The 42,897-nt window shown below is 62.4% G+C and carries 38 protein-coding genes (1 of these 38 cut by a window edge); 20 read left to right on the plus strand and 18 right to left on the minus strand.

Annotated features, from left to right (window positions below):
- Positions 1 to 289 carry the 3' portion of a [protein-PII] uridylyltransferase family protein gene (locus tag ACZ7GB_RS09495; RefSeq protein WP_472158419.1) on the plus strand. Its footprint begins 2,486 nt before the window's first position, so 289 of the gene's 2,775 nt are visible here — the last part of the coding sequence; its start codon lies beyond the left edge, outside the window; its stop codon occupies positions 287 to 289.
- A gap of 15 nt (positions 290 to 304) precedes the next feature.
- Positions 305 to 571 (plus strand): hypothetical protein, encoded by a 267-nt coding sequence (locus ACZ7GB_RS09500; RefSeq protein WP_472158476.1) that lies wholly within the window; start codon positions 305 to 307, stop codon positions 569 to 571.
- A gap of 8 nt (positions 572 to 579) precedes the next feature.
- Here ACZ7GB_RS09500 and eda read toward each other — a convergent pair whose 3' ends face one another.
- Positions 580 to 1,221, minus strand: a complete 642-nt coding sequence (gene eda, locus ACZ7GB_RS09505; RefSeq protein WP_472158420.1) for a bifunctional 4-hydroxy-2-oxoglutarate aldolase/2-dehydro-3-deoxy-phosphogluconate aldolase — start codon at positions 1,219 to 1,221, stop codon at positions 580 to 582.
- A 133-nt stretch (positions 1,222 to 1,354) separates the two neighbouring features.
- Positions 1,355 to 3,160, minus strand: a complete 1,806-nt coding sequence (gene edd, locus ACZ7GB_RS09510; protein WP_472158421.1) for a phosphogluconate dehydratase — start codon at positions 3,158 to 3,160, stop codon at positions 1,355 to 1,357.
- A 240-nt stretch (positions 3,161 to 3,400) separates the two neighbouring features.
- On the opposite strand from edd, the gene ACZ7GB_RS09515 reads away from it, so the two are divergent.
- The 7 genes from ACZ7GB_RS09515 to ACZ7GB_RS09545 all read left to right on the plus strand — a co-directional run bounded on the left by ACZ7GB_RS09515 (position 3,401) and on the right by ACZ7GB_RS09545 (position 10,019).
- A complete protein-coding gene (locus tag ACZ7GB_RS09515) occupies positions 3,401 to 4,609 on the plus strand; it encodes an RSP_2647 family RNA methyltransferase (protein ID WP_472158422.1) in 1,209 nt (402 codons plus the stop codon).
- On the plus strand, positions 4,609 to 5,151 hold the full coding sequence (locus ACZ7GB_RS09520) for an RSP_2648 family PIN domain-containing protein (protein WP_078542865.1): 543 nt from the start codon (positions 4,609 to 4,611) through the stop codon (positions 5,149 to 5,151). The genes ACZ7GB_RS09515 and ACZ7GB_RS09520 overlap by 1 nt, the downstream gene beginning before the upstream one ends.
- A 64-nt stretch (positions 5,152 to 5,215) precedes the next feature.
- Complete coding sequence (locus ACZ7GB_RS09525; protein ID WP_472158423.1) at positions 5,216 to 5,716, plus strand: DUF2478 domain-containing protein; 501 nt, start codon at positions 5,216 to 5,218, stop codon at positions 5,714 to 5,716.
- A gap of 106 nt (positions 5,717 to 5,822) precedes the next feature.
- Positions 5,823 to 7,277: a glucose-6-phosphate dehydrogenase gene (gene zwf / locus ACZ7GB_RS09530; protein WP_078601751.1), complete on the plus strand. Its 1,455-nt coding sequence runs from the start codon at positions 5,823 to 5,825 to the stop codon at positions 7,275 to 7,277.
- Positions 7,274 to 7,945: a 6-phosphogluconolactonase gene (pgl, locus tag ACZ7GB_RS09535; protein ID WP_472158425.1), complete on the plus strand. Its 672-nt coding sequence runs from the start codon at positions 7,274 to 7,276 to the stop codon at positions 7,943 to 7,945. The genes zwf and pgl overlap by 4 nt, the downstream gene beginning before the upstream one ends.
- A gap of 16 nt (positions 7,946 to 7,961) precedes the next feature.
- A complete protein-coding gene (gene pgi / locus ACZ7GB_RS09540) occupies positions 7,962 to 9,569 on the plus strand; it encodes a glucose-6-phosphate isomerase (protein WP_472158426.1) in 1,608 nt (535 codons plus the stop codon).
- A 129-nt stretch (positions 9,570 to 9,698) separates the two neighbouring features.
- Positions 9,699 to 10,019 carry a hypothetical protein gene (locus tag ACZ7GB_RS09545; RefSeq protein ID WP_472158427.1) on the plus strand — a complete coding sequence of 107 codons (321 nt, stop codon included), beginning with the start codon at positions 9,699 to 9,701 and terminating at the stop codon, positions 10,017 to 10,019.
- On the opposite strand, the gene ACZ7GB_RS09550 is transcribed toward ACZ7GB_RS09545, so the two are convergent.
- Positions 10,016 to 10,441, minus strand: a complete 426-nt coding sequence (locus ACZ7GB_RS09550; protein WP_078547697.1) for a DUF1489 family protein — start codon at positions 10,439 to 10,441, stop codon at positions 10,016 to 10,018. The two genes, ACZ7GB_RS09545 and ACZ7GB_RS09550, sit on opposite strands and share 4 nt — an antisense overlap.
- 159 nt (positions 10,442 to 10,600) lie before the next feature.
- On the opposite strand from ACZ7GB_RS09550, the gene ACZ7GB_RS09555 reads away from it, so the two are divergent.
- The 3 genes from ACZ7GB_RS09555 to ACZ7GB_RS09565 all read left to right on the plus strand — a co-directional run bounded on the left by ACZ7GB_RS09555 (position 10,601) and on the right by ACZ7GB_RS09565 (position 14,806).
- Positions 10,601 to 12,865 carry an adenosylcobalamin-dependent ribonucleoside-diphosphate reductase gene (locus tag ACZ7GB_RS09555; RefSeq protein ID WP_078542871.1) on the plus strand — a complete coding sequence of 755 codons (2,265 nt, stop codon included), beginning with the start codon at positions 10,601 to 10,603 and terminating at the stop codon, positions 12,863 to 12,865.
- Positions 12,866 to 13,180: 315 nt separating this feature from the next.
- Entirely contained in the window at positions 13,181 to 14,272 is a 1,092-nt protein-coding gene (locus ACZ7GB_RS09560) for an AAA family ATPase (RefSeq protein WP_472158428.1), read from the plus strand.
- Between the two features lie 147 nt (positions 14,273 to 14,419).
- Positions 14,420 to 14,806, plus strand: a complete 387-nt coding sequence (locus tag ACZ7GB_RS09565; protein ID WP_472158430.1) for a DUF2384 domain-containing protein — start codon at positions 14,420 to 14,422, stop codon at positions 14,804 to 14,806.
- A 408-nt stretch (positions 14,807 to 15,214) separates the two neighbouring features.
- Here the strand turns inward: ACZ7GB_RS09565 and ACZ7GB_RS09570 are convergent, their stop codons facing one another.
- A complete protein-coding gene (locus tag ACZ7GB_RS09570) occupies positions 15,215 to 15,469 on the minus strand; it encodes a hypothetical protein (RefSeq protein ID WP_472158431.1) in 255 nt (84 codons plus the stop codon).
- A gap of 111 nt (positions 15,470 to 15,580) precedes the next feature.
- Here ACZ7GB_RS09570 and ACZ7GB_RS09575 point away from each other — a divergent pair, with 111 nt between their 5' ends.
- Positions 15,581 to 17,257 (plus strand): winged helix-turn-helix domain-containing tetratricopeptide repeat protein, encoded by a 1,677-nt coding sequence (locus ACZ7GB_RS09575; RefSeq protein ID WP_472158432.1) that lies wholly within the window; start codon positions 15,581 to 15,583, stop codon positions 17,255 to 17,257.
- A gap of 315 nt (positions 17,258 to 17,572) precedes the next feature.
- Here ACZ7GB_RS09575 and ACZ7GB_RS09580 read toward each other — a convergent pair whose 3' ends face one another.
- Positions 17,573 to 19,786, minus strand: a complete 2,214-nt coding sequence (locus ACZ7GB_RS09580) for a heavy metal translocating P-type ATPase (RefSeq protein ID WP_472158433.1) — start codon at positions 19,784 to 19,786, stop codon at positions 17,573 to 17,575.
- 111 nt (positions 19,787 to 19,897) lie between these two features.
- Here ACZ7GB_RS09580 and ACZ7GB_RS09585 point away from each other — a divergent pair, with 111 nt between their 5' ends.
- Positions 19,898 to 20,326, plus strand: a complete 429-nt coding sequence (locus ACZ7GB_RS09585; RefSeq protein ID WP_472158435.1) for a MerR family transcriptional regulator — start codon at positions 19,898 to 19,900, stop codon at positions 20,324 to 20,326.
- Positions 20,327 to 20,346: 20 nt separating this feature from the next.
- Here the strand turns inward: ACZ7GB_RS09585 and ACZ7GB_RS09590 are convergent, their stop codons facing one another.
- The 3 genes from ACZ7GB_RS09590 to ACZ7GB_RS09600 form a co-directional block, all read right to left on the minus strand.
- A complete protein-coding gene (locus tag ACZ7GB_RS09590; protein WP_472158436.1) occupies positions 20,347 to 20,691 on the minus strand; it encodes a class I SAM-dependent methyltransferase in 345 nt (114 codons plus the stop codon).
- A 417-nt stretch (positions 20,692 to 21,108) separates the two neighbouring features.
- Positions 21,109 to 22,083 carry a calcium/sodium antiporter gene (locus ACZ7GB_RS09595; RefSeq protein ID WP_472158437.1) on the minus strand — a complete coding sequence of 325 codons (975 nt, stop codon included), beginning with the start codon at positions 22,081 to 22,083 and terminating at the stop codon, positions 21,109 to 21,111.
- A gap of 305 nt (positions 22,084 to 22,388) precedes the next feature.
- Entirely contained in the window at positions 22,389 to 23,033 is a 645-nt protein-coding gene (locus tag ACZ7GB_RS09600; RefSeq protein WP_472158438.1) for an ArsR/SmtB family transcription factor, read from the minus strand.
- A 103-nt stretch (positions 23,034 to 23,136) separates the two neighbouring features.
- On the opposite strand from ACZ7GB_RS09600, the gene ACZ7GB_RS09605 reads away from it, so the two are divergent.
- The 3 genes from ACZ7GB_RS09605 (at position 23,137) to ACZ7GB_RS09615 (ending at position 25,295) form a co-directional block, all read left to right on the plus strand.
- Positions 23,137 to 23,988, plus strand: coding sequence for a sterol desaturase family protein (locus ACZ7GB_RS09605; protein ID WP_472158439.1), 852 nt, complete (start codon positions 23,137 to 23,139; stop codon positions 23,986 to 23,988).
- 140 nt (positions 23,989 to 24,128) lie between these two features.
- Positions 24,129 to 24,845, plus strand: a complete 717-nt coding sequence (locus ACZ7GB_RS09610; RefSeq protein WP_472158440.1) for a DUF1499 domain-containing protein — start codon at positions 24,129 to 24,131, stop codon at positions 24,843 to 24,845.
- A 24-nt stretch (positions 24,846 to 24,869) separates the two neighbouring features.
- Positions 24,870 to 25,295 carry a rhodanese-like domain-containing protein gene (locus ACZ7GB_RS09615; RefSeq protein WP_078549168.1) on the plus strand — a complete coding sequence of 142 codons (426 nt, stop codon included), beginning with the start codon at positions 24,870 to 24,872 and terminating at the stop codon, positions 25,293 to 25,295.
- A 563-nt stretch (positions 25,296 to 25,858) separates the two neighbouring features.
- Here ACZ7GB_RS09615 and ACZ7GB_RS09620 read toward each other — a convergent pair.
- Both ACZ7GB_RS09620 and ACZ7GB_RS09625 read right to left on the minus strand, forming a co-directional pair.
- Positions 25,859 to 27,295 carry an HWE histidine kinase domain-containing protein gene (locus tag ACZ7GB_RS09620; protein ID WP_472158441.1) on the minus strand — a complete coding sequence of 479 codons (1,437 nt, stop codon included), beginning with the start codon at positions 27,293 to 27,295 and terminating at the stop codon, positions 25,859 to 25,861.
- Between the two features lie 525 nt (positions 27,296 to 27,820).
- Positions 27,821 to 28,999 carry an MFS transporter gene (locus ACZ7GB_RS09625; RefSeq protein ID WP_472158442.1) on the minus strand — a complete coding sequence of 393 codons (1,179 nt, stop codon included), beginning with the start codon at positions 28,997 to 28,999 and terminating at the stop codon, positions 27,821 to 27,823.
- Positions 29,000 to 29,096: 97 nt separating this feature from the next.
- Here ACZ7GB_RS09625 and ACZ7GB_RS09630 point away from each other — a divergent pair, with 97 nt between their 5' ends.
- Positions 29,097 to 29,987 (plus strand): LysR family transcriptional regulator, encoded by an 891-nt coding sequence (locus tag ACZ7GB_RS09630; protein ID WP_472158477.1) that lies wholly within the window; start codon positions 29,097 to 29,099, stop codon positions 29,985 to 29,987.
- A gap of 224 nt (positions 29,988 to 30,211) precedes the next feature.
- Positions 30,212 to 30,817, plus strand: a complete 606-nt coding sequence (locus ACZ7GB_RS09635) for a hypothetical protein (RefSeq protein ID WP_472158444.1) — start codon at positions 30,212 to 30,214, stop codon at positions 30,815 to 30,817.
- A gap of 187 nt (positions 30,818 to 31,004) precedes the next feature.
- On the opposite strand, the gene ACZ7GB_RS09640 is transcribed toward ACZ7GB_RS09635, so the two are convergent.
- The 5 genes from ACZ7GB_RS09640 to ACZ7GB_RS09660 form a co-directional block, all read right to left on the minus strand.
- The gene (locus tag ACZ7GB_RS09640) at positions 31,005 to 32,027 is read right to left on the minus strand and encodes a hypothetical protein (RefSeq protein WP_472158445.1); all 1,023 of its coding nucleotides are present in this window, start codon (positions 32,025 to 32,027) and stop codon (positions 31,005 to 31,007) included.
- Positions 32,014 to 32,406: a hypothetical protein gene (locus ACZ7GB_RS09645; RefSeq protein ID WP_472158446.1), complete on the minus strand. Its 393-nt coding sequence runs from the start codon at positions 32,404 to 32,406 to the stop codon at positions 32,014 to 32,016. Before ACZ7GB_RS09645 ends, ACZ7GB_RS09640 begins: the two co-directional genes overlap by 14 nt.
- Before the next feature lie 423 nt (positions 32,407 to 32,829).
- Complete coding sequence (locus ACZ7GB_RS09650) at positions 32,830 to 33,891, minus strand: dipeptidase (protein WP_472158448.1); 1,062 nt, start codon at positions 33,889 to 33,891, stop codon at positions 32,830 to 32,832.
- Between the two features lie 775 nt (positions 33,892 to 34,666).
- On the minus strand, positions 34,667 to 37,033 hold the full coding sequence (locus ACZ7GB_RS09655; RefSeq protein WP_472158449.1) for a 1-deoxy-D-xylulose-5-phosphate synthase N-terminal domain-containing protein: 2,367 nt from the start codon (positions 37,031 to 37,033) through the stop codon (positions 34,667 to 34,669).
- 16 nt (positions 37,034 to 37,049) lie between these two features.
- Positions 37,050 to 38,252: a methionine gamma-lyase gene (locus ACZ7GB_RS09660; RefSeq protein ID WP_472158450.1), complete on the minus strand. Its 1,203-nt coding sequence runs from the start codon at positions 38,250 to 38,252 to the stop codon at positions 37,050 to 37,052.
- A gap of 110 nt (positions 38,253 to 38,362) precedes the next feature.
- On the opposite strand from ACZ7GB_RS09660, the gene ACZ7GB_RS09665 reads away from it, so the two are divergent.
- Entirely contained in the window at positions 38,363 to 38,818 is a 456-nt protein-coding gene (locus ACZ7GB_RS09665; RefSeq protein ID WP_472158451.1) for an Lrp/AsnC family transcriptional regulator, read from the plus strand.
- Between the two features lie 340 nt (positions 38,819 to 39,158).
- Here the strand turns inward: ACZ7GB_RS09665 and ACZ7GB_RS09670 are convergent, their stop codons facing one another.
- The 3 genes from ACZ7GB_RS09670 to ACZ7GB_RS09680 all read right to left on the minus strand — a co-directional run.
- Positions 39,159 to 40,499, minus strand: coding sequence for an NAD(P)/FAD-dependent oxidoreductase (locus ACZ7GB_RS09670; RefSeq protein WP_472158453.1), 1,341 nt, complete (start codon positions 40,497 to 40,499; stop codon positions 39,159 to 39,161).
- A gap of 1 nt (position 40,500) precedes the next feature.
- The gene (locus ACZ7GB_RS09675; protein ID WP_472158454.1) at positions 40,501 to 41,994 is read right to left on the minus strand and encodes an aldehyde dehydrogenase; all 1,494 of its coding nucleotides are present in this window, start codon (positions 41,992 to 41,994) and stop codon (positions 40,501 to 40,503) included.
- 3 nt (positions 41,995 to 41,997) lie between these two features.
- Positions 41,998 to 42,897, minus strand: a 900-nt coding sequence (locus tag ACZ7GB_RS09680; protein ID WP_472158455.1) for a dihydrodipicolinate synthase family protein, incomplete at its 5' end; no start/stop codon positions are given.

The following is a 42,897-nucleotide window of genomic DNA, read 5'->3' on the forward strand; positions in this document are numbered from 1 at the left end:
CGTCCCGGCGCGCAAGGTCGAGGCGCAGCTGCGCGCAGGGCCGCGTGGCGGGTTCGTGACACGCGAGGAGGGCGAGCAGCTCGCTACCGCCTATCGTTTCTTGTGGCGACTGCAGGCAGGCGGGCGCTTGCTGAACGAAAAACGTCTGGATATGGCGGCGATCGGAGAGGGCGGCCGCGCTTTCCTGTTGCGCGAGACGGGGCTGGATGATCTCGATGCTCTGGCGGCGCGTCTGAACGAGGTCACGACCGAGACGGCCGCCATCGTGGACAGGGCTCTGGAGGGCTGAATGGCGCGCAAACTGATGGAATTGAGCGAGGCGGACCCGAAAGGATTGATCCGCGAGAGCTTCAAGATCGACGGGATCAGCACGGAAGAGTGCCGCTCGATCTTCATGGATTGGGCGCTGAGCCTTGGCCCCGGGATGGACGCGAATGAAGCGATGCGCACCGTGCTCGCGGCCTATCAAGCGCCGCCCGAGCACCCGATGACCCGGGTGCTCGAAGAAGGTCTGACCCGCGAAAGCGGCCCGCCTATGCGGCGTGGCGGCTGGCGGGCGCGCCGTCCCTAGCAGGGTGGTTAGCGCGGCAGCGCCGCCGCCTCGCGCGCAAGCGCTTCGATCCCGGCCCAGTCGCCCGATTGCACCATCGCATCGGGCGCGACCCAGGAGCCGCCTGCGCAAAGAACGTTCGGCAGGCTCAGGTAATCGTTGGCGTTTTTAATGCTGACGCCGCCGGTCGGGCAGAAGCTGACCTGCGGGATCGGGGCCCCGATCGCTTTCAGCGCAGGCGCGCCGCCCGAGGCTTCCGCGGGGAAGAACTTCAGCACGTCGTACCCCATCTCGAGAAGCTTCATCACTTCCGACGCGGTGGCGGCGCCGGGCAGAAGCGGCAGGCCTTCATCTTCGCAGGCTTTCACCAGCGTTTCGGTCGCGCCGGGAGAGACGCCGAATTTCGCGCCCGCCGCCTTGGCCGCTTTCACGTCGGAAGGGGTCAGCAGCGTGCCCGCGCCGACCACGCCGCCTTCGACATCGGCCATGGCGCGGATCGCGTCGAGCGCGCAGGGCGTGCGCAGGGTCACTTCCAGCGCAGGCAGGCCGCCCGCGACGAGCGCTTTGGCCAGAGGCGCGGCATGGGCCACATCCTTCACCACGATCACCGGCACGATCGGGGCAAGTTCGCAGATTTTGCGGGCGGATGCGGATTGTTCGCTAGGGGTCATCGGATCACTCCAGTCTGGGCCGCCCGCGCGGGCGGAGAGGGCAGGACGCTCCGCGGGGGATATTTATCGCCAAGCCGAAAGCAGAACCCTGTCTTCGCCTTGGTACAAATATCCCCGCCGGAGGCAAGAAAACTCACAGCACCACGGAGGCGCCTTTGGTGGACGGGCCGACATGGGTGCGGAAGGCGCCGAACAGCTCGCGGCCGAGTCCGAACTGGTTGCCGCTGAGGTCGGGCACGACCGGCGCGCGGCTCTCGAAACCTTCGTTCAGGCAGGTCAGCTCGCCCGTCGTCGCGTCGAGACGCACCATATCGCCGTCTTGCAGCTTCGCAAGCGGTCCGCCATCGGCGGCCTCCGGCGAGACATGGATCGCCGCCGGGACCTTGCCCGAGGCGCCCGACATCCGGCCATCGGTGACCAGCGCCACTTTCAGCCCGCGATCTTGCAGCACTGCGAGGGTCGGGGTGAGCGAGTGCAGCTCTGGCATCCCGTTCGCCTTCGGCCCCTGGAAGCGCACGACCACGATCGTGTCGGAGGTGAACTCACCGTTCTTGAAGGCGTCCTTCACCTCGTGCTGTTCCTTGAAGACGCGGACCGGCGCTTCGATCACATGGCGCTCGGGCTTGACGGCGGAGACCTTGATCACGCCGCGCCCGAGATTGCCTTCGAGCTGCTTCAGGCCGCCCGTTTTCTGGAACGGATCGGCGGGCTTGCGGAGGATTTTCTCGTTCTGGCTTTCGGGGTCGGACTCTTCCCAGATCAGACCGCCCTCGGTGATCTTCGGCTCCTGGGTGTAGCGGGTGAGGCCGTCGCCCGCGACGGTCTTCGCGTCCTCGTGCAGTAGGCCCGCACCCAGCAGATGGCGGATCATGAATTGCAGCCCGCCCGCCGCGTGGAAGTGGTTCACGTCGGCGAGGCCGTTCGGATAGACTTTCGCCATCAGCGGCACGGCCGAGGAAATCTCGTCGAAATCTTCCAGATCGAGCACGATCCCGGCGGCGCGTGCCATCGCGGGCAGGTGCAGGACGTGGTTGGTCGACCCACCCGTCGCCATCAGACCGACCATGCCGTTCACGAAGGCTTTCTCGTCGAGCACTTCCGAGGCCGGGCGGTAGTCGTTGCCAAGCGCGGTGATCTCGGCGGCGCGTTTCGCGCCTGCGACCGTCAGCGCCTCGCGCAGCGGCGTGTTCGGGTTCACGAAGGACGCGCCCGGAAGGTGCAGACCCATGAACTCCATCAGCATCTGGTTGGTGTTTGCGGTGCCGTAGAAGGTGCAGGTGCCCGGGCCGTGATAGGAGGCCATCTCGGCGGCCATGAGCGCGTCGCGACCGACTTCGCCGGCTGCGAATTGCTGGCGCACCTTGGCTTTCTCGTCATTGGGCAGCCCGGTGGTCATCGGCCCCGCGGGGATGAAGATCGCCGGGATATGCCCGAAGGTCGCCGCCGCCATGATCAGGCCGGGCACGATCTTGTCGCAAACGCCCATGTAGAGCGCCGCGTCGAAGGTGTTGTGGCTCAGAGAAACCGCCGCAGCCATTGCGATCACGTCGCGCGAGAAGAGTGACAGGTCCATCCCCGGCTGGCCCTGCGTGACCCCGTCGCACATCGCGGGCACGCCGCCTGCGACCTGTGCGGTGGCGCCGATCTCGCGCAGCGCGGCCTTGATCGTCTGCGGGAAGGTCTCGAACGGCTGATGCGCCGAGAGCATGTCGTTATAGGCCGTCACGATGCCTACATTGGGGGCGCGATCACCTGCCAACGTGTCCTTGTCCTCGCCCATGGCCGCATAGGCGTGGGCCTGATTGCCGCAGCTGAGATGCGCGCGGGCGGGGCCTGCATCGGCAGCCGCCTGCATCCGGGCAAGATAGTCGCCGCGCGGGCCTTCGGAGCGGGCGCGGATTCGGTCGGTCACACGGGCGATTGTGGCATCGAGGGTCATCGGCGGGGCCTTTCCTTGCTATGCATCTGATGCGGAACATGCAGCCCTTGCGGGCCGCTCGCGCAGCGGGCGCGGATCGCGGTCGCTTCTTCGCTATCATGTTAGCGCTAACGCCGCAACCCGTTCCCTTTGTCGATTATCTGGGGCAGAGCGGGGATGCGGCAAGCGCGAGGGCTTTCGCGCCGGGTCGCTTGGCGCTAGGAAGGCGGCGCTTGAGACAGCGCGCGCAAGGAGCATCCGATGAGCCAGTCCGAAGACACCGCCACCCGCCCGACCGTTCGGCTGCGCCCGAAGGCCGAGGCCCGCGCGATCCGCCACGGATTTCCTTGGGTCTATGCCGATGAGCTGGTGACGGACCGGCGCACCAAAGCGCTGGCGCCCGGCACGATCGCGACGCTGGAGGATGGCGAGCGGCGTCCGCTCGCGACGGTGACGGTCAACCCGAACTCGAAGATCATTGGCCGGGTGATGAGCCGCGACGCGGAGGCGGTGATCGACCGCGACTGGATCGCCGCGAAGCTGACCCGCGCGTTGGAGATGCGTGCGCGGTTGTTCGATGCGCCGTTCTACCGGCTCGTGCATGCTGAGGCGGACGGGCTGCCCGGCGTGATCATCGACCGCTTCGGCGATGCGGCGGTGATCCAGCCGAATGCGGCATGGTCGGAGGTCATGATCTCCGACCTCGAGGCCGCGCTGGCCGAGGTGACGGGCGTCACGACGATCATCAAGAACGCAGCAGGGCGCGCGCGCACACTCGAAGGGCTGGACGAGGATATGCTCACGCTGCGTGGCGGCATCGATGCGCCGGTCGAGGTGCCGATGAACGGCGCGATCTACCTCGCCGACCTGATGGGCGGGCAGAAGACTGGCCTGTTCTATGATCAGCGCCCGAACCACGCTTTTGCCGCGCGGCTGGCAGAGGATGCTCGAGTCCTCGATGTCTTCTCCCATGTGGGCGGCTTCGCGCTGGCCGCGCTGGCAGGTGGTGCGACTTCGGCGCTATCGGTCGATGCCTCGGCCCCGGCGCTGGATCTTGCGACCAAGGGCGCGGCCGCGATGGGTATGGCGGACCGGTTTGCCACGCGCCAGGGCGATGCGTTCGACACGCTCGACGCTTTGGGCCGGGAAGGGGAGCGCTTTGATCTGGTGATCTGCGATCCGCCCGCCTTCGCGCCCGCCAAGGCTGCGCTTCAGGCGGGGCTGCGCGCGTATGAGCGGATCGCGCGTATGGCCGCGCCGCTGGTCGAGCCGGGCGGCTATCTGGTGCTGTGCTCCTGCTCGCATGCCGCCGATCTGTCGCAATTCCGCGCGGCCTGCACGCGCGGTATCGGCAAGGCGGGGCGGTCGGCGCAGCTTATCCACACCGGCTATGCCGGGCCCGATCACCCGATGCTGCCTCAACTGGCGGAATCGGGCTATCTGAAATCCCTGTTCTTCCGGCTCGACTGATGCGGATCGTGCTCGATGCCTGCGTGCTCTACCCGACGGTGCTGCGCGAGATCTTGATCGGGGCGGCGAAGGCGGGGCTCTACCGTCCGCTCTGGTCGGCGCGCATCCTCGAGGAATGGGCGCGTGCGGCGGCCCGCCGCGCGCCTGCCGACGAGGCCATCGCGCGCGGCGAGATCGCGCTGCTGCGGGCGGGGTTCCCGAAAGCCGAGATTTCCGCCCAGCCGGGGATCGAGGCGCGGCTGGTGCTGCCCGACGAGAATGACCTTCATGTGCTGGCGGTGGCGATTGCGGGCAGTGCCGATGCGATCCTCACATTCAACGCGCAGGATTTTCCGCGCGGGACCTTGGCGGGCGAGGGGCTGGAGCGGCGCGATCCGGACGGCTTCCTCTGGCAGCTTCTGTCCGAACATCCCGAGCAGATGCGCGCCATCACCGAGGCCGTGCGCGCCGAGGCCGAGCGCCTCTCGGGCGAGCCGCAGCCGATCCGGGCGCTGATGAAACGCGCGCGTCTGCCGCGCTTCGGCAAGGCACTGGCGGCGTGATCTCGCGCTGCCTGTCCGGGTGTCGCCCCTTGACCGCCCGCGAAAGCCTCGCCAAACAGGCGCAATGATCGGGTTCATCACATGCCAAGAGCGCGGCGCGGCCGACAAGCTCCTTGCCCAGCTCGCCGAAAGGCTGCTGTCGCAAGGGCGCGACGTGATCGGCATGGTGCGCGCCGAGGTGCCGCAGCGGTTCGAATGCGAGATGCATCTGCGCCTCTTGCCCGAAGGCGAAACCCGCACGATCTCGCAGGATCTGGGGCAGGGCGCTGGGGCCTGTTCGCTCGATGCGGGTGCGCTCGAAGAGGTCGTCGCCCAGGTCGGTCATGCGCTCGAAACGGCGCCACCGGGCGCCATCGTGATCCTCAACAAATTCGGCAAACAGGAGGCCGCAGGGCGCGGGTGTCGCGACCTGATCGCGCAGGCGATGGCCTCCGATTTTCCGGTGCTTCTGTCCGTTCCGCCCGAAACGCGCGCCGATTTCGCAGCTTTCGCAGATGGTATGGCCGAAGAAATCGTGCCGGAAATTCAGGCGCTTGAGACGTTTCTTTCGCGTGAGAGCGCTTAATCCGCGCCCTCGCGTTGTCTCATGTCGCTCCCATGCTAGACTTGTTCAGGTAAGGTGAGTAAAAGGGGGTCGTTAGCGCTAACGGACCCCAAACACGGAGCAGCCCATGGTTTCGCGCGTCATTCCCGTCGATCGTTTCGATCTGGTGATTTTCGGCGCCACTGGCGACCTCGCCAATCGCAAAATTCTCCCCGGCCTGTTTCGCCGCTATTGCGCCGGTCAAATTCCCGAAGGATCCACCATTATCGGGGCTGCGCGCTCGGAGATGACCCCCGAGGAGTTCCGCGACCAGACCCGCGCCGCGATCGCCGAATTCGGCGGCAATAAATGCGACGACGAAGGCGCGCTGGACGGCTTCCTGCCGATGCTCGACTATGTCGCGATCGACGCGAAAGGCGATGGCGGCTGGGACGATCTGAAGTCGAAAGTGCGCGACGACACCGTCAATGCGTTCTACTTCTCGGTTGCGCCGGCGCTGTTCGGAGATCTGGCCGAGCGCCTCCACACGCGCGGTATCGCGGGTCCGGAGGCGCGGATCGTGGTCGAGAAACCGTTCGGGCGCGACCTCGCCTCGGCCAAGGCGCTCAACGCGGCGCTGGCGGAGTATTTCGACGAAACGCAGATCTACCGGATCGACCATTACCTCGGCAAAGAGACCGTGCAGAACCTGATGGCGGTGCGCTTCGCCAACATCCTGTTCGAGCCGCTCTGGAACAGCCAATTTGTTGATCATGTGCAAATTACCGTGGCTGAAACGGTCGGTGTGGGCGGTCGCGGGTCGTATTATGACAAGTCGGGCGCGATGCGCGACATGGTCCAGAACCACATGATGCAGCTTCTGTGCCTGATCGCGATGGAGCCGCCCTACCACTTCGATCCAGATGCGGTGCGCGACGAGAAGCTCAAGGTGATCCGCGCGCTCCAGCCCGTCCAGCCTGCCGATATCGTGCGCGGTCAGTACGCGGCCAGCAAGGATGCGCCCGGCTATCTCGAAGATGCCGAGGATCCGGAGTCGACGACCGAGAGCTATATCGCGATGAAATGCCATGTCGCGAACTGGCGCTGGGTGAACACGCCCTTCTATCTGCGCACCGGCAAGCGGCTGCGCGCGCGCACCTCCGAGATCGCGATCACCTTCAAAGAGCCGCCGCACCAGATCTTCGACGAAGCCGAAGGCGAGTGGCGCGAGAACGTGCTGGTGATCCGGCTGCAGCCCAATGAGGGCATGAACCTGAAGATGATGATCAAGGAGCCGGGGCCGGGCGGGATGCGCCTCGTGCAGGTGCCGCTCGACATGTCCTTCGCGGAAGCTCTGGGCGACGAGGCCGACATCACCGACGCCTATGAACGCCTGATCATGGACGTGATCCGCGGCAACCAGACGCTGTTCATGCGCGGTGACGAGGTCGAGGCCGCCTGGGCCTGGACCGACCCGATCATCGAGGGCTGGGAGGCGCGTGGCGACAAACCTCAAACCTATGACAGCGGCGCGTCGGGGCCGGATGACGCGCTGATGCTGATGCATCGCGACGGACGCCGCTGGCGGGAGATTCGCGAATGAATTTTGAGAGTTATCCCGATCGCGAGATGCTGATGATGGGGCTTGCGGACCGCATCGCGAGCCAATTGCGCGCGGCGATCAACAACGAGGGCCGTGCGACCTTGTCGGTGCCCGGCGGCTCCACGCCGGGTCCGATCTTCGACATCCTTTCCGACATTGATCTGGACTGGTCGAAGGTTGCGGTGCTCCTCAATGACGAGCGTTGGGTGCCCGAAAGCTCGGAGCGTTCGAATACGCGCCTGATCCGTGCGCGGCTCCTGAAGGGCCGGGCGGCAGCGGCGACGCTGGTGCCGCTCTATGCCGAGGCCGAGCGCCCCGAGGACAAGATGGAAGAACTGGCCGAGGGTATCGCGCCGCATCTGCCGATCTCCGTCCTGCTTCTGGGCATGGGTGCGGATATGCACACGGCGAGCCTGTTCCCGGGCGCCGACCGGCTGATAGAGGCGCTGTCGAATGATGCGCCGATCTTGCTGCCGATGCGGGCCGAAGCTGCGGGCGAGCCGCGTATCACCCTGTCCGCGCCCGTGCTGCGCGACGCGATGTATACGCATATCCTGATCACCGGCGCTGAGAAGCGCGAGGCGATCGAAAAAGCCGAAAGGCTCCCTGTGGAACAGGCGCCGGTGCGCGCCGTTCTCAAGGACGCGACCGTTCACTGGGCTGAATAACTGGGCAGAGCAAGCGATGACCATCTGGCAAGACCTCCTCGACAAGGCGCAATCCGTACAATCCCGCGGAATCGGAGAATTGTTCGAAAAGGACAATCGCGCAGGCGGATTCAGCCGCGAAACCGGGTCGTTTCTGTTCGATTTCTCCAAGACCAATATCGATGCGGAGACGCTCGATCTGCTGGTGAAACTGGCCGAGGTGAAGGATGTCGCGGCCCGTGCCGAAGCGATGTTCACCGGTGAGAAGATCAACGACACCGAGGGCCGCGCGGTGCTGCATACCGCGCTGCGCAATCTCGAGACGGACGTGTTCGTCGATGGCGAGAACGTCATGCCCGAGGTCCGCACGACCTATGCCCGGATGGAAGCGTTTGCGCGCGATGTCCGCGAGGGCAAGTTCACGGGGCAGGGCGGCAAGATCACCGATGTGGTGAATATCGGCATCGGCGGCTCGGATCTGGGCCCGGCGATGGCGACGCTGGCGCTTGCGCCCTATCACGACGGGCCGCGCTGCCATTTCGTCTCCAACGTGGACGGGGCGCATATCCATGACACGCTGGCCGGTCTGAACCCGGAAACGACGCTGGTGATCGTCGCCTCGAAGACCTTCACCACGATCGAGACGATGACCAATGCGGAGACCGCGAAGCGGTGGATGGCCGAGAAGGTCGCGGATCCGGCGCAGCAATTCGCGGCGCTCTCGACCTCGGCTGAGAAGACTGCTGCCTTCGGGATCGATCAGGCTCGCGTCTTCGGCTTCGCCGATTGGGTCGGCGGGCGCTATTCGATGTGGGGGCCGATCGGGCTGTCGCTGATGATTGCCATCGGGCCGGAGGATTTCGCGGGGTTCCTCAAGGGCGCCGCAACGATGGACGCGCATTTCCGCAAGGCCGAATTCAAGGACAACCTGCCGGTGCTGCTGGCGCTGGTCGGTATCTGGCACAATCAGTTCTGCGACTACGCGACCCGCGCGGTTCTGCCCTATGATCAACGGCTTGCGCGTCTGCCGGCCTACCTCCAGCAGCTGGAGATGGAAAGCAACGGCAAGCGCGTCAGCATGGATGGCAAGGATCTGCCCTACAATTCCGGCCCCGTCGTCTGGGGCGAGCCGGGCACCAACGGCCAGCACGCGTTCTATCAGCTGATCCACCAGGGCACGCGGGTCATTCCGTGCGAATTCATGGTCGCCGCCGAGGGGCACGAGCCCGATCTGGCGCATCAGCATACGCTGCTCGTGGCCAACTGTCTGGCGCAATCCGAGGCGCTGATGCGCGGGCGCTCGCTGGCCGAGGCGACCGAGATCATGCGCAAGAAAGACTTCGAGGGCGACGAGTTGGACCGTCAGGCGCGGCACCGCGTCTTCCCGGGTTCGCGACCGTCGACCACGCTGCTTTACCCGAAACTGACACCCGAGGTCTTCGGCGGGATCGTCGCGCTTTACGAGCACCGCGTCTTCGTCGAAGGCGTGATCCTCGGCATCAACAGCTTCGATCAGTGGGGCGTTGAGCTGGGCAAGGAACTGGCGCTCGCGCTGGCCCCGGTGCTGAAGGGCGAGGATGCGGGCGAGGGCAAGGACGGCTCCACCCGGCAGCTTGTCGCGCGGGTGCAATCGCTGCGCAGCTGAGCCTGCCACGTGGTAACGGTGTGGTAACGGTGCCGCCTGTGGCCGGAACCGCGCCGATCATCCTTCCGTTCAGCTTATAGGCGGGGCGTAGCGCCTCGCCGTCTGGTGTTCGAACAAAGGAATTCCACGATGATCGAGTCGATCGAGAGAAGCCCCGAAGGTGTGGTCGGTCTGATCGCATCCGGCACCGTTCTTAAACATGATGTGACCGAGGCGATGCGCCTCGTCGGGTCTGCGGATCGGATGATGGTGGTCGTCGCGCCGCGCTTCGATGGCTACATGGCGGAACTGATCGGCGGGCTGCGTCAAAGCTGCGAAGACGGTCAGGCTGGGCGCTGTGCGCTGGTCGTGCCGGAGGATATGCGCTCCGAGGCGAGCATGCAGGGCGAGGGCGGCGCATTTCGCATCTTCACCGCGCAAGGAGAGGCGGAAAGCTGGCTCGCCTCTTAACGCAGGCCGATCTCGGACAGTGCCACGGCAAGCTCGCGGGGCAGGGCCTCTTCGCGGTCGCGACCTTTGGGCAGGTCGCGGGGCGCATCATCGGGGCTCAGGTAGCGCCAGCCCTGGAACGGGCGGCGCGACAGGGCCTCGGTGCGGACAACCTCGCGGTCGAGCACGATCGCGCAGCGCGCGATCCCGTCCGCGCCCATCACTTCGGACAGTTCCAGAATGCGTTGACGTGCCAGCACCGCGCCCTTGAAGACCCAGTATAGCGACCCGCCGTTCAGGATCTCGTCCGCGCGCTTCGGCCACATGCGCGTCACATGCATGGCCGGGCCTTTGCCATAGCGGCTGGCCTGCCACGCGATCAGGTCCTCGACCTTCTCGGCGCCGACGCACAGTTTGATCAGATTCACCACTTTGTCACCCATGCCCCTTAATTAGGTTTTCGGTCCCGCGACGGCAATGTCCGATTTGCGTCTGGTCATGCGAAGAGGCCTTAGGTATAGTGTCAGCCCGCCCCCGACGCACGATATGCGGAGGGGGCGCTCGATTTTTACCTCACTCGAACTGCTGCCAACGAGGACCTCATGAGCCGTTTTGCCGCCCCGATTGCCGAACAGATCTGGGACATGAAATACCGTCTGAAGGAACAGGACGGGACCCCGATCGACGCGACCGTCGAGGATAGCTGGCGTCGGATCGCGCGCGCCTTGGCCGAGGTCGAGGATAAGCCCGCGAAATGGGAAGAGAAATTCTACGGCGCGCTGGAAGATTTCAAATATCTCCCCGCAGGCCGGATCGCCGCAGGTGCCGGCACCGGCCGCGCGGTGACGCTGTTCAACTGCTTCGTCATGGGCACGATCCCTGACAACATGGGCGGCATCTTCGACATGCTGAAGGAAGCCGCGCTGACGATGCAGCAGGGCGGGGGAATCGGTTACGATTTCTCGACCATCCGTCCGCGTGGCGCCGAAGTGAAGGGCGTCGCTGCCGATGCGTCCGGCCCTCTGAGCTTCATGGACGTCTGGGACGCGATGTGCCGCACAATCATGTCGGCGGGTTCGCGTCGCGGCGCGATGATGGCGACGATGCGCTGCGATCACCCCGATATCGAGAGCTTCATCACCGCCAAGCAGGATTCGGCCCGTCTGCGGATGTTCAACCTGTCCGTGCTGGTGACCGACGCGTTCATGGAGGCCGTGAAGGCCGATGGTCCGTGGGATCTGAAATATGGCGACAAGGTCTATCACACGCTGAACGCCCGCGATCTGTGGAACAAGATCATGCGCGCGACCTATGACTACGCCGAGCCGGGCGTGATCTTCATCGACCGCATCAACAAGATGAACAACCTCAACTATGTCGAGCAGATCGCCGCGACCAACCCCTGCGGCGAGCAGCCCCTGCCGCCCTATGGCGCGTGCCTGCTGGGCTCGATCAATCTCGCGCGGCTCGTGACGAACCCGTTCGAGGCAGATGCGGGTCTGGACCCGGAGCAGCTCGACGAGATGGTGCGCCTTGCCATCCGGATGATGGATAACGTGGTCGACGCCTCGCGCTTCCCGCTGGAGCAACAGCGCGAAGAGGCGCAGAACAAGCGTCGTATCGGGCTGGGCGTGACCGGTCTCGCCGACGCGCTTCTGATGCTTGGTCTGCGCTATGGCTCGGAAGAGGCGGCCGCGCAGACCGAAGCCTGGATGAAGCAGATCGCGCGGGCGAGCTATCTCGCCTCGGTCGATCTGGCCAAGGAGAAGGGTCCGTTCCCGCTCTTCGATGCCGAGAAATACCTCGCCTCGGGCAACATGATGCAGATGGATGACGACGTGCGCGAGGCGATCCGCGAACACGGTATCCGCAACGCGCTGCTGACCTCGATCGCGCCGACCGGGACGATTTCGCTCTATGCGGGCAACGTGTCCTCGGGCATCGAGCCGGTCTTCGCCTATGCCTACAAGCGCAAGGTGCTGCAGCCCGACGGCTCGCGCACCGAGGAAGAAGTGGTTGATTACGCGGTGCAGATGTGGCGCGACAAGTTCGGGGACAAACCGCTGCCCGACTATTTCGTCAACGCCCAGACGCTCGCGCCGATGGATCACGTCCGGATGCAGGCCGCTGCGCAGAAATGGATCGACAGCTCGATCTCCAAGACCATCAACTGCCCCGAGGATATCCCCTTCGAGGCGTTCAAATCGGTCTACATGGAAGCCTGGGACACCGGCTGCAAAGGCTGCACCACCTACCGTCCGAACGACGTGACGGGCTCGGTTCTCAGCGTGTCGGAGAAATCCGAAGACGCGCCGGAAGTCGATGAAGGCGCCGATGTGGTCTACCTGACCGAGCCGCTGGACCGTCCCGCGGCGCTGGAAGGCTCGACCTACAAGATCAAGTGGCCGGGTTCGGAACACGCGATCTACATCACGATCAACGACATCGTCCAAGGCGGTCACCGCCGTCCCTTCGAGGTCTTCATCAACTCGAAGAACATGGAGCATTTCGCCTGGACCGTGGCGCTGACCCGGATGATCTCGGCGGTGTTCCGGCGCGGTGGCGATGTGTCCTTCGTGGTCGAGGAGCTCAAAGCCGTGTTCGATCCGCGCGGCGGGGCCTGGATGCAGGGCAAATACATCCCCTCCATCCTCGCGGCGATCGGCGGCGTGATCGAGCGTCACATGATCTCGATCGGCTTCCTCGAAGGCGAAGGGCTGGGGCTGAAATCCGACCCCGAGGCCGACCGCATGGCCATCGGCGAAGCCCCCCGCGGCAAAGCCTGCCCGTCCTGCGGCTCCTACGCCCTGCGGATGGTCGAAGGCTGCATGACCTGCGCCGATTGCGGCCACTCCAAATGCGGCTGAGCCGGATGAGTTGAAGCCAAATTATTGATCGCCGCATAAAATGTCCATTCCGGTAGGTTTTTGTCCATTCCGGAAAGCATAAAGTGACCACCGAAGCTTCGCCTTCGGTGGTTTTTCTTTTGTTTCAATGCTTTATCTGATCCCCGACAAAGGGGCTTTCTGACCCGTTTTCCAGCGCTCCGTGCGGTTGACGTCGCCTCGGGAAATCGACTTAACCTCCACCCAAACCCGGGTTCCTCATCATCAACTCCTCGCGAACAGCCGTCTCGCGAGGGGCGTCAGCGGCGCGTGCCGCCTGACCAGAAGGAGCCTGCTATGTCCGACCATTTCCCGATCTGCGATCTACGCTTCGATCTCGAGACCTCGCCCGCGAAGATCGAGGCCCAGCTCACCAGATACCTGCGCAAGCTACGATGGGTCGCACTGGGGCACGACCCGGGAGAATTCGACGCGGCGCTTGATGATGACCGCTGGGACGATACCATGCGCGCGTGCCGCCTCAGCTCGCATGATGGCGACAGAATCCGGCGTCGGGCTTCCGCGCTCGCCGATCTGCGTTTGCGCGCGTCTGGAATGGCGCATCTGGGCCGTGAGGCACGTGAGACGCTAGCGGGGCTCAAACACGGCGTGCACATGGAACAGCTCGCGAGCGAACACCGCGCCGACGAGATCGCCGCTGCTTTGCACGAAGAGATGCCCTGGATGGCCCGCGCGACTGAGATCGCCTGGCACGCCTTGCGCGAAAGCGTGCGTGAGGGTGCGCCGGCCGTGCGCCTGCCGCCGCTCCTCCTCGATGGATCTCCTGGTATCGGTAAGAGCCACTGGGCGCGTCGATTGGCCGAGCTCGTTGGTATGCCATCGGAACTGATCGATGCTGCGAACGAGCCGGCGGGCTTCGCGGTGGCGGGCAGTCAGAAAGGCTGGTCGACGGCCCATCCCGGCCGGCCTGTGGAGCTCATCCTGAATAAGCGCGTGGGGAACCCGGTCATCGTGATCGACGAGGTGGACAAGGTCGGCGATGTGCAGTCGAACAAGGGCGTCAGTTTCGCGCTCAGTCATGCACTCTTGCCGCTGCTCGAACCTCTCAGCGCTCGGACCTGGAACTGTCCTTACTACCGGGTGCGGTTCGATATGCGGTGGATCAGCTGGATCCTGACCTCGAACAATCGTCGGGCCGTGCCAGCGCCACTCCTGAGCCGCTGTCGTGTAGTCGAAATCCCGCCGCTCTCTAACGCGCATCTGGCTTATTTCGCGCGCCGAGAAGGCACGGCGCGCGGCCTACCAGCGGATACAGCCGAAGCGCTCGCTGACATACTGCGAGGTGCCGAGCGCGGATGGGATCTGCGCGCGGTGCTCAAGCTGATCGATGGCGTGCTTGCACGTGAAGCCCTGCCGCTGCTGCATTGACGACAATACTTATGCGGCCCTGCGCTGCCGACCTCAGAGGCACGCTGTCAGGTGCGTCGCCGACAATCTGGCGCAACCCGTTTGATCCGAGGTTCGGGTCAACCCGTTCGTGCCGACGTGAAAAAAGCCTGCTTGCGGAGAGAGCGGATGGAGATTGAAGGCAGCAGTTTTTCTCAGGAGGAGATTGACGTGGTTTTGAAGGCCTATTCGCGCCTTACGTGCGCATGGGGGCTTTCTGAAAGCGAAGCCTCTGGTCTCATCGGAATCCCCGAGGCAGTTTGGAGTGGCCTGAAGAGGTCGGACGGTGCCCCATCTCTGACCGAGGATCAACTTCTTCGGCTTTCTGCAGCGCTTGGGATCTACAAGGCACTTGAACTCTATTTCGTCGAGCCGCTCGCGAGCTCCTGGATGACGCGCACCAACACCGGGCCGCTGTTTCTCGGCGCGCGCCCTGTTGATGAGGCAATCAGAGGAGGATTGGAAAAAATCTTGGAGATCCGGAAATATCTCGATGCTTGCCTTGCTGGAGCGTGAGGCGCGGCCTGCACGTTCAGTGGACGGTGCCAGTTCATTTCAGCCAGTGAGCGTATCCGGTTCGAAGGAAACCGGAGCGTTTACATTATGTGGGCAATTTGGGCGGTGTGCGGTCATTCGCTGCGCCATGGATGAATGACCGCAAATGCGCAGGAAGCGGACCTTCGCAACATGAGAGAACCAGACACCCCCGCGACGGAGCGGGACGACATTCAGTTGATTTAGCGAGTTCGAACGTAGCTGCGCAGGCAAAGGACCAAACCAAGCAGGCTCATTCCCCCCAAGGGGCGGGACACACGCAGAACTTCAATCGCTTTTTAGAGACTTTAATCAGCAAACGCTTTGCGTGCTGAAAGGCAAGAACAGCGAGCAAATGGGAACCGGCTCGCCACTCTCGCAGTATGCGGTTCAGCTCTCTGGCTCGTCCTGTTTGTTCGCCACAGGTTCGCGCGCGTTGTCATCGAAGGTCCAGGTCGGCTTCGACGCCTCGGCCAAGATTCCGTGGATCACGGCGTCGAAACGAACGCCATGTTTCTCCAACTCGATGACACGTGCAGAAACGTCGGGAGACAGTTTCGAGAGGTCGTGGGTGTGGGCGCTATCCGCCGACGCCTGAGCTGCGCCGACGACGAAAATGGTGGAAACGAGGGTTGCCTTGTTCATAATGGTCTCCATGGCTTTGGGTTCGTGGATGCGTGTTGAGGCGTCGATCGGGACGCCCAATGACATCGAGCTCGTTCAAGGCCACGAAAGTCACGAAGGCTGGCACGAATTTTGGCGAAGGCAGAAAAAATGCTTTCTATTGGAGCATTTAGTTTCGATGCCGAAAGCGAGGAATTGATCGCTCCAGATGGCACGGACGTGCCTCTTCGCCCACAAACTGCCCGGGTGCTGGGAATTCTTGCGGAGCATAATGGAGAGCTCGTCACTAAAGACACCCTCATGAATGCCGTCTGGGCGGACACTTATGTGACCGATGATAGCCTTGTGCAGTGCGTATCCGAGATTCGACGGGCGCTTGGTCCAGATGAAGCGAAACTGTTGGCCACTGTTCCGCGCCACGGCTACCGGCTCAACGCAGGAAGGAGACCGGAAACATGCCAAGAAGTCACATCAGACCGCGGACCGAAGGTGTATCGCGCGCTACGATCAATGTCGCGCCGCGTTTGGGCAATCTCCGCGACTGTCGCAACGTTGGGAATGGCCTTTGGAATTGCCACTCTGTTGCCGAGCCAAGAAGTCATTCCGCCGGAGCCAGTCACGATCGCGGTCCTTCCCTTCGAAAATCTGAGCGACGATCCTGAGCAGGACTATCTGTCTTCCGGATTGGCAGAGGACTTGTTGACAGATCTTTCGAGGATCGGAGCCGTGAAGGTCTTGTCGCGCAACACGACGTTCGGGCTTCGCAACACGGCGGCGACCATACCGGCCACAATAGAGCGGTTCGGTGCCACTCATCTCGTTGACGGCAGTGTTCGGCGTGAACATGGGATGATCCGGATCAGTGTCCAACTGGTCCAGCTTTCGTCCGGCACCAATGTCTGGGCTCAGCGTTACGATCGAAAGCTTGGGGACCTCTTTGACATTCAGGACGATGTGCGAACACGTATCGTCGAAGCCCTTTCTCTCAAGCTTGCCCCGCAGGAACGGGAACGTTTGCTGAAAGCCGGGACGGACGCCGTGTCGGCATATGATCTACTTTTGCGCGGTCGCTATTACGAAACGTCCTTGGACCGCGCTGGCGTCACCCGAGCGATTACGTTCTACCGTCGCGCTCTCGACGTGGATCCCGGGTTTACCGAAGCCTATTCACGCCTTGCCAACATGTATGATTTCTCCTCCCGCTTTGGATGGGGTGAAGGCTTCGAGGCAGACCGTGCTCTCGCGCTCGAGATGGCAGAGCGAGCGGTCCGCCTCGACCCTCAAAATCCTTTCGCGCACTGGACGCTGGGTCGCGTCCTTTCGCGCCTTGGCAGAACCCAGGACAGTCGGGCACGCGCCATCGGAGAATTGCGGGCAGCCATTGCGATAGACCCGAATTATGCGGATGCCTATGGATTCATTAGCTTGGTTTACGTTGGCGGTGCCGAGCAGGAAAAAGCACGCAAATCAATAGACAAAGCGTTCGCTCTGAATGAGACGCCGCCGTCATGGTATTTTCAAAATCGCGGTATCGTATCCTATTTTGAGGGCGCCTTCGCGAATGCTGTCGAAGATTTGTCGCTCGCGATAGAAATGAACCCGACAGCTGCTTTTGCCCATCTTTGGCTCGCGGCTTCATATGCAATGAAGGGCGACCAAGTCTCCGCAGAGTGGGAGATAGTGGAGGCTCAGGCTCTCGGCGAACCGCTAACAGTGAGCGATGTGCTGGCAGTCAATCGGATCATCCAGCATCCTGCCTACAGAGAAGCATATGCCAGAGGGCTCGCTGAGGCAGGCTTACCCGAGTAGCTATCGACTTCCAATTACCAAGAGAGAAACAGCATTGGCCTCGCTGGCCGAAAGGGCGGGGAGCGGTCGTTCGCTGCAAAGACAAAATAGTGCCTCTATCATTTGGAAGCAGCCATTCAGGGCGCGCTATCCCACAAATCGCCGCAGCGGATTCCTTCAGAGAAAGAGTAGGCACTCCAGCTTCGAGTTGCCTCAAACGTTTTCGGCTGCCCGGTTGAACGACACGGGGTTTATCGATTTTGAGAAACCGTCTCGCGAGTGCCGCGAACGATTTCTCAACCGCCAATCTCCAGCGCTTGAGCAGAGATTTCAGGCCTACTGCGCCTCCGCCTTGAACCGTAGGAGGCGGAGCGCGTTCATCGTGACCAGCACGGTCGCCCCGGTATCGGCCATTACCGCGATCCAGAGCCCGGTGATCCCGAGGAGCGTCGTCACCAGAAACACCCCCTTCAGCCCGAGCGCGATGGCGACGTTCTGACGGATATTGGCCATCGTCGCGCGGGCCAGCCGAATCTGCTCGACGACATCGGTGACGCGGTCGCGCAGCAGCGCGCCGTCGGCGGTCTCGAGCGCGACATGGGTGCCCGAGCCCATCGCGATGCCGAGATGCGCAGTCGCCAGCGCCGGGGCGTCGTTGATGCCGTCGCCCACCATCATCACATGCGCATCGCGGGCCAGATCGCGCACTGCCGTCACCTTGTCCTCGGGCAACAGCCCGGCACGGGCTTCGATGCCCAACCCGTCGGCGATCGCGCGGGCCGTCACCGGATTGTCGCCGGTCAGCATGACCGAGGAAATCCCCATTTGCTTGAGCGCGGAGACCGCCTCTGCCGCATCGGCGCGCGGCTCGTCGCGCAGTGCGATCAGGCCCAGAAGGCGCCCGGGCGTGAAGACGCAGACGACGGTTTTGCCCGCGCTTTCGAGGCGGCGGACCGTGGCGCTGTCGGCGGCGCTGAGAACACCCGCTTCGGTCGCGAGACGCGGCGCCCCGACATTCCAGACCTCGCCGTCGATCTGGGCCCGCGCCCCGCGGCCCGGGATCGCCATGCCTTCGGTCGCCTCCGGCACCGCGATGCCGCCCGCCTGCGCCCGGGCGAGGATCGCCTGCGCCAGCGGGTGGCTACTGCCGGTCTCGACCGCCGCGGCAGTGGCGAGAAGGTCAGCCTCGGTCCCGTTCAGCGGCAGAAGATCGGTGATCTGCGGCTGCCCCTCGGTCAGCGTGCCGGTCTTGTCGAAGGCGACGAGGCTGGTTTTGGCCGCTGTCTCCATCACCGCGCCGCCCTTCATCAGCAGACCGTGGCGCGCCCCGGTCGAGAGACCCGCCGCAACCGCGGCGGGAACCGAGATCACCAGCGCGCAGGGGCACCCGATCAGCAAGAGCGCAAGGCCGCGATAGATCCACGTTTCCCACGGCGCGCCGAAGACCAGCGGCGGCACGATCGCGGCCAGAAGCGCCACACCCACCACCGCCGGCATGTAGACGCGGCTGAACCGGTCGATGAACCGCTCCACCGGCGCGCGGGCGCTCTCGGCCTCCTCGACGAGATGTAGGATGCGCGAGATCGTGTTGTCTTCGGCGGTTTTCTCGACGCGGATGCGCAGCTCGCCCTCGGTGTTGATCGCACCCGCGAAGACTGCGTCGCCGGGCTCTTTCAGGACTAGCACGCTCTCGCCCGTCACCGGGCTTTCATCGACGCCGGAACTGCCGGAGACGATGGTGCCATCGGCGGGGATGCGGTCGCCCGGGCGGGCCTGCACGATCTGGCCGATGGCGAGGCTGTCGGCGGGAACCTCGCGAATGCGGTCGCCGACAACCAGCCGCGCGGTCTTCGGCACCAGATCGGCCAGCGCCCGGATCGAACCGCGGGCGCGCGACGCCGCAAGCCCTTCGAGCATCTCGCCCACCGCGAACAGGAAGACCACGAGCGCCGCTTCCTCCGCCGCACCGACGAAGAGCGCGCCGATCGCGGCGATGCTCATCAGCATTTCGATTGTGAAGGGCATCCGCGCCCGTGCCATCAGGGCGGCGCGCTTGGTCACAGGGGCAATTGCGATCACGGTCGTGAGCACGAAGGCCCAATGCGCGACCGGCCCGCCGATCAACAGCTCGACCATCCATGCCGCAGCCAGCAGAAGCCCGGTCGCGATCAGGTAACGGCCCTTCGGGGTCGCATACCATGACGGATCGGTAGGCCGCGTGTCCATGCTTTGGGCCGGGGTGTCCGGCTCGTCCGCGCTGTTCTCTGATCCGGGGAAAGCGCCGTCAGGCAGGATGAAGCCGCCCTTGGGCTTTTCCGGCGCAGCCCCCTTGGCCGAGACGCCGTAGCCGAGGCGGCGGATCGCTTTCTCCACGCTCTCGCGCGAGGTAGTGGCCGTGTCGAGCCGCAACCGCAGCCGCTCGTTCATCAGCGTGACCTCGACAGCGTCTACACCGGGCAGAGCCTCGACCGCGCCGCGCACCTTCGCAGCGCAGGCGCCACAATCCATGCCGGTCACGCGCCATTCCTGAAGGTCTTTCGCCTCGGTCATCCGATACCATCCTCTCACTCTCGATTTCTCGACAGTGGGAAAGATAGGAGCTACAGCCACTATAGGTTCAAGGGGGAAATTCGACCTCACGTAGCCGTGAAATGGAGCAAAATGCACACGATAGGAACATTGGCGCGCCGCACCGGCACCAAGGTGCAGACGATCCGCTATTACGAGCAGATCGGCCTGATGCCCGAGCCCGGCCGGACCGACGGCGGTCAGCGGCGCTACGATGATGCCGATCTCGACCGGCTCGCCTTCATCCGACACTCGCGCCAGCTCGGCTTCCCGCTCGAGGCGATCCGCGAATTGCTGGACCTGTCAGATCACCCTGCGCGCGATTGCGGGGCCGCGGATTCGATCGCGCGGCGGCAATTGCGCGAGGTCGAGACCCGGATCGCGCGGCTCGAAGCGCTCAAGCGCGAACTGGAACGGATGATCGGCGAATGTCGCGGCGGAACCGCTTCGGATTGCCGGGTGCTGGAGGTGCTGCGCGACCACTCGGAATGCCTCGCCGACGATCACGACGCGATAGGCTGACCCCGTAGCATAGGGACCGATCAGCGGAGCTTCCGGAACAGGCTGAACTGGAAAGACTGCAGGTTGCCTGAGGGTGTCGCGTGTTTCTGGGAGCGTTTCGCCACCAGCTCAAAATCGGGGCCCAGCGCATCGCCGAGGGCCTCCGGACTGTAGCGACGGACGGGAAGGCCGCTGCAAGTCTCCGGTCCGTCAGGCGCGAAGGTCGCGATGATCGCGTGACCGCCAACGCGCAGGGCACGAGACAGGCGCGTCACATAGGCAGCCCGCTCCGATGGGTCGACCAGAAAGTGGAACACGGCGCGATCATGCCAGAGATCATAGACCCGCTGGGGCGACCAGCGCGTGATATCGGCGACGAGATCCACTCCACATCCGCGCCGCGCGGCCCAAGCCGGGCACGCTGGGCGTCGAGGGCCGTCTGGGAGAGGTCGAGAACGGAAATGTCGCGCAGGCCACGCGCGATCAAGCCGTCAACGACCCGCGAAGTGCCAGCGCCCACGTCGATCACCCGAGTATCCGGCGTCAAACCGGCGTGTTCGGCAAGTTCGAGCGAGATCTCCGGAGCGTCCTGATGCCAGCTGAGGTCACTGTCACTCTTGCTGCCGTAGATCCGATCCCAGTGATCCTTTCGCGCTTCGTTCATCCAAGTCCCCTATTCGCTGGCAATAATAGCATTGCTATCAAGGCGCCTGGTATTCGTGCCCCATATGCTTTTTCAGATTTTGACGCCGCCCCGCCCAGGGTTCGACATTTCAAAGTTTTCACCTTTGGCCCCAACGTTCTCAAGGCCAAAGCTTCCAAAGATAGATACCGTAGCCCGCGATTAGCGCCAGCCCCTCCCATCGGGTGATCCGTAGCCCGGTGGTCGCGAAGACCACCAGAAGGAGTGAGACAAGAACCATCAGCGGGGCGTCGAATCGCGCGATTTCCTCGGGCACGCGCGACGGGGCGATCAGCGCTGTCGTCCCACCGATGCCGAGAATATTGTAGATGTTTGATCCGACTACATTTCCGAAAGCCACCTCGCCCTGACGCTTCAGCGCCGCCACGATCGAGGTGATCAGCTCGGGCATCGAGGTGCCAATCGCCACGATGGTCAGACCGATGACCGTTTCCGAGACGCCAAAAGCCCGAGCGAGTGATACGGCGCCACCAACCAGCAATGAGCCACCGAAAACCACGAGTCCCAATCCGGCGAACGCGAGCAACAGCGGCATGAGAATACCGTGAGGCGCATGCGGTGGCGCGAGGCCGGGATCCGCGTCAGCAAGGGCCACCGTCTTGTCGTAGATCGCGCCGCGGTCAGCGTGCTGGCGTTCCTGATGGATCACGAAGCCCAAATAGCCGACTAGCGCTGCGATCAATCCAACTCCGGCGATCCGCCCCATCGGAGCGAACGGCGCGACCCCAGCGAAGACGACGGCGACGACCAGCATCACCATCGCATCTCGTCGCAGGGCGACGCGCGCCACAACGAGGGGCGCAATAACGGCAGAAACGCCAGCGATCAGAAGGATATTCGCGATGTTTGAGCCCACGACGTTGCCGAAGGCGACGCCTGGCGATCCACTCAGACCGGCCTGGACCGATGTCACCAGTTCCGGTGTCGAGGTGCCGAACCCCACCAGTGTCAATCCGATCACAAGCGGTGAGATACCGATCCGCTCAGCGGTCTGGACCGCCCCGCGGACCAAAAGCTCGCCTCCGACCACCAGCGCGACCAGCCCCGCCAGAATGGGCCCCCAAATCTCGAACATCTCAGTCCATCCCTATGCGGTCATCGCCGCTTACCGCACACCAAATGGCGGTGGCGCGCGCGGGTATCAAGAGAGTTGCGCGAGGTGTGTCGCGGTGTAGAGCAGCGCTCCGGCATGCGTATCAACGGCAGCAACTGGCCGTCCATGAACGGCGCCCCGGTAGCAGACACTAAGCGGAGGTTGCTTCCATCATGAGATCCCATGCGAAGTCTGGGCGACTCATCATGGCATTTCGAAGGCCTCGCACGCAGTGCGCTCACATAGTCAGACCGACGCGTTGCGGCATCGAATAAGGCCTTTGTAGATCAGGATGTTGCCTGAATGGCTCGACCGTCTTCGCGCCACTCAGGCAGACCGCCGTCAAGACGACGAGCGTTGAAGCCATTCTTGCGCAAGAACGCCACGGCTTGGTGGGCGTAGACACAGTATGGACCACGACAATAGGCCACAATCTCGGTGTTCCGGTCGAGATCCGTCAGGAACTTGTCCAGCTCCGTCACGGCCATGTTGAGTGCGCCCGGGATATGTGCATCGGCGAACTCGTCGGCGGGGCGCACGTCGAGGACGGTCACCGACCCTTCACTCAGTCGAGCGGCAAGCTCGTCGCGGTTGATCGGTTCCGGCGCATCTTCGCCGTTCGATATTCCGCGCAGAATCTCCCCAACCTGTGCGAGGTTCCTTTCGGCCACATCGCCCAAAATTCCCAACAACGTCAGCGTCCTCGCGTCGGTCAGCCTGTAGATTATCGCCTTGCCGTCGCGCCGATTGGTGACAAGGCCAGCGCGCCGCAATTGCTGCAAATGCTGCGAACAGTTCGCGACAGTGAGCCCGGTTTTTTCCGCAAGCGCCTCTACCCTGCGCTCGCTCTGGGCGAGCTGCTCAAGAAGCATAAGGCGTGCGGGGGCCGACAAGGCCCGCGCGACAAGGGCGTATTCTTCGAGAAGGGCCATCTTCGGGCTAATTGACATGGGCTGCCTCGGGATATTACATCACTCAATCGAATAATTGAATGATAGCGAATCCAGCCTGCGCCACAAGAGCAAGGCCGAACACATGACCGAAACGATCCTCTCTGCCGAGCCGACGATCCGACTTGCCGCTTTCTTGGGCGTGTTGGCGGCGATGGCGTTGTGGGAGCTCGCGGCACCCCGGCGGCGCAGAGAGATCCCGCGCCTGATCCGGTGGTCGAACAATATCGCCATGGTCTTTTTGGACACGGTGATCCTGCGCCTGGCATTCCCGATCCTCGCTGTCAGATTGGCCGTCATGGCCGAGGACCGAGGCTGGGGGCTGTTCAATAATCTGGAGTGGCCGACTTGGGCGGCCATCCTTGTTTCGATGCTGGTGCTCGATTTGGCGATTTACCTTCAGCACGTCATGTTCCACGCAGTCCCCGGTCTTTGGCGGCTACATAGGATGCACCATGCCGATCTCGACTTCGACGCAACGACGGGCCTGCGGTTCCATCCGCTGGAAATCCTGATCTCGATGGGGATCAAGCTGGCGGTGGTCGCGGCGCTCGGGCCGCCTGCGGTCGCGGTGCTGCTGTTCGAGGTGATCCTGAATGCGACCGCGCTTTTCAACCACGCTAATATCGATCTGCCGCGTCCGGTTGATAGAGTGCTGCGCCTGATCGTGGTCACGCCCGACATGCATCGCGTCCACCATTCCGTCGATCCGCGTGAGACCAATTCGAACTACGGCTTCAACCTGCCCTGGTGGGATCGGCTATTAGGCACCTATGCCGCGCAACCGGCAAAGGGGCATCAGGACATGGAGATCGGGATCGAACAGTTCCGCACGCGCCGTGACCTTTGGATCGACAGGATGCTGCTCCAGCCCCTGCGTGGCCCGGTTTCGGGCCATGCTCTCGACCCACGCATCGCGGTGGAGGAAGAGGAATGACTTATACCCTCGGCATCCGCGAGAACCTGCGCCCCTTTCTTGAACAGCTCTTGCAGGTGTTCTTTTCGCCTTTCAGGCGGCCCGTTGATCCTTGAACACGCACCCGCGCTTAAATCCCGCCCCCGATCAGGAAGAGACAGATGCTTGAATTCATAACGCGACGCCTTGGCTATGTGGCGATCTTTCTGGGCCTTGTGTCCCTTGCGCTTCTTGCTTTGTCCGTCTGGGGGTATCGTGCGGGCGGATGGTCCTGGCCCCAAGCCTATAACATCGCCGGTTGGGGTGTCTGGGCGGCCTTAGTGGGGGTCGTCGCAGCGCTCGTGACCTTGGCGGGGGCTATCCGCAAGAGCCGCGGTGCCAGCATTGCGCTGATTGGTCTTATCCTGTCATTGCCCGTTGTAGGCCTCGGAGCGGCTTTCGAAATCGCCGCTTGGACGACACCGCCGATAAACGACATCTCGACCGATACCGAAGACCCGCCGGTCTACTGGTTCACCGCGACCCCAACGGACTACCCGGCGCAGAATGCCGAGCCACAACGCTCCGCCTATCCGGACGTGCGCCCGCTGGACCTTCCGATCCCGGTCGAGGATGCATTCGCAGAGGCGTTGACCCTTGTCGAAACGCGTGGCTGGGAGGTTCTCTCTGCCGACCCTGCGGAAAACCAGATCGAAGCCATCGCCCGAAGCCACGTCTTCGGCTTCGAAGACGAGGTTGCAGTTCGGGTTACCGGCACCGAGACAGGCTGCCGCATCGACATGCGGTCACGCTCGCGCCTTGGGCAGATCGACCGCGGTGCCAATGCCCGACGCATCGAGGCGTTCCTTACGGAGCTGCAAGCACAAGTCACCGAATAAGAGCGAAAACCAAGGAGCACCCAGATGAAACTGTCCCACGTCCTTGGCGCGGCCACTGTCGCGCTTTGCCTTCATTCCACTCCCACTTTGGCGCAGGACGCCGCCATCGAGGCGATGCAGGAATACATGATGTTCTCGGAATATGAGGCCGGCATCATACTGCCGCAACAGATCGACCAGGCCGTCTTTGAAACGGCGCTTTTCGTCGACACACGCGACGCAGAGCAGTTCGACGCTGCCACGATTCCCGGTTCCATCAATATCGAATGGCGCGAAGTGCTGGACCGGATTGACGAGATCCCCGAGGATCGAATGACAGTCCTCTTCTGCAACACCGGCAGTCTGTCCGCCCAAGCAGCATTTGCCCTGCGGGTGGCAGGTCGAACGAACGTCGTCGTCCTGCAAACCGGTTTCGCCGGTTGGGAAAAAGACGCGGCCTACAAGCCCTGATCTGAACCGTTAGTGATGGCTCTGGTCCATGGCGTTGGCCCGAACTGACCGTCGAACGAACTGCTTTGAACGATGTCTCCGAAGCGATGGGGCAACAGAATAGTCGGCTCAGCACAACCTACTATCAGCCGTTCCTTTTCTTGTTCAGTCATTCATCGATACCTTAGCAAAAATCCAATTTCAGCGTCCTTGCAAAACCCTTCGCCCTTGCGGCACAGATCGAGTAAATGCTGCGATCGGCAGGCTTGTCCCGCAGAGCTTGTATAGGAGCCGGAAAGGTGCTGCGGCGGGCCCTGAAGACCGCTTCGGAGAAGCTGCGCTGCAGCGCCGACGAGGACAACGAATGTCTGGTTAGGGCCGATGCCGTATGGAAACGCGCTGGCAAGGCCTACCTGATGCTGGTTGCCGCTCTGTTCGTTTTTGGCGGCCTCAAATCATTCATTCGCTCCCATCGCCGCCTGATGAGCCCATGTTAGGCAAGGCAACATACCCAGAGGGAGGAGTGACGCTGCCGAATGAATCCGGTCGAGTTTCGCCGCGTCCGCGGGACAACCGCACCGTTCTTATAACTGAGGCGCAACCCCTCGCTTCTCTCGCAACAACGATAATACGCGGTCTACGAGGTCTGCTTCAAAGAATGGTTTGCTTACGATCTCGGTCCCTTCGAACGACGGAGGTAGGTCGGAATGATCGACTTGGCCGCTCAAGATCAGAAAAGGGATTTCGTGTTCAGACAGTTGAGACGCGATCACTTCGGTGGTCTCATGTCGAAGGTTCACGTCCAGCAGCGCAACTTCGGGGAGGCGCCGCAGCGCCTGAAGAGCGCTTACGACGGTCGTGAAAGGACCAAGCACTTCCGCCCCCCGCGAGCTGAAAATCTCGGCGATATCCATGCCGATGATTGGGTCGTCCTCGACGATCATGATCTTTCGACCTGTGCAAGAAGTGTCGTTGCTTGCCTTCGTGTCCGAGGGGGGCTCCGAGGTTTGAGCCGACGCTTCGCCCGCGGCGTCCAAAACCTCGCGTTCAAAGCTATGATGAACCACGATGTCGCAGATCAAACCCTGCCCCGCGAAATCTAAATTGACCGTGCCTTCGTCGCGCATGGCGTTTTGCAGGATGGTCGAGCCTATACCAGTGCGCCGTGTTTTCGCGACGGGAGGCCCACCTTCTTCGGCCCATTGAATCAGAACCTGACGTCCTTCTGCATGAACGATACTGAGTGCGACCTGACCTTTCGGCACAGAAAGCGCTCCGTGCTTTACCGCATTGGTGAGCAATTCATGGAGGATCATTGCCAACGCTTCAGACGCCTCGCCGGAAAACCAAATTTTCGTATTTCCAGTAATTCGAATCCGGCTCTGCCAGCCTTCAAAAGCATTGAGTTCCATTTCGAGGATTTCACTCAAGCTCGAACGCTCAGCCTCGGCGGCGATGAGAATTTTGTTCGCACGCGCCAAGGCGGCGAGCCGTTCCAGCAAAGTCGCGGAAAAGTCTTCGACCGTCGTCGCCTTCTTGCTCGCATGACGGACTATAGAATTCATAATCGCAAAGGTATTCCCGACGCGGTGATTGAGTTCCCGGGATAGCAGCTTGAGGCGGTCTTCGTTCAGCTTCGTCTCGGTGATATCGATCACGTGCCCGATGAGCTTCACAACCTGACCGGAATCAGAGAACTTGGGCATCCCCTTTGCGCTTATCCACCGCTCTGCCCCATCTGCGCGCCGGATACGCGTTTCGAAAGACCAGGGTTCGCCCTTGGCCAGAGACGCCTCGAGCAATTGCTTGACCCGTTCACGATCGTCAGGTTCGACATAAGTCAGGAATCTATCCGCGCTCCATTCGTGCAGGCGCGTATCGTGGCCGAAGATCTGATCATGGCGCAGATTGCGCACCGCTTTTCCCGTCGTAGCATCCAGTTCCCAAATCCCGATCTCGGACGTCGCCAAGATAAGGTCCAAATGGCCGCTGCCGTCCGCCGGCAACTCGAGATCGTTCATGGCTGCTCGCTGGTTGAGATGCATTGATCATACGCTCACGATTATCCCCCCGAAGCAAGCCAATGCTCCGACTTAGCGAAAATTGGCATGCTGTTCCGATGCGCTCAATTTCGGAGATTTGTGGCTGCACATGGCGAACGAGAAAGCGGACTTTCGCCGCACTGACGAGAAATGCCTGCTTAGGGCCGGTTTTGACGGGCGCGCCCACGCTGCAACCGCCAAATAACCCGAGATCGACACGGCTAATTGGGTCTCTGAGCGGATTTGCTGCAGCGCAATGCGGCAGAACCTGGGTCGCCAGGGCTGGGCTGCCACTTGCGGCCCAAACCGGACGTTAGTGCCAAGTGTAGCGAAAGTCCGGTGTCAGACCGTGGTGAAACGCGAAAGTGACTTCGAATACTGCCTGAAGCCTGTATCAAGCAGGCGATAGGCATCGGGCTGCAAAATTGGTGAGCGTGAGGGAGGGGCGGGCGCCCCTCTGTCTTTATGCGCACGCCCGCCCCCATTTTCAGGGCTCAAACCGTATCACTCCACCGGTTGTGGAAACGCACTCTTCGCAAGACGTCCGCTCAACCGGGTCAGCGCCAGACCGACCAGCACGACCACCGCGCCGAGGAACGGCGTGACCGACAGGCCGAGCTGATCGACCGCGAGGCCGCCGACCCAGGCCCCGCCCGCGATGCCAAGGTTGAAGGCGCCGATATTGAGGCCCGAGGCCACATCGACCGCCCCCGGTGCGACGGAACGCGCGATATCGACCACATAGGCCTGCAGGGGCGGCACGTTGCCGAAGGCGAAACCGCCCCAGAACAGCACCACTGCGATGGCGGCCCAAGGCGTGACGAGGCTGAGCCCCAGCAGTGCGAGCGCTAAGGCCAGCCCCGCGAAGATCAGCGTGAGCGCAGGCACCGGCCCGATCCGGTCCGACAGCTTGCCGCCCGCGATATTCCCGACCGCGACCGAGATCCCGTAGAGCAGGATCACGAGGCTCACCGATCCCGCACTAAGTCCCGTCACATCGGTCAGCATCGGCGCGAGATAGGTGAAGGCGATGAAGTTGCCACCGTAGCCCACCGCGGTGATCAGATAGACCAGCAGAAGCCGCGGCGAGGTCAGAACGCTTAGTTGTTGCTTCAGCGACGGCGACGCCCCGCGCGGCAGGTTCGACGGCACCAGCAAAGCCGAGGCGATGAAGCCGATCACGCCCAGCCCGACCACGCCGAGGAAGGTGGCGTGCCAGCCGAAATGCGCCCCGATCCATGTGCCAAACGGCACGCCGGTCACCAGCGCAACGGTCAGGCCCATGAAGACCATGGCGATCGCGCTCGATTCCTTTTCGCGCGGCACGAGGCTCGTCGCGATGGTCGAGGCGATGGCGAAGAACACCCCATGTGCGAGGCCGGTGATGAACCGTGCCGCGATCAGCGCACCGTAGCTGGGCGCGACCGCCGCGAAAGCGTTCCCGCCGATGAACAGAGCCAGCAGCGCCAAGAGCAGCGTCTTGCGCGGCAGCCGGTCGGCGAGCGCGGTCAGCACCGGCGCACCGATGGTCACGCCAAGTGCATAGAGGCTCACGAGAAGCCCCGCCGAGGGCAGCGGCACACCCAGCGACTGGGCGATGGTGGGGATAAGGCCGACGATCACGAACTCGGTCGTGCCGACGGCAAAGGCGCTGATCGTGAGCGCCCAGAGAGCAAGAGGCATGTCGATCTCCCTTTGGTTGGATTGGATATCGACAACCCATCTGTCATGGGTCAGGCTTTGCGTGAACAAGCATCTCCGGAAAGGATCATTGCGTAAAATGCACGAATTGCCGCAAACCCGCGATCTGGCGACCTTCGTGGGTGTCGTAGAGGCGGGCGGTTTCGCCGAAGCCGCCCGGCGCTGGGGTGTGGCGCCTTCGACGCTGAGCCGCTCGGTGAGCCGGTTGGAGGAGCAGCTTTCGGTGGTCCTTCTGCGTCGCACGACGCGGGCGCTGGAACTGACCTCGGAGGGGCGCGACCTGCTGGAAGCCGCGCGTGAGATCGTCGACCGGACCGAGGCGCTGGCCGATCTCGCGACGCAAGGCGGCACGCCGCGCGGACCGCTTCGGATCAACGCGCCGGTGCCGTGGGTGCTGCATGTGCTCGCCCCCGCTCTGCCCGATTTCACCGCACGCTATCCCGAGATCGAGATCAGCATCGAGATGACCGACAGCGTCGTCGACCTGATCGGCGCGCAGGCCGATGTCGCGATCCGGATGGGCACGCTGGGCGATAGCGAGCTGCTGCGCCGCCCTTTGGGCCACGCCGTGTGGCGGCTCGTGGCCGCGCCGGACTATCTTGCACGTCACGGCACCCCCGAGACGCCGCAAGATCTGCCTTGGTTCCGGCAGGTGCGCTTCCAGAGCCCCGCTCATATCAACGAATTGCGCTTCGACGATGACCCCGAACCGGTTGCACTCGCGCCCTCGGTCACGGCGGGGAATGGCGAGGCGGCCCGTGCGCTCGTCTGCGCTGGTCTCGGGATAGCGCGGTTTTCCGATTTCATGGTGGCGCGGGACATTGCGGAAGGGCGGTTGGTAGAGCTGTTTCCCGGCAGGCTCTGCGCCGATCCCCTGCCGGTTCAAGCCGTCTACATGACGCGTGCGGCCGGGCTTCGAAGACTTGGGGCATTTCTCGACTGGCTGAGTGAGGTAGGCGGATCGCAATAACGGGATCGATCCGCGGAGCGCTTGAACAAGCTAGCCCACAACGCCTATCCACTTCCGGCCCAAAGGAGACATCTGTCCCGCGCCTCTCCGCTGCAGCGCAGATTCACCAGAGCCGACGTTGGTGGGGTGTGCCGCGTGTGGATTTTTCGGACAGCTGCGTTAGGTAAAACGGAGCTTGAGGCGGTCAGGAGGAGTGCATATAGTAAGGCAATTAGGAGGCTGGAATGATTGAACCAGATATTCAGTTGCTTAATTCGAAACTATCTAAGCTCCAAAAGGCAGTCAGCGAAGGGCGTTCTCGATCCTATTGCCTTTCCAAATGGAGTGATTTCGTGCGCTATCGTGACGGTCAAAGGTGTGTCGACTGTCATGAAGCGAATGGATTGGCAGCTCATCACATTTTCAGAAAAGTGATAGCTAGTCCGGCACAGTTTGATCCAGGCAATGGGATCACACTATGTAGGCAGTGTCACAAAGACTGTCACAAAGATTTCAACCGCCGCCCGAATATGTCTCTGCCAATAGATGCAGAAGGGGGTGAAAAGCTAGAAGTGATGGAAAGATTATATTGTATTTTATACCAAGACTCCGTCGAACGTGACTTGGCGCATGAGTCATTTTATTCTCTGAGCGCCATAGTGATTTCGATGCTGAAAAAAATGCAGGGATATTCAGCAAACTCCCATTTTCCAGGCTCATCGCTTCAGCAAGCTTTTATGATCCTAGCGACTTGCGAGAAACAAACAAGAGATGCACTCTTGGCAGCTAACGGGTTTTCAGTTGGAGCCGAGCCAATCCTGCCTGGCACTATGCAAATTTTTCTGAAGTAGAGTCATCGGCCTACTACGGACCTTCGCCAAGATCGCTTATGCTGCGGTGCGGTTGCCCAAAATCAGCTATCGGTGGAGTCGTGCAGCACTATCTGGCGAGCCAAGGGCTGAGTTAGGTGCGTCCCGCTGCGAAGGTGGCATGACTGAGCTGGACAGTCAAACTTCAGCTTGGTAGAAATCCAGTTTTTTATGCTTCCCGCTCAAATGCCATTCGACCTTCGGCGAAGAAAGAGGCGGCCGCGTCAATCCTGCGAAAGATAGCAAGCATGACCTTAGCGAATACAAGCGGATTGCTTTCGCAAAGCGATTCGACTCTATCAAGTCCGGTCAGAACGAGCTTTCCTCCAAGCTCTTTAGCGCCCTCGCGGATGGTCGTCGCGTGAACGGAATTCAGGTCGAACCTTTCTGCGGCAAGTCCAAGGAATTTCTCTCTAGTCAAGAGATCTCGAAGTTTCTTGTGTGACTCTCGTATATCGTTTCGGTTAATTGTATAGTTTGAAATGATCTTTTCAATCTCGGAGAAGTGCTCGGGGAGCCCGTTCATGCGCACGTCGCCAGGGGAATTATATTCTATCCCATCCAGGCTGAGTTTTTCGCCTCTCGGAAGGCAGTCTTGGAGTTCGTCGAACATGTGCATGTAGCTCGATCCACCCTTAAACGGCTTTCGGCCAAATGCATTCTTGATGCGGCCTTTATAGGCTTGCTCCACGTCGGTGCGCCCATAATTTTTGAGAGCTGCCGAGAAGAAATATATATCCGAGTAGCGCTGATAGAATGCGCCAAACTCATTGAGCTCCCATTCTCCGTCGATAAAGAGCTGCTCCTCACCGTCGGCTTCCTCATAATCTCCAAATTCTTCCGTATGGCTGGATGAGAAGATGCCATGGGAGGGTAGAAGGCTCTCGGGAAACTCCTGTTCACGAGGCCGCAACATAACCTCATCGTCTTTCATATCGTCAGAGTGGAAAACATAGAGTGAACGATGAAACGGGTATGTGAATAGGTAGCGAACATCTACGAATCCACCGAGATACCGATCCCAATTCTTAGCTGTAACGCTGGCAGCGATGTGATCGAACCTCTCGTCTCCCTGCTCGGGCACGGCAACGACGATCACCATCGACTTGCCTGCCGTAAGGCAAAACAGTTGCGGCTCGTCGAACACAACGAGATCAGCCTTAAAGACAGCCTTTCGCCTACGCTGCGTCACTTTGGATCACCTCCACAACAGAACTCACTGGATCAAAGGAATTGAACATCCAGAAGTGTATGTGGCCTTTCTTGTTCACCAGAGATTTTCCTGAGCCAATGGGGATCGAGACCCTTGCAACAGGTTTTTCCCGAAGCTTTGGAAATTTACGTGCAGTCTTGAAACCATCGCAATGTTCGTTGGCGAATAGGGAACAAGAAGCAAGATCGCAGGGATCCGCGTTTCGTCTTGTCTTTCCAAGAGCCGCGTAGGACAGGAAATCTTGAATAGTAATGGAGGAAACATCGCCTTCGGACACGAACCGCAGAACACCATCGAGAGCCTGATCCATCGCAGTAGAAGGCGGGCACTGGTCGGGCAACTTTTCAAAATACGGCACATTCCCTCCAAAAGTTTTCCGATTATTTAACTGAACTCTCACGGGATTGTCTATCCGGCGACGTGTGGCCGAGCGTAGGTGTGTTATGATTATCAAGCCTCTGACAAAGCCGGTCTTGGCGCCTGATCGAAGTTCATGGCTCTACCTTCTTCATGCCGGTGAGGGAGAAGGTCACGCGGGAATCCGACGACGCGAGCGGTTCGCTGTTCAGCTACGTGGATCTTGAAGCCCACATTTCGACCTGCCAAAGCATGCAGAGGGTTTCAACTTCGGTTCTCTGGTAGATCGACTGAAGGTGGAATGAACGCAGCGAACGACTGCTCCCCGCCCGTTGTCCGCGAGGTTAGAAAAGAGCTGAAAGCGATAGTTGAGTGACTGTCCGGCGGGCGAACGGCATCTGCGTATTTGCGAGCTTCGATGCTGTCAGCCGCCCCAAGTCCTCTCGAGCAGCGCCAGCCAATTGCCATGTGCAAGCCTCTCGATCAGCGGCGCATCATAGCCATGGGCGCGCATCGCCTCGATCAGGCGCGGCAGCCCCGCCACGTCGCTGAGATCGGGGGGAACAGCCACTCCGTCGAAATCCGAACCGAGCCCGACCCGGCTCTCGCCCAATGTCTCAATCAGGTGATCGAGGTGACGAAGCATCGGGTCGAACCCGGCGAAAGGTTCTCCCCTGCCGTCCTCGCGCAGAAAACCCAGCCCGTAGTTGAGCCCGACAAGGCCGTCGCTCTCGCGGATCACCGAAAGCTGTCGGTCCGTGAGATTGCGCGACGAGGGGCAGAGCGCATGCGCATTGGAATGGGTGGCGACCAAGGGCGCATCGGAAAGCGCCGCGACGTCGTTAAAGCCTTTCTCGTTCAGGTGGCTGAGGTCGATCATTATCTTCAGCTGATTGCATTCCGCCACCAGCCGTTTGCCTGCCGCGGTCAGCCCGTCTCCGGTATCGGGCGAGGACGGATAAGCGAAAGGCACACCGTTGCCGAAAGCCGTCGGACGAGACCAGACCGGCCCGAGCGAACGCAGCCCCATCGCGTGCCAGACATGCAGCAGGTCGAGATCGGGTCCGATCGCCTCGGCGCCTTCGAAATGCAAGATCGCGGCAATCTTGTTTGCTGCCATCGCGTTGCGGATATCCGCGACAGAGCGACAGATTTTCAGATTCCCCTCACGCTCCATCCACATGAGGTGACCGACCATCTTCATTGCGACGGGCAGTGCGTCCTCAAGCGGAATTTCCTCCGGCAAGGGCAACGAAAAGGGCGGATTTCGCATGATCGCGTCCAAATCGGGATCGTCATGGGCGACCGGCGACGGAATGTAGGCCGCGAAGAACCCGCCAGCGAAACCACCCGCACGCATTCGCGGCAGATCGAGATGGCCCTCTCCGGTATCGCTTAGCCAAGTTGTCTCGCGGGCCTCCGGGGCGCGCAGCAGGCGCAGAAGGAAGTCGTTATGGCCGTCGAAAACCGGAACCGGGGCGCTCATGTGATCTCATCCTCTTTAATTTAGTCTGCGAACGCATTGAGAAGTTCGCGGGTGTGATCGGTTGCGGCACGGAGACTGCAAAGATCGGCACGTGGAGGCCCCCTTGATGGGCCTATCGGGCGTAGCCCGCCAGTTCAGTATTCATAAGGAGGCGTAAGCAATTTGAATCGCTGTAAAAAACTCTGACTCACGCTTCGCGATCCGGGTCGCACCTCAAGCATCTTGTCGCGAAAGCTCTTCATCCGGCGCACTTAACACGGTTCTGATCTTTCTCAGAGCTACAAGTTTGTGAGGGTAAGTTTGAACGTTTTTCGGCACTTAAGTTTTCGGCCCCTAGCGGACGTTGAAGTTGGGAGCCCGTGCCGCGATGCAGCTTCACCGAACCCGCCATTGGTGTATCGCGCAGCAATTCCGGCCTTGGAAACTCGGCTACGCGGGACTTCGCTAACCTTCGCGGCACCTGCTCGGAATTCGCGGCGCCTGCAAACGCGTTTCTTAGGATGGGCGGAATGCGGTCTTTAGTTTCAGACGCGAAGGCAAACACAGACACCCGAGGAGGCGACCTTCCTGCATTCATTCGAGCTTGACCCTGAAAAGTTTGCACAACGAGCATAGAGCTGCCGTTCTTTTTCGGAACATTTGATTTCTGTCTGCCAGGCTCGCTTGGTTGTTCGCCCGAGTGCGATCATCGCGGTTGGGAGAGTTTTCGTCAGGAGTGTCTATCAGAGACAGGGCGCTTGAACCGTCGCTGGCCCGCGTGTCTTGATGTGCGCCTTTAAGCGCACCGCGCGCCCATCGTCAGGCCGTTGACGGAGGCAATGAGTGCTTCGCGGTCGATGCGGAAGTGCCGATAAAGATCGCCGATGGTGCCGGTTTGCCCGAAATGCTCGACCCCATGCGAGATGGTCCGGTGGCCCGCAACCGCGCCGAGCCATCCAAGCGTCGCCGGGTGGCCGTCGATCACCGTCACCAAGGCGCAATGCAGTGGCAGGGGCGCCAGAAGCTGCTCGACATGGGAGCGCGCCGCGCCGTTGCCATGCGCCCGTTCGCGTTGCGCCGCCGTCCAGCCCGCATTCAGCCGGTCGGCCGAGGTTACGGCCAGCACGCCGACGTCCCGGCGCGCCTCCGCGATGATGCCCGCTGCGGCGATAGCTTCATCGGCGACGGCGCCCTGATAGGCGATCACCACCTCGCAATTCGGCCCCGGCGGACGCAGCCAGTAGGCCCCGTCAATGGCACCCTGCCGGAAGGCGTCGTCATGCCGCTTGCCGGGCTGCTCCAGCGGTTTCGTCGTCAGACGCAGATAGACCGATCCGCCGGTCTCGTCGCGGAGCCAGGTCCGTTCGTCGGGGTCCCCCTCGCCATCGCGCTGGAGATAGTCGAAGGCCCATTCCATGATGACCGCCAGCTCGTCTGCGAAAGCGGGCTCGAAGCTCGCCAGCCCGTCCTGTGCCATCCCGGTAAGCGGCGTTCCGATCGACTGATGCGCCCCGCCTTCGGGTGCCAAAGTCACGCCCGAGGGGGTGCCGACGATCAGGAACCGCGCATCCTGATAACAGGCGTAGTTCAGCGCATCGAGGCCGCGATGGATGAAGGGGTCATAGACCGTGCCGATCGGGATCATGCGCTTGCCGAACAGGCTATGCGACAGGCCCGCCGCCCCAAGCAGCAGAAACAGGTTCATCTCTGCGATGCCAAGCTCGATATGCTGGCCCTGCGGGGTGAACTCCCATTTCGCGGTCGAGGGGATGCGATGCTCGATGAAAGCATCCTCCCGCGCGGTGCGGGCGAAGAGCTTGCGCCGGTTGACCCAAGGCCCGAGCGAGGTGGTGCCGGTGACGTCGGGCGAGGTGGTCACGATCCGTTCGACCAGCGCGCTGTCGCCCTTGGCGAGATCCTCGAGGATCTTGCCGAAGGCCGCCTGCGTCGAGATCTCCCGATCGGTCGCGACCGAGAGCGCGGGCGCGTGCAGTTTCGCATCGCTGTAGCGACGCGCACCCTGGGCGAAGAAGGGCACGCGATCGAGGAAGGTGCGCAAGCTCTCGACATCGTCGACCGTCGCGAAAGGCTCCCATTCCTGACCCCCGGGCACGTTCATATGGCGCTGCCATTCGGCCATTTGCGCCTTGGTCATCAGCCCGCCGTGATTGTCCTTGTGTCCTGCGATGGGCGTGCCCCAGCCCTTGATCGTATAGGCCAGGAAACAGGTCGGCCGGTCATGGTCGATGGACGCGAAAGTCTCGGCCATGGTCTCGACGCAGTTGCCGCCGAGGTTTTCCATCAGGGCCGCCAGTTCCGCATCCGAGTGCCGCTCGATCAACGCCGTCACATCGCCCTGATCGCCCAGATCATCCATCAGCCGTTTACGCCAGACCGCGCCGCCCATATAGGTCAGCGCCGAGTAGTCCGCGTTCGGGCAGGCGTCGATCCAGTCGCGCAGGGCCGCGCCGCCGGGTTCCTCGAAGGCCGCGCGTTGCAGCGCGCCGTATTTCACCCGCACCACGTCCCAGCCAAAGGCCTCGAAGATTTTCTCGACCCGTCCGAACAGCCCCTCGCGCACGATCCCGTCGAGCGACTGGCGGTTGTAGTCGATGATCCACCAGCAATTGCGCAGGTCGTTCTTCCAGCCCTCTTGCAGAGCCTCGTAGACATTGCCCTCGTCCAGCTCGGCATCGCCCACCAGCGCCACCATGCGCCCGAGCGGCAGATCCGCGCCCCAATCCTTCGCCGCGACATAATCCTGCACCAGAGATGCAAAGGCGGTGATCGCGACGCCAAGCCCGACCGAACCGGTAGAGAAATCCACGTCATCGACATCCTTGGTGCGGCTCGGGTAGCTCTGCACGCCGCCGAGGCCCCGGAACGCTTCCATCTTCTCGCGGGTCTGCTGGCCCATGAGATACTGGATCGCATGAAAGACCGGCGACGCGTGCGGCTTGACCGCCACGCGATCCTCGGGCCGCAGCGCCGAGAAATAGAGCGCCGTCATGATCGACACCATTGATGCCGAAGAGGCCTGATGACCGCCGATCTTGATGCCATCCACCTTGGGACGGATGTGGTTGGCGTGGTGGATCATCCAGTGCGACAGCCAAAGCAGCCGCTGCTCGAGGATTTTCAGGTGCTGTGCGTCGGAGCTCATCCTAACCTCGCAAGTTTCAGGCGCTGCGCATGACGCGCGCGGGCGCAAGGGCGCCATCCAGATCATCGAGGATATCCGACACGTCTTCCAGCCCGACCGAGAGCCGGATCAGCCCGTCGCTGATGCCATGCACCGTCCGTTCCTCGGGGGTGTAGGTGGAATGGGTCATCGAGGCGGGGTGCTGGATCAGGGTTTCCGCATCGCCCAGCGACACCGCCCGCGCGATCATGCGCAGCCCATTCATCATCCGCCGCCCGGCCTCGAGACCGCCTTTCAATTCAAAAGCAATCATCGCCCCCGCCTTCGCCATCTGGCGGCTGGCGAGGTCGTGCTGGTCGAAGCTCTTGAGCCCCGGATAATGCACCGCGGCCACCTCGGGATGGTTCTCCAGCCACTCGGCCACCACCTGCGCGCTGGCGCAGTGACGCTCTATCCGCAGGGCAAGGGTTTTCAGGCCGCGCAGGATCAGCATCGCGTTGAAGGGGGCCATCACCGCCCCGGTCATATCTTTCATGCCGACCAGACGGATCTCGGTGATCGCCTCGGCCCGTCCGACCACGACGCCCGCGACCAGATCGCCATGCCCGCCCAGATATTTGGTGGCCGAATGCACTACCAGATCGGCTCCGAGCGTGATCGGCCGCGTCAGATAGGGGGTGGCATAGGTGTTGTCGACGACGACCTGCGCGCCGCGCGAATGGGCGATGGCGGAAACCGCCGCAATGTCGACCAGACGCATGTTCGGATTTGCCGGCGTCTCGAAATAGACCACGCGGGTGCGCCCGGTCATGGCGGCGCTTAGGTTCGTCGGATCGGTAAGGTCGACATGGGTGACCGTGATCCCGAACTTCGTCAGCCCGTGATGCATGAAAGCGAAAGTGCAGCCGTAAAGCGTCTTGTCGACGATCACCTCATCGCCAGGCGACAGAAGCGTCCAGAGAACGGAGGTGATCGCGCCCATGCCGGAGGCGAGCGCAAGCCCCGCCTCGGCCCCCTCCAAATCCGCCACCCGGCGTTCGAGCAAATCGAGCGTGGGGTTCGAGATGCGCGAATAGATATAGCCCGCGCGGTCCCCGGCAAAGGTCTCGCCCCCGGCCTCGGCGGTCTCGAAGGCGAAGGTGGAGGTCAGATGCAGGGGCGGCGTGAGGGCGCCCTCGTGCTCCAGCGGATCGTAGCCGAGGTGAATAGCGCGGGTGGCGAAACCTTGGGATTGGGACATGTGCGACCTCCTGTTTGCAGCAGAATATCGCGGCCCCGCATCTCGTGGATTGCGTTATTGACCTCCATTTGGCATCAGGTTGGCATAATCTGCTAATTAGAGGCCGAAAGATGGATGAAAAAGATCGCCAGATCATCCGCGCCCTGCAACAGGACGGGCGCATGTCGAACCAGAATCTGGCCGCTGCGGTCAATCTTTCGCCATCGCCCTGCCTGCGCCGCTTGCGCAACCTCGAAAAAGAAGGCGTGATCCGCGGCTACGCGGCGCGGGTGGACGCGCGCGCCTATGGGCTGCCGATCACCGCGTTCGTGCGCATCCGCCTCGAGCGGCACGACGAAGCCACCGTCCAGACCTTCGAACGAGAGGTCGGTCGGATGGACGAGGTTCTGGAATGCCATGTGATGACCGGCCAGACCGATTATCAACTGCGCGTCGTCGTCGACTCGCTGGATGATTACGAGCGTTTCATCCGGGCCCGCCTGCACCGCGTCGGGGGCATCGGGTCGATCGACACGAGTTTCGCCTATGGCACGGTGAAAGACAGTATGGTGTTTCCGATGCGTTGATGTCGGCGACCCACGCGGCTTTCTGCTGGCCTCTCTGTCGTTTCAGAATTCCCAGCGACGCTGATCAGCCAGCTTGCGGCCCGAGGGGGAAGCGCCGCCAATGTCCGCTACGGGGCACGTGGTCGCGCCATAAGCCATCGCATCGAACGACGGCGAAGGGACGGAGGTGACGTTGGTGGACGACTGCGGCCCAAACCGAACATTCAGGACAAGCATCGAGTATGTCGGCTATAAGGCGGAAGCCAAGACTCAGTTCGTGGTGGCAACCAGCCGGCGTGTATCGGCGCTCCCTGCACTTTGCCAACTCATTGCCAACGCTCAGGGAAATTCGCACCGAGCCTCACTCATCACGCGCCTGCCATTCCTTCCAGCGCAGCACGACATTCGCGCCAAGGTCACGCACCGGTTTCGGCGGCAGTGATTTCGGCTCCGGCTCGGCCGTGAAATGCGCCGTGATTGGGCTGTGTTCTCCGCAGGCCAGTTCGGCTGCCCCGATGCCTGTGAGCGTGCCGCGGGCGGTGCCGAGGCCGTTCTGGACGCAGGCCGAGAATAGCCCCGGTTCCAACTCGCGCATCACGGAGACCGAATTCAGGCTCAGGCACAAATGCCCCGCCCATTCGAACTCCATCCGCAGGCCCGCGAGCTGCGGGAAGCGGGCGTCGAATTTGCCGCGTTGGATCCGGCCGGCGCGGGTCACGTCATCGGCACGCGCGGCGAGGTCCGAGCGCAGCACCGCGCAGGTGCGGGTGACGATACGATTGCCACCCTGGGCGCTGTCGATCCGGCGCATCGTCGTGCCCATCGGGTTCGAGGGCGTGATCCCCCAACGCGGCGCGCCACCGAGCTTTGCGAGCTGTTCGGCATTAAGTTCCGGGGTCATGGATGCAAATAGGAAGAGCTGCATGAGCCGTCCCTTGGCGAAGCCGAAGCTCTCGAGGTGACCGTTCGTAGCCAGAATGACCCGTGGGCTCGAAACCGTGCCATGCGGCGTCTCGACCCGCCAGTCGGAGCCTTCCCGGGTCAGCGCCGTAACGGGGCTTTGCTCGTGCAGGCTCACGTCCTCGCGGATCAACCCGTAGGCCAGTCCGCGGATATAGCCCGCCGGTTGAAGCATCACGGTGCCGGGTGTGTAGAGACCCGAGCGGTAATATAGGCTGCCGGTCATCTCGGACATCTGCTGCGCGTCGAGCAACTCGTGCCCCTCGCCGAGGCTTTCGAGATGGGCCGCATAGCTCAGATTATGCGCATGGGCGGCGTCGCTGACGGCGCCGTTTACCTTGCCGACCGGGTCGAAATAAGCGGGGTTGATCCCGTAGTCCTCGACCGCCGCGCGAGCGAAGCCGATGGCCGCGCGGTTGAGCGCGATCATCGCGCGGTCATCCCCCGCGCCTGCGTAATCCTCCGAGGTTAGCTCGTGCGGCAGGTCGATCATGAAGCCCGAATTGCGGCCCGCAGCCCCTTCGGCCACGCGCCCGGCCTCAAGCACTGTGATGCGGGCCGATGGCTGCAACTGTCGCAACCGGCGCGCGGCCGACAGCCCGGCAAAGCCCGCGCCCACCACCACGAAATCCGCTACGCTTGCGCCTTCCAGCGGAGGGTGTGCGCCGCGCGGGCCCAGGATCGCGTTCCAAGCGGCGACACCTTGCTCGCGCGGCAGGTAGCGGGCCCGATGGGTGCTCATGTCAGGCGACCGCCTCGTCGGCATCATCGCTCAGGTCCAGCCAGATCGCCTTGAGTTGGGTATACTGGTCGTGCGCGTGAACGCCGTTGTCACGCCCGCCGAAGCCCGACTGCTTCCAGCCGCCGAACGGGGTCGAGATATCGCCCTCGCCGAAGCTGTTGACCGTCACCGTGCCCGCCCTTAGCGCCCGGGCGCCCCGCAGGGCCCGCTTGGCATTGGCGGTGAACAGCGAGGCCGCAAGCCCGTATTCGGTGTCATTGGCCAGCGCGATCGCTTCGTCGAAGCTCTCTACACTCAGCACCGTCAGAACGGGACCGAAGATCTCCTCGCGTGCAAGCCGCGAGTCTGCGTCCGCCTCGATTACGGTCGCCTCGACAAAGCCCTTCTCGGCCTTGCCGCCGAAGACCATCGTCTGAGCCTGTTCGAGATAGGAACAGACCTTGTCGTAATGCGCAGGCGAGACCAGCGCCCCCAGCCGCGTCGCGGGGTCGAGCGGGTCGCCCACGTTCCACGCCTTCGCATGATGCGCAATGCGGGTCAGAAGCTCTTCCTTGACGCCCGACTGCACGATCAGCCGCGAGCTGGCCGAGCAGTTCTCGCCCATGTTCCAGAACGCGCCGTTGACGATGTGCTGGGCCACGCGGTCGAGGTTCTCGGCGTCGTCCATCACGATAGCGGGGTTCTTGCCACCCATCTCCAGCACCACCTCCTTGGCGTTGCTCTCGGCGGAATAGCTCAGGAAACGCTTGCCCGTCGCGGTGGAGCCGGTGAAGGAGATCATGTCCACATCCATGTGGCGGCCCAGCGGCTCGCCCACCTCCGGCCCGGAGCCTGGCAACACGTTCAGCACGCCCTTGGGCAGCCCCGCTTCGATTGCCAGTTCCGCCACGCGCAGCGCGGTGAGCGAGGTTTCCTCGGCCGGTTTCACGATCACCGAACAACCTGAGGCCAGCGCCGGGCCGATCTTCCACGCCAGCATCAGAAGCGGGAAGTTCCATGGCAGCACCAGCCCGACCACGCCGATCGGCTCGCGCACCACCATCGCGATATGGTCGTCCGAGGCGGGCGCGACCTGATCGTAGATCTTGTCGATCACCTCGGCATGCCAGCTCAGACAATGGATCGTCTCGGGCAGATCGACCGTCTCGCAATCGAAGATCGTCTTGCCGCTGTCGAGGCTCTCCATCACCGCCAGCTCGCGTGCATTGCGCTTGATCAGCTTGGCGAGCCGGATCAGCACTTCTTTGCGTTCGCTTGGGTGGAGGCGCGACCAACGTCCGTCCTCGAAGGCATCGCGCGCCTTGCCGACGGCGAAATCCACATCCTCGGGACCGCAGGCGGCGACCTGCGTCAGCACCTTGCCGGTGGCCGGGTTCATCGTGTCGAACGTCTTGCCCGAGATCGCCGGTCGATAGCCGCCGTCGATGAAGGCGTTGCCGGGATGATCCAGCCCCTCCGCGATGGCGCGGTATTCCTGTTGCGTCAGAAGATCCATGTCTCAGCCCTCCGCCTCGATCGTGGCGATCGCGCGTTTGACCACACGCACCACCTGTTCCAATTCGCGCTTGTCGTCCTTGTTGAGCGGGGTGAGCGGCGGGAGCATGCCGCCCGTCTCGATCCCGTTCATCGTCACACCATGCTTGATCGTCTGGATGAACTTGCCGCCTTGTTCGAGCACGCGCATCAGCGGCAGCATCGCCGACATGATCCGGCGCCCCTTGCTGAAATCGCCCTCGATCACACAGGCGTTGTAGAGCGCGACATGCTCCGCTGGCAGGAAGTTCGAGCCGCCACAAACCCAGAACGGTGCGCCCCAAGCAAAAAATTCGAGCGCCTGGTCATCCATCCCGCATCCCATCTGGATATGCGGATAGTCACGAGCCAGCAGATGCACGCGATTGATGTCGCCCGAGCTTTCCTTGATGCCGCAGAAGTTCCGGCTGCGGCCGACGCGGTCCAGGAATTCCTCGCCCATCATCGTGCCGGTCCGGTGCGGGTAGTTATAGAGCATGATCGGCAGGTCGGCCGCCTTGTCGATCGCAAGCGCGTTGAGCGCATTCTCGCGGTCGGTGGGCACCGAGTAAGGCGGCGATGCCAGCAGGATCGCATCGACCCCGATCTCGCGCGCGGCTCTGGCCAGGGCGATGGAGTCGGAGGTAAGCATCGCGCCCGTGCCCAGGACCAGGGGAACCCGACCCGCAATATGCGCATGGGTAAAGCGGGCGATCTCGATCCGCTCCGCGACGGTCTGGGCATAGTTCTCGCCCGTCGAGCCGCCGGTGATCAGACCATGCACGCCCTGTGCGATCACGAAGTCGATCACCTCGGCCAGCCTGTCCCAGGCGACCGAGCCATCGGGCAGCAGCGGCGTGACCAGCGGGGTATAGATCCCCTCGAA

It is taken from the genome of Thioclava sp. PTB-PU3-1 (assembly GCF_055666785.1).

What these genes read in the sequence shown, in the direction of transcription:
- ACZ7GB_RS09520 (WP_078542865.1), top strand. Translation starts at nt 4,609, where the DNA reads ATGCGGATCGTGCTCGATGCCTGCGTGCTCTACCCGACGGTGCTGCGC.
- ACZ7GB_RS09670 (WP_472158453.1), bottom strand. Translation starts at nt 40,499, where the DNA reads ATGAGCACCCATCGGGCCCGCTACCTGCCGCGCGAGCAAGGTGTCGCC.
- ACZ7GB_RS09630 (WP_472158477.1), top strand. Translation starts at nt 29,097, where the DNA reads ATGCACGAATTGCCGCAAACCCGCGATCTGGCGACCTTCGTGGGTGTC.
- ACZ7GB_RS09550 (WP_078547697.1), bottom strand. Translation starts at nt 10,441, where the DNA reads ATGGGTGACAAAGTGGTGAATCTGATCAAACTGTGCGTCGGCGCCGAG.
- ACZ7GB_RS09595 (WP_472158437.1), bottom strand. Translation starts at nt 22,083, where the DNA reads ATGTTCGAGATTTGGGGGCCCATTCTGGCGGGGCTGGTCGCGCTGGTG.
- ACZ7GB_RS09615 (WP_078549168.1), top strand. Translation starts at nt 24,870, where the DNA reads ATGAAACTGTCCCACGTCCTTGGCGCGGCCACTGTCGCGCTTTGCCTT.
- ACZ7GB_RS09570 (WP_472158431.1), bottom strand. Translation starts at nt 15,469, where the DNA reads ATGAACAAGGCAACCCTCGTTTCCACCATTTTCGTCGTCGGCGCAGCT.
- ACZ7GB_RS09525 (WP_472158423.1), top strand. Translation starts at nt 5,216, where the DNA reads ATGATCGGGTTCATCACATGCCAAGAGCGCGGCGCGGCCGACAAGCTC.
- ACZ7GB_RS09665 (WP_472158451.1), top strand. Translation starts at nt 38,363, where the DNA reads ATGGATGAAAAAGATCGCCAGATCATCCGCGCCCTGCAACAGGACGGG.
- edd (WP_472158421.1), bottom strand. Translation starts at nt 3,160, where the DNA reads ATGACCCTCGATGCCACAATCGCCCGTGTGACCGACCGAATCCGCGCC.
- ACZ7GB_RS09545 (WP_472158427.1), top strand. Translation starts at nt 9,699, where the DNA reads ATGATCGAGTCGATCGAGAGAAGCCCCGAAGGTGTGGTCGGTCTGATC.
- pgi (WP_472158426.1), top strand. Translation starts at nt 7,962, where the DNA reads ATGACCATCTGGCAAGACCTCCTCGACAAGGCGCAATCCGTACAATCC.
- ACZ7GB_RS09585 (WP_472158435.1), top strand. Translation starts at nt 19,898, where the DNA reads ATGCACACGATAGGAACATTGGCGCGCCGCACCGGCACCAAGGTGCAG.
- ACZ7GB_RS09605 (WP_472158439.1), top strand. Translation starts at nt 23,137, where the DNA reads ATGACCGAAACGATCCTCTCTGCCGAGCCGACGATCCGACTTGCCGCT.
- ACZ7GB_RS09655 (WP_472158449.1), bottom strand. Translation starts at nt 37,033, where the DNA reads ATGAGCTCCGACGCACAGCACCTGAAAATCCTCGAGCAGCGGCTGCTT.
- ACZ7GB_RS09565 (WP_472158430.1), top strand. Translation starts at nt 14,420, where the DNA reads ATGGAGATTGAAGGCAGCAGTTTTTCTCAGGAGGAGATTGACGTGGTT.
- ACZ7GB_RS09620 (WP_472158441.1), bottom strand. Translation starts at nt 27,295, where the DNA reads ATGAACGATCTCGAGTTGCCGGCGGACGGCAGCGGCCATTTGGACCTT.
- ACZ7GB_RS09660 (WP_472158450.1), bottom strand. Translation starts at nt 38,252, where the DNA reads ATGTCCCAATCCCAAGGTTTCGCCACCCGCGCTATTCACCTCGGCTAC.
- ACZ7GB_RS09675 (WP_472158454.1), bottom strand. Translation starts at nt 41,994, where the DNA reads ATGGATCTTCTGACGCAACAGGAATACCGCGCCATCGCGGAGGGGCTG.
- ACZ7GB_RS09635 (WP_472158444.1), top strand. Translation starts at nt 30,212, where the DNA reads ATGATTGAACCAGATATTCAGTTGCTTAATTCGAAACTATCTAAGCTC.
- ACZ7GB_RS09650 (WP_472158448.1), bottom strand. Translation starts at nt 33,891, where the DNA reads ATGAGCGCCCCGGTTCCGGTTTTCGACGGCCATAACGACTTCCTTCTG.
- ACZ7GB_RS09555 (WP_078542871.1), top strand. Translation starts at nt 10,601, where the DNA reads ATGAGCCGTTTTGCCGCCCCGATTGCCGAACAGATCTGGGACATGAAA.
- ACZ7GB_RS09625 (WP_472158442.1), bottom strand. Translation starts at nt 28,999, where the DNA reads ATGCCTCTTGCTCTCTGGGCGCTCACGATCAGCGCCTTTGCCGTCGGC.
- pgl (WP_472158425.1), top strand. Translation starts at nt 7,274, where the DNA reads ATGAATTTTGAGAGTTATCCCGATCGCGAGATGCTGATGATGGGGCTT.
- ACZ7GB_RS09500 (WP_472158476.1), top strand. Translation starts at nt 305, where the DNA reads ATGGAATTGAGCGAGGCGGACCCGAAAGGATTGATCCGCGAGAGCTTC.
- zwf (WP_078601751.1), top strand. Translation starts at nt 5,823, where the DNA reads ATGGTTTCGCGCGTCATTCCCGTCGATCGTTTCGATCTGGTGATTTTC.
- ACZ7GB_RS09580 (WP_472158433.1), bottom strand. Translation starts at nt 19,786, where the DNA reads ATGACCGAGGCGAAAGACCTTCAGGAATGGCGCGTGACCGGCATGGAT.
- ACZ7GB_RS09610 (WP_472158440.1), top strand. Translation starts at nt 24,129, where the DNA reads ATGCTTGAATTCATAACGCGACGCCTTGGCTATGTGGCGATCTTTCTG.
- ACZ7GB_RS09560 (WP_472158428.1), top strand. Translation starts at nt 13,181, where the DNA reads ATGTCCGACCATTTCCCGATCTGCGATCTACGCTTCGATCTCGAGACC.
- ACZ7GB_RS09515 (WP_472158422.1), top strand. Translation starts at nt 3,401, where the DNA reads ATGAGCCAGTCCGAAGACACCGCCACCCGCCCGACCGTTCGGCTGCGC.
- eda (WP_472158420.1), bottom strand. Translation starts at nt 1,221, where the DNA reads ATGACCCCTAGCGAACAATCCGCATCCGCCCGCAAAATCTGCGAACTT.
- ACZ7GB_RS09600 (WP_472158438.1), bottom strand. Translation starts at nt 23,033, where the DNA reads ATGGCCCTTCTCGAAGAATACGCCCTTGTCGCGCGGGCCTTGTCGGCC.